This is a genomic window from Rhodococcus sp. GXMU-t2271 (genome assembly GCF_041414735.1).
Classification (GTDB): Bacteria; Actinomycetota; Actinomycetes; order Mycobacteriales; family Mycobacteriaceae; genus Rhodococcus; species Rhodococcus indonesiensis.
Genome location: NZ_JAUIZP010000051.1, coordinates 1 through 57,671 on the forward strand (window position 1 = coordinate 1; position 57,671 = coordinate 57,671).

At 70.6% G+C, this 57,671-nt stretch carries 50 protein-coding genes (1 of these 50 running past the window's edge); 16 read left to right on the top strand and 34 right to left on the bottom strand.

Translation table 11 applies throughout. From position 1 onward, the window contains the following. Positions 1-92: 92 nt before the first annotated feature. Positions 93-1,214: a glutamate--cysteine ligase gene (locus tag QYS60_RS18860; protein ID WP_289379057.1), complete on the top strand. Its 1,122-nt coding sequence runs from the start codon at positions 93-95 to the stop codon at positions 1,212-1,214. Between the two features lie 64 nt (positions 1,215-1,278). Beyond that, positions 1,279-2,610 carry a DUF5933 domain-containing protein gene (locus tag QYS60_RS18865; protein ID WP_371383973.1) on the top strand — a complete coding sequence of 444 codons (1,332 nt, stop codon included), beginning with the start codon at positions 1,279-1,281 and terminating at the stop codon, positions 2,608-2,610. A gap of 31 nt (positions 2,611-2,641) precedes the next feature. Here QYS60_RS18865 and mnhG read toward each other — a convergent pair whose 3' ends face one another. From mnhG to QYS60_RS18895, 6 genes are read right to left on the bottom strand one after another with little or no spacing between them, the layout of a single operon-like run. Further along, positions 2,642-2,974, bottom strand: a complete 333-nt coding sequence (gene mnhG / locus QYS60_RS18870) for a monovalent cation/H(+) antiporter subunit G (RefSeq protein ID WP_371383933.1) — start codon at positions 2,972-2,974, stop codon at positions 2,642-2,644. Beyond that, positions 2,971-3,228 carry a monovalent cation/H+ antiporter complex subunit F gene (locus tag QYS60_RS18875; protein ID WP_371383934.1) on the bottom strand — a complete coding sequence of 86 codons (258 nt, stop codon included), beginning with the start codon at positions 3,226-3,228 and terminating at the stop codon, positions 2,971-2,973. The genes mnhG and QYS60_RS18875 overlap by 4 nt, the downstream gene beginning before the upstream one ends. Then, complete coding sequence (locus QYS60_RS18880; RefSeq protein ID WP_371383935.1) at positions 3,225-3,791, bottom strand: Na+/H+ antiporter subunit E; 567 nt, start codon at positions 3,789-3,791, stop codon at positions 3,225-3,227. Before QYS60_RS18880 ends, QYS60_RS18875 begins: the two co-directional genes overlap by 4 nt. Further along, positions 3,788-5,377, bottom strand: a complete 1,590-nt coding sequence (locus QYS60_RS18885) for a Na+/H+ antiporter subunit D (RefSeq protein ID WP_054371699.1) — start codon at positions 5,375-5,377, stop codon at positions 3,788-3,790. Before QYS60_RS18885 ends, QYS60_RS18880 begins: the two co-directional genes overlap by 4 nt. Continuing rightward, positions 5,374-5,982 carry a Na(+)/H(+) antiporter subunit C gene (locus QYS60_RS18890; RefSeq protein WP_289379067.1) on the bottom strand — a complete coding sequence of 203 codons (609 nt, stop codon included), beginning with the start codon at positions 5,980-5,982 and terminating at the stop codon, positions 5,374-5,376. The genes QYS60_RS18885 and QYS60_RS18890 overlap by 4 nt, the downstream gene beginning before the upstream one ends. Beyond that, the gene (locus tag QYS60_RS18895) at positions 5,979-8,810 is read right to left on the bottom strand and encodes a Na+/H+ antiporter subunit A (RefSeq protein ID WP_371383936.1); all 2,832 of its coding nucleotides are present in this window, start codon (positions 8,808-8,810) and stop codon (positions 5,979-5,981) included. Before QYS60_RS18895 ends, QYS60_RS18890 begins: the two co-directional genes overlap by 4 nt. Before the next feature lie 231 nt (positions 8,811-9,041). On the opposite strand from QYS60_RS18895, the gene QYS60_RS18900 reads away from it, so the two are divergent. Then, entirely contained in the window at positions 9,042-9,464 is a 423-nt protein-coding gene (locus QYS60_RS18900; RefSeq protein WP_003937421.1) for an NUDIX domain-containing protein, read from the top strand. A gap of 11 nt (positions 9,465-9,475) precedes the next feature. On the opposite strand, the gene QYS60_RS18905 is transcribed toward QYS60_RS18900, so the two are convergent. From QYS60_RS18905 to QYS60_RS18930, 6 genes are all read right to left on the bottom strand, one after another. Further along, positions 9,476-10,642, bottom strand: a complete 1,167-nt coding sequence (locus QYS60_RS18905; protein WP_371383937.1) for a hypothetical protein — start codon at positions 10,640-10,642, stop codon at positions 9,476-9,478. A gap of 2 nt (positions 10,643-10,644) precedes the next feature. Further along, on the bottom strand, positions 10,645-12,825 hold the full coding sequence (locus tag QYS60_RS18910; RefSeq protein WP_371383938.1) for an AAA family ATPase: 2,181 nt from the start codon (positions 12,823-12,825) through the stop codon (positions 10,645-10,647). A 21-nt stretch (positions 12,826-12,846) separates the two neighbouring features. After that, positions 12,847-13,698 (bottom strand): phosphatidylcholine/phosphatidylserine synthase, encoded by an 852-nt coding sequence (locus QYS60_RS18915; RefSeq protein ID WP_003937424.1) that lies wholly within the window; start codon positions 13,696-13,698, stop codon positions 12,847-12,849. A gap of 59 nt (positions 13,699-13,757) precedes the next feature. Then, complete coding sequence (locus QYS60_RS18920; protein WP_003937425.1) at positions 13,758-14,471, bottom strand: phosphatidylserine decarboxylase; 714 nt, start codon at positions 14,469-14,471, stop codon at positions 13,758-13,760. Between the two features lie 74 nt (positions 14,472-14,545). Then, entirely contained in the window at positions 14,546-15,013 is a 468-nt protein-coding gene (locus QYS60_RS18925; RefSeq protein WP_054371705.1) for an SRPBCC family protein, read from the bottom strand. 54 nt (positions 15,014-15,067) lie between these two features. Next, a complete protein-coding gene (locus QYS60_RS18930) occupies positions 15,068-15,562 on the bottom strand; it encodes a DUF1707 domain-containing protein (RefSeq protein ID WP_371383939.1) in 495 nt (164 codons plus the stop codon). Between the two features lie 122 nt (positions 15,563-15,684). On the opposite strand from QYS60_RS18930, the gene QYS60_RS18935 reads away from it, so the two are divergent. Together QYS60_RS18935 and hutH are read left to right on the top strand one after the other, a co-directional pair. Then, on the top strand, positions 15,685-16,272 hold the full coding sequence (locus QYS60_RS18935) for a PadR family transcriptional regulator (RefSeq protein ID WP_371383940.1): 588 nt from the start codon (positions 15,685-15,687) through the stop codon (positions 16,270-16,272). 157 nt (positions 16,273-16,429) lie between these two features. After that, the gene (gene hutH / locus QYS60_RS18940) at positions 16,430-17,977 is read left to right on the top strand and encodes a histidine ammonia-lyase (protein ID WP_289378528.1); all 1,548 of its coding nucleotides are present in this window, start codon (positions 16,430-16,432) and stop codon (positions 17,975-17,977) included. Positions 17,978-17,980: 3 nt separating this feature from the next. Here the strand turns inward: hutH and QYS60_RS18945 are convergent, their stop codons facing one another. From QYS60_RS18945 to hutU, 4 genes are read right to left on the bottom strand one after another with little or no spacing between them, the layout of a single operon-like run. Next, entirely contained in the window at positions 17,981-19,219 is a 1,239-nt protein-coding gene (locus QYS60_RS18945) for an NAD(P)/FAD-dependent oxidoreductase (RefSeq protein ID WP_371383941.1), read from the bottom strand. Positions 19,220-19,256: 37 nt separating this feature from the next. Then, entirely contained in the window at positions 19,257-20,252 is a 996-nt protein-coding gene (gene hutG / locus QYS60_RS18950) for a formimidoylglutamase (RefSeq protein ID WP_371383942.1), read from the bottom strand. Then, positions 20,249-21,433, bottom strand: a complete 1,185-nt coding sequence (gene hutI, locus QYS60_RS18955; protein ID WP_371383943.1) for an imidazolonepropionase — start codon at positions 21,431-21,433, stop codon at positions 20,249-20,251. The genes hutG and hutI overlap by 4 nt, the downstream gene beginning before the upstream one ends. Positions 21,434-21,437: 4 nt before the next feature. After that, positions 21,438-23,114 carry a urocanate hydratase gene (gene hutU, locus QYS60_RS18960; protein WP_289378532.1) on the bottom strand — a complete coding sequence of 559 codons (1,677 nt, stop codon included), beginning with the start codon at positions 23,112-23,114 and terminating at the stop codon, positions 21,438-21,440. 197 nt (positions 23,115-23,311) lie between these two features. On the opposite strand from hutU, the gene htpG reads away from it, so the two are divergent. From htpG to groL, 4 genes are all read left to right on the top strand, one after another. Further along, a complete protein-coding gene (htpG, locus tag QYS60_RS18965; protein ID WP_371383944.1) occupies positions 23,312-25,243 on the top strand; it encodes a molecular chaperone HtpG in 1,932 nt (643 codons plus the stop codon). Between the two features lie 120 nt (positions 25,244-25,363). After that, positions 25,364-26,140, top strand: coding sequence for an HAD-IIA family hydrolase (locus QYS60_RS18970; protein WP_003937435.1), 777 nt, complete (start codon positions 25,364-25,366; stop codon positions 26,138-26,140). 100 nt (positions 26,141-26,240) lie between these two features. Further along, entirely contained in the window at positions 26,241-26,768 is a 528-nt protein-coding gene (locus QYS60_RS18975) for a DUF6764 family protein (RefSeq protein WP_371383945.1), read from the top strand. Positions 26,769-27,017: 249 nt separating this feature from the next. After that, positions 27,018-28,643 carry a chaperonin GroEL gene (groL, locus tag QYS60_RS18980; protein WP_010592200.1) on the top strand — a complete coding sequence of 542 codons (1,626 nt, stop codon included), beginning with the start codon at positions 27,018-27,020 and terminating at the stop codon, positions 28,641-28,643. A gap of 465 nt (positions 28,644-29,108) precedes the next feature. Here groL and QYS60_RS18985 read toward each other — a convergent pair whose 3' ends face one another. The 4 genes from QYS60_RS18985 to QYS60_RS19000 all read right to left on the bottom strand — a co-directional run bounded on the left by QYS60_RS18985 (position 29,109) and on the right by QYS60_RS19000 (position 31,313). Further along, entirely contained in the window at positions 29,109-30,098 is a 990-nt protein-coding gene (locus QYS60_RS18985; RefSeq protein ID WP_040782943.1) for a bile acid:sodium symporter family protein, read from the bottom strand. A 113-nt stretch (positions 30,099-30,211) separates the two neighbouring features. Further along, complete coding sequence (locus QYS60_RS18990) at positions 30,212-30,418, bottom strand: PspC domain-containing protein (RefSeq protein WP_003937438.1); 207 nt, start codon at positions 30,416-30,418, stop codon at positions 30,212-30,214. An 85-nt stretch (positions 30,419-30,503) separates the two neighbouring features. Further along, a complete protein-coding gene (locus QYS60_RS18995; protein WP_003937439.1) occupies positions 30,504-30,887 on the bottom strand; it encodes a phage holin family protein in 384 nt (127 codons plus the stop codon). Between the two features lie 93 nt (positions 30,888-30,980). Further along, on the bottom strand, positions 30,981-31,313 hold the full coding sequence (locus QYS60_RS19000) for a PASTA domain-containing protein (protein ID WP_003937440.1): 333 nt from the start codon (positions 31,311-31,313) through the stop codon (positions 30,981-30,983). Between the two features lie 174 nt (positions 31,314-31,487). Here QYS60_RS19000 and QYS60_RS19005 point away from each other — a divergent pair, with 174 nt between their 5' ends. Together QYS60_RS19005 and QYS60_RS19010 are read left to right on the top strand one after the other, a co-directional pair. Then, on the top strand, positions 31,488-32,519 hold the full coding sequence (locus tag QYS60_RS19005) for a patatin-like phospholipase family protein (RefSeq protein WP_371383946.1): 1,032 nt from the start codon (positions 31,488-31,490) through the stop codon (positions 32,517-32,519). A gap of 9 nt (positions 32,520-32,528) precedes the next feature. Continuing rightward, positions 32,529-33,380 (top strand): alpha/beta fold hydrolase, encoded by an 852-nt coding sequence (locus QYS60_RS19010; protein WP_371383947.1) that lies wholly within the window; start codon positions 32,529-32,531, stop codon positions 33,378-33,380. A 3-nt stretch (positions 33,381-33,383) separates the two neighbouring features. Here the strand turns inward: QYS60_RS19010 and QYS60_RS19015 are convergent, their stop codons facing one another. Further along, entirely contained in the window at positions 33,384-35,399 is a 2,016-nt protein-coding gene (locus QYS60_RS19015; protein ID WP_371383948.1) for a prolyl oligopeptidase family protein, read from the bottom strand. A gap of 84 nt (positions 35,400-35,483) precedes the next feature. Here QYS60_RS19015 and QYS60_RS19020 point away from each other — a divergent pair, with 84 nt between their 5' ends. From QYS60_RS19020 to QYS60_RS19040, 5 genes are all read left to right on the top strand, one after another. Continuing rightward, entirely contained in the window at positions 35,484-36,800 is a 1,317-nt protein-coding gene (locus QYS60_RS19020) for a wax ester/triacylglycerol synthase domain-containing protein (protein WP_371383949.1), read from the top strand. 105 nt (positions 36,801-36,905) lie between these two features. Then, positions 36,906-37,745 carry an SDR family oxidoreductase gene (locus tag QYS60_RS19025; RefSeq protein WP_371383950.1) on the top strand — a complete coding sequence of 280 codons (840 nt, stop codon included), beginning with the start codon at positions 36,906-36,908 and terminating at the stop codon, positions 37,743-37,745. Between the two features lie 135 nt (positions 37,746-37,880). Beyond that, positions 37,881-39,284: a dihydrolipoyl dehydrogenase gene (lpdA, locus tag QYS60_RS19030; RefSeq protein ID WP_003937446.1), complete on the top strand. Its 1,404-nt coding sequence runs from the start codon at positions 37,881-37,883 to the stop codon at positions 39,282-39,284. A gap of 150 nt (positions 39,285-39,434) precedes the next feature. Then, complete coding sequence (locus QYS60_RS19035) at positions 39,435-40,532, top strand: ferredoxin reductase (protein ID WP_371383951.1); 1,098 nt, start codon at positions 39,435-39,437, stop codon at positions 40,530-40,532. 16 nt (positions 40,533-40,548) lie between these two features. Beyond that, complete coding sequence (locus QYS60_RS19040) at positions 40,549-41,949, top strand: fatty acid desaturase (RefSeq protein WP_371383952.1); 1,401 nt, start codon at positions 40,549-40,551, stop codon at positions 41,947-41,949. A 34-nt stretch (positions 41,950-41,983) separates the two neighbouring features. On the opposite strand, the gene QYS60_RS19045 is transcribed toward QYS60_RS19040, so the two are convergent. From QYS60_RS19045 to ramB, 13 genes are all read right to left on the bottom strand, one after another. After that, positions 41,984-42,496, bottom strand: coding sequence for a hypothetical protein (locus QYS60_RS19045; RefSeq protein ID WP_371383953.1), 513 nt, complete (start codon positions 42,494-42,496; stop codon positions 41,984-41,986). A gap of 570 nt (positions 42,497-43,066) precedes the next feature. Continuing rightward, positions 43,067-44,794, bottom strand: a complete 1,728-nt coding sequence (atzF, locus tag QYS60_RS19050; protein WP_289378549.1) for an allophanate hydrolase — start codon at positions 44,792-44,794, stop codon at positions 43,067-43,069. Further along, complete coding sequence (uca, locus tag QYS60_RS19055; RefSeq protein ID WP_289378550.1) at positions 44,791-48,396, bottom strand: urea carboxylase; 3,606 nt, start codon at positions 48,394-48,396, stop codon at positions 44,791-44,793. The genes atzF and uca overlap by 4 nt, the downstream gene beginning before the upstream one ends. A 52-nt stretch (positions 48,397-48,448) precedes the next feature. Further along, positions 48,449-49,144 (bottom strand): GntR family transcriptional regulator, encoded by a 696-nt coding sequence (locus tag QYS60_RS19060; protein ID WP_289378551.1) that lies wholly within the window; start codon positions 49,142-49,144, stop codon positions 48,449-48,451. A 70-nt stretch (positions 49,145-49,214) separates the two neighbouring features. Beyond that, a complete protein-coding gene (locus tag QYS60_RS19065) occupies positions 49,215-49,745 on the bottom strand; it encodes a carboxymuconolactone decarboxylase family protein (protein WP_289378552.1) in 531 nt (176 codons plus the stop codon). A 5-nt stretch (positions 49,746-49,750) separates the two neighbouring features. After that, the gene (locus QYS60_RS19070; protein ID WP_289378553.1) at positions 49,751-50,440 is read right to left on the bottom strand and encodes a GntR family transcriptional regulator; all 690 of its coding nucleotides are present in this window, start codon (positions 50,438-50,440) and stop codon (positions 49,751-49,753) included. After that, a complete protein-coding gene (urtE, locus tag QYS60_RS19075) occupies positions 50,440-51,132 on the bottom strand; it encodes an urea ABC transporter ATP-binding subunit UrtE (protein WP_003937455.1) in 693 nt (230 codons plus the stop codon). Before urtE ends, QYS60_RS19070 begins: the two co-directional genes overlap by 1 nt. Before the next feature lies 1 nt (position 51,133). Then, a complete protein-coding gene (gene urtD, locus QYS60_RS19080; RefSeq protein WP_003937456.1) occupies positions 51,134-51,916 on the bottom strand; it encodes an urea ABC transporter ATP-binding protein UrtD in 783 nt (260 codons plus the stop codon). Next, positions 51,913-53,031: an urea ABC transporter permease subunit UrtC gene (gene urtC, locus QYS60_RS19085; RefSeq protein ID WP_003937457.1), complete on the bottom strand. Its 1,119-nt coding sequence runs from the start codon at positions 53,029-53,031 to the stop codon at positions 51,913-51,915. Before urtC ends, urtD begins: the two co-directional genes overlap by 4 nt. Further along, positions 53,031-53,915, bottom strand: coding sequence for an urea ABC transporter permease subunit UrtB (gene urtB, locus QYS60_RS19090; RefSeq protein ID WP_054371723.1), 885 nt, complete (start codon positions 53,913-53,915; stop codon positions 53,031-53,033). Before urtB ends, urtC begins: the two co-directional genes overlap by 1 nt. 37 nt (positions 53,916-53,952) lie before the next feature. Then, entirely contained in the window at positions 53,953-55,221 is a 1,269-nt protein-coding gene (gene urtA, locus QYS60_RS19095) for an urea ABC transporter substrate-binding protein (RefSeq protein WP_003937459.1), read from the bottom strand. Positions 55,222-55,484: 263 nt separating this feature from the next. Further along, on the bottom strand, positions 55,485-56,399 hold the full coding sequence (locus QYS60_RS19100) for a hypothetical protein (RefSeq protein ID WP_371383954.1): 915 nt from the start codon (positions 56,397-56,399) through the stop codon (positions 55,485-55,487). Between the two features lie 171 nt (positions 56,400-56,570). Then, positions 56,571-57,671, bottom strand: the 3' portion of a protein-coding gene (gene ramB, locus QYS60_RS19105) for an acetate metabolism transcriptional regulator RamB (protein ID WP_289378558.1). 312 nt of this gene lie beyond the right edge of the window; 1,101 of the gene's 1,413 nt are visible here — the last part of the coding sequence; its start codon lies beyond the right edge, outside the window; its stop codon occupies positions 56,571-56,573.

Below are 57,671 nucleotides of genomic sequence, written 5' to 3' on the forward strand. Positions count from 1 at the left end.
CGTCGTGTCCTGACGGCGACCTCCCGGCACTGCTTTCCACAGGGCCCCGGCGACCGGCGACGGTCGCCGGGGCCCTGTGGTTGGATCGACTCGTGCCCGTTCCGTTTCCCGGTTCGCCCCGCCCGACCCTCGGCGTCGAGTGGGAGATCGCGCTGGTGGACAAAAAGACCCGCGACCTGTCCAACACCGCCGCCGTCGTCTTCGACGCGGTCGAGCAGCGTGCCGGTCAGACCCCGCGGCTCACCAAGGAGTTCCTCCGCAACACCGTCGAGCTCGTCACCGATGTGCACGACACCGTCGCCGAGGCCGTCGACGACCTCGCCGAGTCCCTCGACCTGTTGCGCACGGCCGCCGATCCGGCGGGTGTGGATCTGATCTGCGCCGGCACCCACCCGTTCGGACAGTGGACCGACCAGGTCGTCACCCGGTCCCCGGACTACGACGAGATGATCGAGCGTACCCGCTGGTGGGGTCGGCAGATGCTGATCTGGGGGGTGCACGTCCACGTCGGGGTCTCCTCCGCCGAGAAGGTCATCCCGATCCTCAATGCGCTGCTGGTGAAGTACCCGCACATGCTGGCGCTGTCGGCGTCCTCGCCGATCTGGGCGGGTGTGGACACCGGTTACGCGAGCAACCGTGCCCTGATGTTCCAGCAGCTGCCGACGGCCGGGTTGCCGTACCACTTCGAGAGCTGGGCACAGTACGAGAGCTTCATCGAGGATCAGCTCAAGTCCGGTGTCATCACGAAGCCGGGCGGCATGCACTGGGACATCCGCCCGTCGCCGCGGTGGGGCACCATCGAGATCCGGGTGTTCGACGGCATCACCAACAAGGCCGAGCTGGCCGCCCTCGTCGCGCTCGTGCACTCGCTCGTCGTGTACTACGACGAACGCCTCGAGCAGGGCGAGCAGCTGCCCACTCTGCAGCCGTGGCACGTCAAGGAGAACAAGTGGCGTGCCGCCCGCTACGGCCTCGAGGCCGAGGTGATCCTCGACCCGGTGTGCCACGAACGGCTCGTCACCGACGACCTGAACGACCTGCTCGAGCAGCTCACACCCACGGCAGTGCGGCTCGGCTGTGCGGACGAACTCGCCCGGGTGGCGCAGATCCCCGTGCGAGGCGCCTCCTACCAGCGGCAACGTCGGATCGCCGAGCAGACCGGCGGCGACCTCGTCGCCGTGGTGGATTCGCTGGTCGAGGAACTGCGGGCCTGACCCGGCGGCCGCGTTCCCACGCAGTTCACCGGCTGTTTACCATGTGTCGGTGTCGATCCGAGGGGTGGAGCGCCCGAAGGCGCAGCAGGCGCATGTGCCGCAACTGTTCGTTCCCCTAACTCTGATCGGTGCGGTCCTCGGTGTCCTCGTGGCCGAGGTGGTCGCGCGGTACAGCGGGTTCCCCGGGCCGGTCCCCGCACTCGTCGGTGACGTCGTCGCCGTTCCGACGTCGGCGTCCGTGCCGTGGGCCGGTCTCGCGCTGGCAATGGTCGGTCTGACCACCCGCCTGCGGGTCGTCTCCCTCACTGCCGCGGTGCTGCTCGACGCGGCATTCGCGGCCGAGCGGTACCTCACCGGCGGACCCCTGACGGCGGGGAACGGTCCGACGATCGTGCTCGTGCTGCTCGCCGGATACGCCGCGGTCGCGTTGCAAGGCGGCCGACGCCGCGGTGCGCTGCGCGGCATCGCCCTCGGCGTGCTGCTCGTGCTCTCCGTCAAGATCGGCGACACCTGGCTCGAGCTCACCGCACGGACCCGGCCGGAGGTGCTCGACGAGTACGTCCAGCTCGCCGACCACGCGCTGGGCAATCCGTCGTGGCTGGCCGGTCAGGTCCTCGAATGGCTCGGACCCGGCGTGTACGCCGTGCTGCACTGGGTGTACATCGAACTGCCCGTCGCGGCGATCGTCGTCGCCGTCTACCAGCTTCGCCACGTCGGCGGCGGCCGCCCCTGGCCCGCGCACCACCTGGTGCGCACCTTCCTGCTCATCGGCCTGGTGGGTCCGCTGATCTACATGCTGTTCCCGGTGGTCGGCCCGATCTTCGCATTCGGCGAGCACGGCGAGGGCTGGCAGGTGGGGACCTTTTGGCCGGGTACGGTGCCGTGGAATCCCGACCCGCAGCCGATCCCGTTCGACACGATCACCCCGCGCAACTGCATGCCGAGCCTGCACACCGCGTGGGCGCTGGCACTGTTCCTGCACACCCGCGGCGGCCCCGGCTGGCTGCGGCTCCTCGGCACCGGATGGCTCGGGTGCACGCTCGCCGCCACGCTGGGCTTCGGTTACCACTACGGCGTGGACCTCGTCTCCGGCGCGGTACTGTGCCTGACACTCGAGGCGGCGCTGCGCGACCCGGACCGCGGGTGGGGCTGGTTCCGCATCCGGCTCGTCGCAGGCGGTACGGCGGTGCTGGCCGCGCAGCTGACGGCCTACCGGTACCTGCCGGAACTCATGGCGGAACACCCGCTGCTCGCCGGGCCGCTGTTGATCGGTTCGCTGGTGGTGGTGGCGGTGGCCTTCCACGTCACCTTCACGGGCACCGGCGCGTCCCCCGAGGGCACCCCGTCCGGATCCGGCGCGCCCACCCGGGCGGACACCACGAACGAGTCCGTATGACGTCCGCGTCGGCCCGAAAGCCGGGTGGACGTCAATCCGAGGGCAGGTCCTCCGGCATCGGGAGGCCGTCGCGACCGAGCTGTTCCCGGTAGGCGACCCGGCCCACCCGGTGCGCGACGACCGGTGCGGTCAGCACCATGAACATCGACGCGAGCACCAGCATCCAGATGTCGACGCTGCCCCGGAGGTTGAGGATCGCACCGGCCAGCACGAGCAGGACGCCCACCACCTGCGGCATCGTGGCCGGGTGCATGCGTGTCAGGGTATCGCGGAAGCGCACCACTCCGATCGCGCCGGCCAGGCAGACTGCGGAGCCGATCAGAATCAGGATCTGGCCGACCACTTCCAGAATGTCCGTGATCATTCGTCACGCACCCGGAAGCGAGCGATGGACACCGAACTGATGAAGCCCACCAGGGAAAACGCCACGAGCGCCGGAACGATGCTGGTGTCGCGGCTGTAGACCGCCCACACGGCGATCCCGCACAGGGTGAGGGCCAGGATGCAGTCCATGGCGACCAGCCGGTCCAGGGAGTTCGGTCCGGTCAGCACCCGGAAGATCAGCAGCGCCGCTGCCGTCGCCAGCAGCGCGCCGGATATCGTCAGGATCACCATCATGCGATGTCCTCCCTGTTCGCCGCGGTCGGGTCCCGGTACCAAGGGCTGGGCTGCCATTCGGAGTTACGTTCGAACGTCGAGATCAGCAGCCGCTCGATCCGGCGCGCCGACCGGTAGAACTCGGCCACCGCCCGGTCGCTGCTCAGGTCGAGGACGTGCACGTAGACGATTCGTCGCACCCGGTCGATCTCGAGCACCATGGTTCCGGGAATGTTGTTCATGATGTCGGTCCACAGGGTGAGGACCAGGTCCGACTTGATGATCAGCCGGCAGCGCAGGACGCCGGTCAGGGGACCGGGTCCCGGCTTGATGCTCAGCCAGGCCACCGATGCGGTGCTCCTGATCGTGTCGCCGACGATGACGAGCGTCAGTTTGGCCAGGGAGAACAGGTGGACCCGGCCCTCGACCGGCACCCTCGGCAATGGCAGCAGGAACATGATCGCCAACGCGACGACGAGGCCGCTGAGGGCGTTCGCGACGGAGAAGGTGCCCCAGAGCAGTACCCAGACCAGGACCATCCACGCGAGGACGAGGATTCGGAGCAGCGATGCGCGTCTGGTCATTCGGGGACTCCTCCCAGGACCGCCTCGACGTAGACGGAGCGGTCGCGCAGGTTCGCCGCGGCGCGATCGCTGATGTCGATCAACGGGCCGGCGAAGACGGTGAGACCGATGCCGACGAGCGCGAGGCCCACCGTCGGGACGAGCATCGCGGGGGGCATGCGTCCCACGTCCGCCCGGTCGCCGAAGGCGATGTCCTCCTCGGAGCGGTCGAGCAGTGCGGACGGCGCCGTGTCGGCGAGGTCGCCTTCGGGGGCGTCGGCACGCGCGCGCCAGAACGCCTTCGTCCACACCCGGGCCACCACATAGAGGGTGAGCAGACTGGTGGCGGTGCCACCGGCCACGAGCACCCACGCCAGTACGGAGCCCTCGGCTGCGCCGGCCTGCAGGAGAGCCACCTTCCCGATGAAACCGGAGAACGGCGGGATGCCGCCGAGGTTCAGGGCCGGGACCAGGAACACGATCGCCAGCAGCGGACTCGCCAGGGCCAGACCGCCGAGACGGCGCAGGGACGCCGATCCGGCCTGGCGTTCGATGAGCCCCACCACCAGGAAGAGGGTGGTCTGCACGAGGATGTGGTGCGCGACGTAGTACACCGCCCCCGACAGCCCGGCCTGCGTCGACAGGGCCACGCCGAACACCATGTAACCGATGTGACTGACGAGGGTGAACGACAGCAGACGCTTGATGTCGTTCTGCGCGATGGCACCGAAGATGCCGACGAGCATCGTGAGCAGGCCGGCGATGAGCAGGACGTTGTCGAGTTCCCCGCCCGGGAACAGGAGGGTGTGCGTGCGGATGATCGCGTACACGCCGACCTTGGTGAGCAGACCGGCGAACACGGCCGTGACCGGTGCCGGGGCGGTGGGGTAGGAGTCGGGCAACCACGAGGACAGGGGGAAGACGGCGGCCTTGATTCCGAACGCGACGAGCAGGACTCCGAAGATCGCCGCCCGCGTGCCGGCGGGCACGTCGTCGAGACGCACGGACAGCTGAGCCAGGTTCAACGTGCCGGTGGCCGCGTAGGCGAGCGCGATCCCCGCGAGGAAGATCAGCGACGAGACCATCGACACCATCACGTACGAGACGCCGGCGCGCACCCTGTCGGCGCTCGCCCCCAACGTGAGCAGCACGAACGACGCGGCGAGGAGGACCTCGAAACCGACGAACAGGTTGAACAGGTCTCCCGCGAGGAATGCGTTGCACACGCCTGCGGTCAGCGCCAGGTACGTCGGCAGGAAGATGGACACGGGTTGCTGCTCGTTGCCGTCGTGGATGCCCTGACCCACTGCGTACAGCATGACGGCGAGCAGCACGATCGCCGACACCACGAGCATGAGGGCGGACAGACGGTCCACCACCAGCGTGATCCCGATGGGGGCCTCCCATCCGCCGACCTGCAACGTCGCGATGCCGTCCCGGTCCGCGAGATACAGCAGCAGACCCGCCACGACGAGCACGGCGACGAGGGATACGACGGTGACGGCACGCTGGGCACGCGGCCGGCGCCCCAGGATCAGGGTGGTAGCCGCCGCGAGCATCGGAATGAGGACGGGCAGCGGTACGAGGGCGGCTGCGGACAGGGTCATCGGGTCCCTCCTCGCGGGGACGGCGCATCGTCTCCGCGTGCCGGTTCACCGTCGCTGTAGGCGGAGTCGGTCTCGTCGTCGAAATCCCCGTCGTGCAGGTCCTCGTAGCACTCGAGATCCTCGATGTTGGTCAGCTCCTCGAGAGGGATGGGGTTGCCGGCGGAATCGAAGGCGTCGCCGATCTTGCTCGGCTCGCCCGTGATCGGATCGTCCGACCGGTCCCGGTCCGGAGCGTCGGCGAGAGCCCGGCGCTGGGACACCTTGGTGTCCTCGGGGTCGTTCTCGACCTCGTCGCGTGCGCTGAGCGTGAAGGACCGGTACGTCAGGGCGAGCACGAACGCCGCGATACCCATCGTGATGACGATGGCGGTCAGGATCATCGCCTGGGCGAGCGGATCGGCCATCTCCTCGTGGAGTTCGTTGCCGAATCCGATGATCGGCGGCTCGCCGGCGGGACCGGCGAGCCCGATGATCAGCAGGTTGATGCCGTTGCCGATCAGCAGGAGCCCGAGCAGCATCTTGATGATGCTGCGCTCGAGCAGGAGGTACACACCGGAGGCGACGAGCACACCCGTGGCGATGAGCAGGGTCAGGTTGACGGTCATCGGCGTTCACCGACGATCTCGGCGTCGAGCCGGGCCCCGAGGCTGCGGAGCACATCGACCACCAGGCCGACCACGATCAGATACACACCGAGATCGAAGAACAGGGCGGTCACCATCTTGACGTCTCCCAGTAGGGGCAGAGTGAGTTCGAGTGTCGCCGAGGAGAGCGCGGGCGCCCCGAGGAACAGCGAGACGAGCGCGGTGCCCGCCGAGAAGATCAGGCCCAGGCCCAGGATCTTGCCCGCGTCGATCGGGACGGCCTCGCCGAGTTCGTAGCGACCACCGGCGAGATAGCGCAGCACCAGCGCCAGGCCCGCGGTGAGCCCACCGGCGAAGCCGCCGCCGGGGGCGTTGTGGCCCGCGAAGAAGAAGTACACCGACAACACCATCATGGTCGGGAAGACCAGCCGGGTCGTGACCTCGAGGATCAACGACCGGTGTCGCGGATCGATCAGGTCCCCACCTCGGAGCCAGGTCGTCTCGGTGCTGGCGGCCACTGCATCGAGTTGTGCGGCGGGGGCGTCGGCGACCCGGGGGGCCGCTCCGAACCGCCGGGTCCGGAAGACCAGGCTCGCCACGCCCGTCGCGGCCACGAGAAGTACCGAGATCTCCCCGAGGGTGTCCCACGCCCGGATGTCGACGAGCAGGACGTTGACGACGTTCTTGCCGTCGCCGGACTCGTAGGCGGCCTGCGGGAGGAGCAGGGCGATCGGTTCGGTGCTGCGCGCCGCGACGGCGAAGGCCCCGATTCCGGTGACCGTCGCGCCGACGGCCACCCCGAGGAGGGCTCGGCGGAGGCGGTTCCCGGCGACGTGCCGGTTCTCGGCCGGCAGCTTGCGCAACACCAGCACGAAGATCACCAGGGTCAGGGTTTCCACCAGCGCCTGTGTCAATGCGAGGTCCGGGGCGCCGTGGAAGGCGAAGAGCAGGCCGCAGCCGTATCCGGTCAGGCCGACGACGAGCACGCCCGCGATGCGGTTGCGCATGATCGCGGCGGCGAGGGCACCGCCGATGATCGCGAGCACCACCACGAACTCGAACGGGCTGTCCCACCAGCGGAGCCGGGGACGGTCCGCGACACCGAACACGAACAGCAGGATCGTGGGGAGCAGGACCAGCGTCATCAGGATCGTCGCCTGCGTCAACGGCAGCGAACCACGCTGGAGGAAGCCGGTCAGACGCATCGACACCGTGTCCATGAGCCGCAACGTCTCGTCGTACATGCGGTCGGCGTTGCCGAGCATCGGACGCTCGAACTTCAGGCGCGAGATGGTGCGGTGTGCGAAGTACAGCGCGGTTCCGCCGACCACGACGACGCCGGTCAGCACGAGGGGGAGGCCGACGCCGTGCCACAGCGCGAGATGGTACGGCTTGTCCAGGGTGCTGGGCAGCGTGTCCGCGTACGGCGAGAGCAGCGTGTCGATCCACGGCGCGGCGAGTCCGGCGGCCAGGCCGCCGAAGGCCAGGACGGTCGGCGAGAACAGCAGCAGCGGCCCCGGCGCGTGGAAGCCCTGCACGGCCGGACTCGGGCGCTTGAGTTGCTTGCGCCCGAAGGCGCCCCACACGAACCGGATGCTGTACGCCAGGGTGAGGATCGACCCGACCACGATCGCAGTAAGGACTGCGATCCGTGCCCACGGACTCAGCAGGGTCGTCACCTGCACGGCCTCGAGGGCGGCCTCCTTGCCGACGAACCCGATGAACACGGGCAACCCGCCCATGCTCATCGCGGCGACGGCCGCGACTGCCGCGAGGAACGGGGCCCGTTTCCCGAGGTGCGCGAGCTTGCGGATGTCGCGGGTGCCCGCGCCGTGGTCGACGATGCCCACCACCATGAACAGGCACGCCTTGAACATCGCGTGGGCCACGACCATGGCCATGCCCGCCAGTGCTGCCTCCCGGCTGCCGATCCCGACGAGCGCGATGAGGAAGCCGAGCTGGCTGACGGTGCCGAAGGCCAGGATCAGCTTCAGGTCGAAGGCCCGGAACGCGCGCCAGCCGGCGAGCAGCATCGAGGCCAGGCCGAGGGTGACCACGATGGGCCGCCACGGTGCCGCATCGGCGAACGCCGGAGCCAGCCGCGCCACCAGGTAGATGCCCGCCTTCACCATCGCGGCGGCGTGCAGGTACGCGGAGACGGGCGTCGGGGCCGCCATCGCGCCGGGTAGCCAGAAGTGCAGCGGGACCACCGCGGACTTCGACAGGGCGCCGACCAGCACCAGGGCGATACCCACCCCGGCTAGCCAGCCGCTCGGGGCGGCCGCGATCACGTCGGAGAGGTTGTAGCTGCCCACCAGCTGCCCGAGCACGATGACGCCGACGAGCATCGCGAGGCCGCCGGCGGTGGTGACGAGCAGGGCCTGGGTGGCCGCGCGTCGGCTCGACGCCCGCTCCGCGTAGTGGCCGACCAGCAGGAACGACAGGACCGTGGTCAGTTCCCAGAAGATGTAGAGAACCAGCATGTTGTCGCTGGTCACGAGGCCGAACATGGCCCCGGCGAAGGCGACCATCTGGGCGGCGAAGATGCCCAGGCGGGGCTCGTCGTCGGTGAAGTACCGGGCGCAGTAGAGCAGAATGAGCGCACCGATGCCCAGCACCAGCGCCGACATGATCGCTGCGAGGGAGTCGAAGCGCATGTCGATGTTCATCGACAGGCCCGGAGCCCAGGCGATCTGCAGGGTGCGTTCGGTGCTCCAGTTGCCGATCACCCAGCCGAGGCTCGCCAGCGGCACCAGTGCCAGCGGCAGGAACGCATTTCTCCCCATGACTCTGACCAGAGGCGGCGCGACGAGCGTGGCGACCGCGTGGGCGATGAGTATGGCGAGCAAAAGGCACTCCGTCGGGGTCGGGCCTGGCGGCAAGGTGTAACAGGCTTGCAATTGGTGGGCGTCGCCCGCAGGGGGTGACGCCCGAAGTACGCGGAACCGGGAAAGCCCCGGCACACGCGCTGCCGTGCAAATGGACAAATCGGATTGGACTGAAGTCTACCGGCATCGTTCGCAACGTTGCGAACGGACCGTCGACGCTCAGGCGTCCGGCTCCCATCGTAGAGTCCCTCCATGCCCGACACCGGTCCGATCCGCACCGCCGCGCTCGCCTACGTCCGCGACGGACGTCTGTTGCAGACCCGTTCCGTCGGTAAGACCGCCTTCTACATGGCGGGCGGCAAGATCGACCCCGGCGAGACGCCCGAGCAGGCCCTGCACCGGGAGATCCGCGAGGAACTCGGCGTCGGCCTCGTCGACGGCACCGTGGCCGAGGTCGGGATCTTCGAGGCCGACGCGTTCGGACACCCGCCCGGCACCCGCCTGCACATGACCTGCTTCACGGCCGAACTCGCCGGAGAGCCACGTCCGGCGGCGGAGATCGCCGAACTCGGCTGGTTCACGGTCGCCGACTACGCCGCCCTCCCCGAGGTCGCGCCGGGTTCGATGCTGGTGTTCGCGCACCTGCACGCGCTCGGTCTCGTCCGGGCCCGGTGAGATCGGCCACGTCAGCCCCGGCAGCGCCAGGCACACACCGCGCCGGTCGCCGCCAGCGCACCGGCGAGCACCCGCTGGTCGGCGGGTAAGGCCCCCACCGCGGCGACTGTGGCCGCCGTGAACGGCAGCACCAGACCCATCGCGGCGACCGGCGCCGTCCGCGGCAGCACCGCCCCCAGCGCGAGCCCGGTACCCGCGGCGACCAGGGCGACGCGCACCAGCAACTGCGGGCCGTCCGTCCCGACGCCCGGCCACAGCGCAGCGGTCAGCGTGACGATCAGGGCCACCCCCAGTCCCAGCTCGACGCGCGGAACCCGCCACGCCGACGCCGCTCCCGCCGCGACGGCCAGCAACCCGGTCGCGGGCACCCACGCGGACACGTCCGTCCCGGCGAGCTCGTCGACGAGCGGGTACGCCGCGGCCGTCGCCCCGAGCGCGGCGACGGGGAACCGGCCGTCCGCGAAGGGCAGGACACGGGCGACGGCTTCGACGCCGAGCACCGTCGCGGCGAGCGCGCCGACGACGACGGGCCACATCCACGTCCCCGCCGCATGCTCGTCCACCCAGCCCCCGAGCACGTGCATACCGACGGCGAGCGCCGCCGTCGCCCCGACCGCGACGATCGGCAGCCGTGCATCCGCCCGCTGTACCCGGGCTCCGGGCCCCGCGACGAGCGCGGCGAGCACCACGGCTCCGGCCCCGACGGCGAGCGGCCACTGCAGCGGCGACGGCAGCGCCGACGACTGCAGCGACGTCTCCGCCGGGCCGGCGACGAGGAACACCGCCCACGTCCCGGTGACCACCGCCCACGGCCCGACCGGTTCCCCCCACACCGCGGCGACCGCCGACCCCAGCAGGATCCCGGCGGATCCCGCGCCGATGAGGTCCAGCACGGTGAGGGTGTCGACGTCGGCGGCCGGCACCGCGAAGCGCACCGTGGCGAGCACCACCGTGCAGCCGGCGGCCAGCAGCCACGCCGTGCGGCGTGAGCCGGAGTGTTGCAGCCCCGCGACCGCCAGCACCGCCGCCACCGCGAACACGATCGGTGCCGCCGCGCTGCCGGTGCCGGCGGGGAGTGCCACCACGTCCACCGACACGGCGAAGCCGGCGAGAGCGCCCGCACACAACGCGGCGAGCCCCGCGACGGGTTCGTCCACTCGCACCGTCACGGCCGGCATCGTCAGCGTCCTTCGGCGTAGGCGCGCAGGTGTTCGACCTGGGCGGCGTCCAGCGAGGGGCGCACCGTCTTCTGTGCCGCCGCCACGTCGCCGGCGGTGACCGCCGCGGCGTCCACGCTGCGGCGCATCGCCGCGAGCGCCGCCTCCCGCAGCAGCGCCGCACAGTCCGCCGCGGAGTAACCGTCGAGGTCGGCGGCGAGGGCGTCGAGGTCCACGTCGTCGGCCAGCGGCACCGACCGGCCCGCGGTGCGCAGAACCGCCGCGCGCGCCTCGGCGTCCGGCGGCGGTACGAACACCAGCCGTTCGAGCCGGCCGGGGCGCAGCAGCGCCGGATCGATCAAGTCGGGCCGGTTGGTGGCGCCGAGCACCACGACATCGCGCAGTGGTTCGACCCCGTCGAGTTCGGTGAGCAGCGCGGCCACCACCCGGTCCGTGACCCCGGAGTCCGAGCTCTGCCCGCGTCTGGGGGCGAGCGCGTCGATCTCGTCGAGGAACACCAGTGCGGGTGCCGAATTTCGGGCGCGCTGGAACAGTTCCCGCACGGCCTTCTCCGAGGCGCCCACCCATTTGTCCATCAACTCGGCGCCCTTGACGGCGTGCACGCTCAGCTGTCCCGAGCTGGCCAGTGCCCGCACCAGGAAGGTCTTGCCGCACCCCGGGGGCCCGTAGAGCAGCACACCGCGCGGCGGCTCGACACCGAGGCGCGCGAAGGAATCGGGGTGCTGCAACGGCCACAGCACCGCCTCCGTGAGCGACTGTTTGGTGTCGACCATGTCGCCGACGTCGTCCAGGGTGACGCTGCCGATGGCCAGCTCCTCGGTGCCCGATCGTGACAGGGGGCGGATCACCTCGAGCGCACCGAGGAGGTCGTCCTGGGTCAGCTCCGGCTCGGTGTCGTCGCGACTCGCCCGCGCCGCCGCCCGCAGGGCCGCCTCCCGGCACAGGGCGGCCAGGTCGGCGACGACGAAGCCGGGTGCGCGGGCGGCGACGGCGTCGAGGGCGAGGTCGCCGGTGGGCACCCGGCGCAGCAGCACGTCGAGGAGGGCGCGACGGGTGGCGCCGTCGGGCAGCGGCAGGGCCAGTTCCCGGTCGCAGATCTCGGGGGACCGGACCCGCGAGTCCACCTCGGTGGGGTGCGCCGTGGTCGCGACGAGCGCAACCCCGACGGTGTCGACGGCGCGGCGCAGTTGGTCGAGGATCAGCGCCGACACCGGTTCGGGATTCGCGGGCAGCAGCGCATCGATGTCGGTGACCAGCAGGACCCCGCCGGCGGCCAGGTCGGCGACGGCGGCCGTGACGCGGCGCAGCCGGTCGTCGGCGGCGGTGGCACCCACGCCGGGCCCGTCGAGTTCGACGACGCGACGGTGGGCGAGCACCGCCCGGGCGAGGGTGGCCTTGCCGACGCCGGCGGGCCCGGTGATCAGCACCCCGAGGTGGGGGGATGCGCCGAGGGTGCGCAGCAGTTCCGGCTCGTCGAGGGCCAGCTTCAGCCACTCGGAGAGCTTGCCGGCCTGGGTCTGCACGCCGACGAGGTCCTCCACCGGTGGCGGCGGCGGGGCGGGAACCGGCGACCGGGCCGACCGCACGGCTGCCGGACGAGTCTCGGCGACGAGTCGTCCGGCCGGGGCGCTGCCCCAGCTCACCGCGGTGTTCGGTTGCACGCTCACCGGTGCGCCGGGGTCGACGGCGGTGACGGTGAGCAGTTCCGTGGTCCACGCGATCCCGAACGTGCGGGACAGGGTGCGGGTGGTGGGGGCGGTACTCGTACCCGGACCGAGGTCGCGGGGCAGCAGTGACACCGCGTCGCCGACGGTGAGGACCTTGCCCAGCAGTGCCTGACGCAGCGTGACGTCGTCGATCGTGTGGGTGGCGAGCGCCGATCCGGTGACCGCGACGGTGCGGGCACCGTGGACGACGACCGGGCCGACGAGGACGGTGGCGTCCTCGCGCAGCCCCACGTTGGACAGCGTGACGTCGTCGAGCAGGATCGTGCCGGTCGGGGTGCCGGCGGGGGCGAGGCCGGCGACGGCCGCCGTGCGGCGCCCGCCGATCAGGCCGATCGCATCCCATTCGCGCAGGCCCAGCGCGGTGAGCACCTCCGGGTGCACGCGGACGACGCCGCGGCGCGCATCGGCCGCAGAGGTGTTCAGACGGACGGTCAATGCGAGTTCGGGGCTGCTCACCCCGCCGAGCCTAGAGCGTCGTCAGCGTCCGCGGGGGCGGCGCAGACCGAGCCGCGCGGCGGACTGCCGGGGTTGCGGAGCGCGCCGGATCCCGACCCGGCGAGGCCGCAGGGCGCGGTGCTCGGCGCGCAGGGCGCGCCGCTCGGACGGTTTGATGTTCCACGTCTCCGGCCGCGCCGCCACCCAGCGCTTGGAGCGGACCGCGAACGGGATGTGCGCCAGGTACAGGCCGACGAGGACGAGCATGAGCACGTACGGGTAGGTGACCAGTGCGGCCGCCGCGACCGCCACGAGCACCAGCAGGACGACTGCGTAGCGCGGTGGGACGGACACCGACTTCATCGCCAGGGTCGGGATCTGACTGACGACGAGGGCGGCGGTGAGCAGCGTCCAGACGGCCACCACCGGGTAGGAGTCCCACCAGCCGTCGCCCCACTGGACGTGCGCGGCGACCGGTGCCAGGGCGACGAGGGCGCCGGCGGGGGACGGCACGCCGACGAAGTACTCGCGGGCGTACGCGGGCACCGTGTCGTCCTCGAGCAGCGTGTTGAACCGGGCCAGGCGCAGCACGATGCTGACCGCGTACAGCAGGGCGACGATCCAGCCGAAGGGGCTGCCGTCCAGCAGCGTCACGTACAGCACGAGGGCCGGCGCCACGCCGAACGCGACCGCGTCGGACAACGAGTCCAGTTCGGCGCCGATCTTGGTGGTGGCGTCGAGCAGGCGGGCGATGCGTCCGTCGAGGGAGTCCAGCACGGCCGCCGCACCGATCATGCCCAGCGCGGTGCCCAGCTGGCCGTCGAGGGCGAACTTCACCGCCGACAGCCCGGCGGAGAGCGCAAGGATCGTGATGACGCTCGGCAGCAGCCGCACGGCCTGCGGGCGCCCGCGGCGTCTGCGCTCCGGGGCTGCCTGGGAGGCCGGGGACGGGCTCACGGCAGCTGCGCGATGACGGTCTCGGCGCCGATCGTCTTCTGCCCGCGTTCGACGAGGAGAGTGCTGCCCGGGGGCAGATAGGTGTCGACGCGGGAACCGAAACGGATCAGGCCGTAGGTGTCGCCGATCGGCAGGGTGTCACCCACCTGGGCGTCGCACACGATGCGGCGGGCGAGCAGCCCGGCGATCTGGACGACGGCCACGTCGGCCCCGTCGCGCGTCTCGAGCAGCATGCTGTTGCGCTCGTTGACTTCGCTGGCATCGGCGAGATCGGCCGAGAGGAACTGCCCGGGCCGGTGCACGACCTTGGAGACGGTGCCTCCGACGGGGCTGCGCTGGACGTGCACGTCCAGCACGGACAGGAAGATGCTCACCCGCGGCCGTGGCTCGGTACCCATCTCGAGTTCGGCGGGCGGCACCGCGGTGTCCACCAGTGCCACCTCACCGTCGGCCGGGGCCACGACGACGCCGACCCGGTTCGGCGGCACCCGGTGCGGATGCCGGAAGAACCCGGCGGTGGCGGCGGCCGAGGCGAGGCCGGCGCGACGGATCCACTTGCGGTTGCGGCCGAGCGCCGCGACGGCGAGCGGCGCGGCGACGAAGGGGATGCCGGCCGGGTGGAGCGGTGGAATCGTCTTGCGGACCAGTTCGAGTACGTGTTCGACGCTGGTGGGCGGTGGGGTTCCGGGGGGTGTGGGCTTTCGGGCCACGGCTCCTCTTAGTGTCGCGCGGTGTGACCCGCGGGCGTGCGGCCCGCGGGCTATCACAGCCTACGCGAGGAGGGTCACCGGGCGAGGGCCGCGCCCTCGGCCTCCCGCTTGATGCGCGCGAGGGTGGCATTCATGCCGACCACCATGTCGTCGTCGAAGGCGGTGGCGCCACCGAGAACCTTGTCGATGAGGAACTGCGAGACCTTGCTGGTGCCGTTGGGGGCTTCCCGCCTCTGGGTCACCCGGGTCCCGGTCTCCGTCGGATCCAGAGTGAACGACCAGACGGTTCCGTTCTCCGCGACCCGGAAGCGGAGCAGGCGGCCCGGCTCGAACGAGAGCACCTTGGCGGTGGTGGGCCACACGAGCAGGCCCTTGCGGTTGATGTTGATCGTCTTGGTCCCGGCGCCGACGGGTCCGCCGAGAACGACCATCTTCCGGCACTGCGGGCTCCACTCGCCCATCCGCTTCAGGTCGGAGATCACCTGCCACACCTGCTGCGGCGATGCGGTGATCTCGACGGTGGCTTCGAGCGTCTTCGACACGGGGGTCCTCCCTGATCCTTCGCGTAACCGCGAGTTACAAGTAATTCCCGTCGATCATAGCCGAAGTTGTGATGTGCACCACCGGTGAGATTGCCGTCCGCTGCGGCTGGGGCCCGTGGAGGGGGCGGTGCCCTCTCGTCCGGCGAGCGTTCGGCCGAGCAGTACCAGTCCCCACGGTCCGATCACCCAGATCGGCCACGGGTACACCGCCGCGCCGACGACGATCGACACGATCGCCCAGATGGCGAGGTTGATCGTCCCGGCTGCGGCCCACGCCGCCCACTCGATCCGCTGATGCACCGGCAGCCGGGGGCCGGCGGTGCGAGCGGGGGCGCGGACGGGGGCGCGGACGGGTGCGGGCGGGGGTGCTGCGGGAAGGTCGCTCAGCACCCGGCGCGCCTCGTCGGTGGTGACGGATCGGTACACCGCTCCGACGCGCTCGTCGAACTCGCCGATCGTGAGCCGGCCGGCGGTGAGGTGCCGGCCCAGTTCGTCGACGAGACGTTCGCGTTCGGGGTCGGAGATGCGGACGCCGTCGGCGTATTCCATCGCTGCCTCCCGGAGGGATCGAGGCGACCAGGTCTGCGGGTCGAAGTTCCACAGTGGAAGGTCGCTATCACCATGGTGGATATGCCACAGTGGAATGTCAACCCCCAGGGAAGGTGTCAGCTATGGCCGATCGCCCGTCCGAGGTCACCGCCGGCCGTGCGAGCAAGATCACTGCGGCCCGCCCGCTGAATGTCACTGCGGCCCGCCCGCTGAATGCCACCGCGGCGTCGCTGCTGGGATTCCTGCACGACGGCCCGAAGACGGGATGGGATCTGGTGGTGACCGCGCAGGAGCGGATCGGAAAGTTCTGGTCGATCACGACCAGCCAGGTGTACCGCGAACTCGCCGCGATGGAACGGGCCGGTCTGGTCGAGGCCGGCGAGGTGGGCCCGCGCGACCGTAAGCCGTTTGCGCTCACGGACGCCGGCCGGGCCGCGTTCGCCGAGTGGATCGAACGCGAACCCGGGCCGGAGAACATCCGCTACCCGCTGCTGCTCACCGTCGCGTTCGGCAGGCATCTGCCCCCCGGCAGGCTGGCGGAGATGCTCGCCGTCCACCGGGTGGCCCACGAACGCCGGCTCGCCGACTACGAGCGCGCTGCCGAATGCGGTGCGGATCCGTACTCGTCGGCGACCTTGGACTTCGGCATCGTCTACGAACGAGCCGTGCTCGAGTGGTTCGACCGGGTCGAGGACTCGTTGGGGCCGTGAACCCGGGCGTCTCGTGAGCCTGCGCCTCTCGTAACCCTGGGCGGGCGACCGCGCCCACGATCGGGACGCGGTCACCCGGCCGCCCTTCCCACCTCGATTCCGCGGCGAACCGGCCGGTGCCGGGGACACAATCCGGATAGCGCGCATCGACCGGGAGGTGGCCGTGGCCGGTGAAGTCGTCGTCGGGGTCGGTCCCGTCGCCGCGGACGACGTCCTGCGCGTGGCGCGGTCCGGTGTGCCGGTCCGGATCTCCGCGGAGGCGCTCGCTCTCGTCGGCGCCGCCCGCGCAGTGGTCGACGCGCTCGCCCACGATCCCCGGCCCGCGTACGGCATCACCACCGGTTTCGGGGCGCTCGCCACCCGCCACATTCCGCCGGAATCGCGAATTGATCTGCAGCGCAGCGTGATCCGATCCCATTCCGCCGGAACCGGGCCCGAGGTGGAGCGGGAGGTGGTCCGCGCGATGATGCTGCTGCGCCTGTCGACCTTCGCCACCGGGCACACCGGGGTCCGTCCCGGGACGGCCACGGCCTACGCCGCGATGCTCAATGCGGGAATCACGCCGGTGGTGCCCGAGCACGGCAGCCTCGGCTGTTCCGGGGATCTCGCCCCCCTCGCCCACGTGGCCCTCGCCCTCACCGGCGAGGGCGACGTCCGCGACGCCGCGGGCAGGCTCGTGCCGGCCGCCCAGGCCCTCGCCGCGGCGGGTCTCGATCCCGTCGTGCTCGCCGAGAAGGAAGGACTCGCCCTCGTCAACGGCACCGACGGGATGCTGGGCATGCTGGTCCTCGCGTGCCACGACCTGCGCGCCCTGCTGCGGCTCGCCGACGTCACGGCCGCGATGAGCACCGAAGCGCTGCTCGGTACGGACCGGGTCTTCGCCGCCGACCTGCACGCCCTGCGGCCGCACCCCGGTCAGGCGACGGCCGCCGCCAACATGACCCGGCTCCTCGCCGGGTCCGCCGTCGTGGCCAGCCACCGCACCCCCGACTGCCCGGTGGTCCAGGACGCCTACTCGCTGCGGTGCGCCCCGCAGGTCGCGGGAGCGGCCCGTGACACCCTCGCCCACGCCGAGCAGGTCGCCGCACGCGAACTCGCCTCCGCGATCGACAACCCCGTCGTCACCGGCGACGGCCGGATCGAATCGAACGGCAACTTCCACGGCGCCCCGCTGTCGTACGTCCTCGACTTCCTCGCGATCGTCGTCGCCGACGTCGCGAGCATCAGCGAACGCCGCACCGACCGGCTGCTCGACGTGGCCCGCAGCCACGGCCTACCGCCGTTTCTCGCGCACGACCCCGGCGTCGACAGCGGACACATGATCGCCCAGTACACCCAGGCCGCGCTCGTCGCCGACCTCAAACGCCTCGCCGTGCCGGCCAGTGTCGACTCCGTTCCGTCGTCGGCCATGCAGGAGGACCACGTGTCGATGGGCTGGTCGGCCGCCCGCAAGCTGCGCCGCAGCCTCGACGCACTGACCCGGGTCCTGGCCATCGAGGCGCTGACCGCGGCGCGTGCCCTGGACCTGCGCGCCCCGCTCGCTCCGGCGCCCGGGACCGGCGCCGTCGTCGCCGCGCTCCGCCGGTACGTGGCCGGGCCCGGCCCGGACCGGCGGCTCGGTCCCGAGATCGACGTCGCGGTCCGGCTCGCCGCGAGCGGGGAGCTCGTCGCCGCGGCCGAGGCGGCGATCGGAGCGCTGGACTGATCGTCAGCGCAGCGGATCGAAGTGCCGCAGGACCGTCGCCGGCGTACCGGTCATCGCGTCGGCCAGCAGCCGCCCGGTCAGCGGGCCCAGCGCCACCCCCCACATGCCGTGACCGCCCGCGACGAACACGCGCGGCGAGCGGGTCCCCCCGACCAGCGGCAGACCGTCCGGGGTGCAGGGGCGCGAACCCACCCATTCCTCCGTGCGGGCGGACCAGTCCACGCCGGTGAGCAGCGGCCGCGCGGCGTCGACGATGGCCTGGATCCGGCGCGGGTCGAGCGGGGCGTCGGGCCGCCGGAACTCCATCATCCCGGCGATGCGGAACCGATCGTGCAGCGGTGTGCATGCGACCCGCTGCGCCGGGAAGTAGATCGGGTTCTTCGGCAGGTCCGCCGGGCGCACGCTGAAGCTGTAGCCGCGACCGGCCTGAACCGGCATCCGGACCCCGAACGGCCGGGCGAGGTCGCCCAGCCTGGCGCCGGTGGTCAGCACCGCCGCGTCCGCCGCCCGGTCCGTGCCGTCGGTACCGACCACACGCACGCCGCGCGCGTCGTCCCGGACCGCCTGCACCTCACACCCGGTGATGACCGCACCGCCGCGATCACGCACCGAGTCCGCCAGTGCGGTGACGAACCGCGGCGGATCGAGGAACCGCTGCCCCCGCAGCCGGATCCCGGCCCGCACCCCGTCGCCGAGCAGCGGTTCCAGGGTGCGGATCGTGTCGCCGTCGAGCAGGTCGAAATCCACCTCGCCGCCGGCCGCGACCACCTGCCGGAACTCCTCGACGAGCACGCGACGGTCGTCCTCGGACGCGAACGCGGCCAGGAACGGATCCGCCGGCCGGGTCTGTTCGACGACCCCGCCGCGGGCCAGATCGTCGTAGGCACCCAGCGCGCTCCGGTTCACCTCGGCGAACACGGTCATCGCCGCCCGCCACCGGCGGGTGGTGCAGTGCCGCGCGAAACCCACCAGGAACCGCCACAACCGCAGGTCGACCGCGGGCGGCACGTACACGGGTGACGACGGGGTGAGCATCGATCGGATCCCGTACCGCAGCACCGCCGGTTCCGGCAGCGGCAGCGTCAGCGCGGGCGCCAGCCAGCCGGCGTTGCCCCACGATGCATCCGCCGCGACCCCGGTCCGGTCGAGCACCGTGACCTCGACGCCGCGCTCCTGCAGGAACCACGCCGTCGACAATCCGGCGAAGCCCGCCCCGACGACGACGACCCGACGAATCGCCATGACGCACTCCCGATCTCGAGGTACCCCATCACCTCCATCATGGACCGTCCGCGGGTTCGGTGCCCGCGAACCGAGGGTGGCCGCCGTCCCGCCGTCCCGTGACGATCCGGTGGATCAACCGCGCCCCCGCCCGTGCCGTCCGCCCGTCGACGTCGAGGGCCGGCGCCAGTTCGGCGACGTCGACGAGCGCGAGCCGGCCGCTGCGCGCCACGACGTCGCACACGTGCTGCACCACCTCGAACGCGACCCCACAAGCCGCCGGGGCACTCACCCCGGGTGCCACCCAGCCGGGCAGAACATCGAGATCGATCGTCAGATGCACTGCGTCCAGCTCGCGGACGAAGTCCTCCACGAACGTCTCCACGACGGGCAGGTTCGTGGCGCGGCACTCGTCGTCCAGTAGGTACTGCGCCCCGAACTCGTCCGCGGCGGCGAACAGCGCGGCCGTGTTGCTCGGCTGCGCGATGCCCACCACCGCGTAGCGCAGCGACCGGCCCTGTTCGCGTTCGCGTTCGGCCATCTGCCGGAACGGGGTGCCCGACGTCGGGACGGGCGCGGCCCGCAGGTCGAAGTGCGCGTCCAGGTTCAGCACCCCCCACCGGGCCCCGGCCCGCGCGGCCGCGGACCCGGCCCAGCCCAGGTAGCTGCCGAAGGCCACCTCGTGCCCGCCGCCGAGAACCACCACCGCGTGCTCCGCGTCGAGCAGCGCGGCCACCGCGGCCCCGAGACGGTGCTGCCCGTCGTCGAGGGCGCCGTCGCGCACCTCGATGTCACCGGCATCGTGGACGGCGACCGGAGCGGGTAGCGCCAGCGACGCCAGGGCGCGCCGCAATGCGACCGGCCCGTCCGCCGCGCCGGGCCGCCCCCGGTTGCGACGTACACCCTCGTCGCTGCGGAATCCGATCAGGACCTGAGCCCGCGCGGCGTCCGCGGGCAGCGGCGAGACCACGCCGTGCCAGCGCAGGTGTTCGACACCGGGCCCGTCGTCGCGGCCCGTCCACGGGGCCGGCTGCACGTCGACCGGAATCGTCAAATCAGCATTCCTTCCTGCCAGACCTCACGGATCAGCTGCACTCCCGGCCGGTACGCCAGGTGCAGGTACGACGGGGCGTCCAGCGCGATCAGATCTGCCCGTGCGCCCTCCCGGACGACGCCGACGTCGGTGCGGCGCAGCGCTGCGGCGCCACCGGCGGTCGCCGCACCGACCGCCTCCTCCGGGCTCATGTGCATCTCGCGCACCGCCAGCGCGATGCAGAACGGCATGCTCGTGAGGTAGGAGGTGCCGGGGTTGCAGTCGGTGGCCAGGGCGACGGTCACCCCCGCGTCCAGCAGTGCCCGCGCATCCGGATACCGGTTGCGCGTGCAGAAGTCGGCGCCCGGCAGCAGCGTCGCGACCGTGCCGGAAGCGGCGAGCGCCGCCACGTCCGCCGCCGTCGTGTACGTGACGTGGTCCACCGACGCCGCGCCGAGCTCCACCGCCAGCTGCACGCCGGGCCCGGGACCGAGCTGATTGCCGTGGACCCGCGGGGTGAGGCCGTGCGCCATCCCCTCCTGCAGCACGGCCCGGCACTGATCGGCGTCGAACGCGCCCCGCTCGCAGAACACGTCGATCCACCTCGCGTGCGGGGCGCACACGGGGACCATCTCCTCGCACACCAGCCGGACGTAGTCGTCGGGGCGGCCCGCGAACTCCGGCGGCACGACGTGTGCGGCGAGCAACGTCGTCTCGGGTGTGTACACCTCGGCGATCTGCAGGCTGCGCAGTTCGTCGGCGACGGACTGGCCGTACCCGGACTTGCACTCGACCGTCGTCGTCCCGGACCTCCAGCCCTCCGCGACGAGCCGCGAGACCGTCGCCGCGAGCGCGCGATCGGTTGCCGCGCGGGTCGCCGCGATCGTCGTGGCGATGCCACCGCCCGTGTAGGGCGCACCGGCCATCCGGGCGGCGAACTCCTCGGCGCGCTCGCCGGCGAACACGAGATGGGCGTGACTGTCCACGAACCCGGGCAGCACGGCTCGGCCCTGCAGATCGTGCCGGGCGCCGGCGGCGCCCTCGGGGATCCGCGTGCTCGGCCCCACCCACCGCACCAGACCCTCGCCGACGACGACCGCGGCGGCCACGAGCAGGCCCAGCGGCCCCCGCCCGAGCTCCGGGTCGTTCGTGACGAGGCAGCCGATGTTGTCGAGCAGGGTCCAGTCCCGTCCGTGCGACATCGCGTCAGCTCTCCCGCATCGGGATGCGCAGTCCGCGACGCGCGGAGACCTCGGTGGCCCGGGCATAACCGGCGTCGGCGTGCCGGAGGACGCCGGTGCCCGGGTCGTTCGTCAGCACCCGCTCGAGCTTGCGCGCGGCGAGGTCGGTGCCGTCGGCGATGCACACCTGCCCGGCGTGCAGCGACCGGCCGATTCCGACGCCGCCGCCGTGGTGGATCGACACCCACGACGCACCGGACGCCGTGTTCACCAGGGCGTTGAGCAGCGGCCAGTCGGCGATCGCGTCCGAACCGTCGGCCATCGCCTCGGTCTCGCGGTACGGCGAGGCCACCGACCCGGCGTCGAGGTGGTCCCGGCCGATGGCGATCGGGGCGGAGACCTCTCCGGCGGCGACCATCTCGTTGAACCTCAGGCCCGCCCGGTCCCGTTCGCCGTAGCCGAGCCAGCAGATGCGGGCCGGCAGCCCCTGGAATGGCACCGCGCGTCCGGCCAGGGTGAGCCATCGGACGAGATGCTCGTTCTCGGGGAACAGTTCGAGCACGGCCCGATCGGTGGCCGCGATGTCCGCGGGATCGCCCGACAGCGCGACCCACCGGAACGGTCCGCGGCCCTCCTCGAACAACGGACGGAGATAGGCGGGGACGAAGCCGGGAAAGGCGAATGCCCGGTCGAAGCCGCCCTTGCGGGCCTCGTCGCGGATGGAGTTGCCGTAGTCGAACACCTCGGCGCCGCGATCGAGGAACCCGACCATGGCTTCCACGTGCCGGGCCATCGACCGGCGGGCCTGCTCGGTGAACCACACGGGGTCCTTCGCCGCGAGGGTGTGCCATTCCTCGACTGTCACCCCGCGCGGCAGGTAGGACAGCGGGTCGTGGGCGGAGGTCTGGTCGGTGACGATGTCGATCGGGGCCTGCATCGCGAGCAGCGCCGGCACGACGTCGGCGGCGTTGCCGACCACTCCGATCGAGCGGGGTCGGCGCGCCTCCCGTGCCGCGAGCGCCTCGGCCAGCGCCGCCTCGACACCGTCGGCCTTGGTGTCGAGGAAGCCCTGCGCGAGCCGACGGTCGACCCGGGCCTCGTCGACCTCGACGCAGATCGCCACACCCTCGTTCATCGTGATCGCCAGCGGCTGCGCCCCACCCATGCCGCCCAGGCCCGCGGTCAGGGTGACCGTTCCGGCGAGGCTGCCCCCGAACCGCGCGCGGGCGACGGCCCCGAACGTCTCGTAGGTTCCCTGCAAGATCCCCTGCGAGCCGATGTAGATCCAGGACCCCGCGGTCATCTGCCCGTACATCGTCAGCCCCAGCGCCTCCAGACGGCGGAACTCCTCCCAGGTCGCCCAGTCGCCGACCAGATTCGAGTTGGCCAGCAGCACGCGCGGCGCCCATTCGTGGGTGCGCAGCACCCCGACGGGCTTGCCGGACTGCACGAGCAGCGTCTCGTCGTCGCCGAGGGTCTCGAGGGTCCGCACGATCGCGTCGAATGCGGCCCAGTTGCGGGCCGCCCGGCCGGTGCCGCCGTAGACCACCAGGTCGTCCGGTCGTTCGGCGACGTCGGGGTCGAGGTTGTTCATCAGCAGTCGCAGCGCGCCCTCCTGCTGCCAGCCGCGGCACCGCAACTCGGGACCGCGCGGGGCGCGCACGGGCCGCGGTCCGGGGGAGGGGGTTGTTCCGGTGGCCATGGGGCCTCCTCTCGACACCGGCGCGCCTTCGCCTCACTCCATGACACTGCGGTGGAGCACCCCACGACAACAGGTCCGGGCGGATGTGTCGGATCCGAGACCGAGTGCGCTCGCGGTCCGGCCGTGGCCCCTTGGAAGAGTGGACCGGACCGGTCGTACGATTTCGTCGAACGTTCTGCTGTCGAAGGGAACCATCCATGACCACGGGTATCGAACAGCTCGAGTTCCAGGCGGAGACTCGTCAGCTGCTGGATCTGCTGATCCACTCGGTGTATTCGAACAAGGACACCTTCCTCCGGGAACTCGTCTCCAACTCGTCGGACGCGCTGGACAAGCTCAAGCTCGAGGCGTTCCGCAACAAGGACCTGCAGGTCGACACCTCGGATCTGCACATCGAGATCGAGGTCGACAAGGAGCAGCGCACCCTCACCGTCCGCGACAACGGCATCGGCATGTCGCGGGACGAGGTGGTCGACCTGATCGGCACCCTCGCGAAGTCGGGCACGGCAGAACTGCGCCGCAAGCTGCGGGAGGCGCAGGAATCGGCTGCGCCGGAGGAGCTCATCGGGCAGTTCGGTGTCGGCTTCTACTCGACCTTCATGGTCGCCGACAAGGTGACCCTGCTGACCCGCAAGGCGGGCGAGCACGACGGCACCCGGTGGGAGTCGAGCGGCGAGGCGACGTACACGATCGAGACGGTCGAGGGCGCACCCCAGGGCACGTCGGTGACGCTGCACCTCAAGCCGGAGGACACCGAGGACCACCTGTTCGACTACACGGCCGAGTGGAAGATCAAGGAGATCGTCAAACGCTACTCGGATTTCATCGCGTGGCCGATCCGGATGCAGGTCGAACACACGAAGCCGGCCGAGGGCGAGGGTTCCGTCGCCGAGGTGGTCCGCGAGACCGAGACCCTGAACTCGATGAAGGCGCTGTGGGCGCGCTCGAAGGACGACGTCTCCGCCGAGGAGTACAACGAATTCTACAAACACGTCGCCCACGCGTGGGACGAGCCGCTCGAGGTCGTCCCGATGAAGGCCGAGGGCACCTTCGAATACCAGGCGCTGCTGTTCATTCCGTCGCAGGCGCCGTTCGACCTGTTCATGCGTGAGCGCAAGACCGGGATCCACCTCTACGTCAAGCGCGTGTTCATCATGGACGACTGCGAGGAACTGGTCCCGGAGTACCTGCGGTTCGTCAAGGGCGTGGTCGACGCACAGGACCTGTCGCTCAACGTCTCCCGCGAGATCCTGCAGCAGGACCGGCAGATCCGCGCGATCCGCCGGCGGCTCACCAAGAAGGTGCTGTCGACGATCAAGGACATGGCGGCGAACGAGCCGGAGAAGTACCGGACGTTCTGGTCGCAGTTCGGCCGGGTCCTCAAGGAGGGTCTGCTCTCGGACTTCGACAACCGCGACACCCTGCTCGCGGTGTCCTCCTTCGAGTCCACGCACAGCGAGGACGCCACGACGACGCTCGCCGAGTACGTCGCGCGGATGAAGGAGGGCCAGGACGAGATCTTCTACATGACCGGCGAGTCCCGGCAGCAGATCGAGAGTTCGCCGCACATGGAGGCGTTCCGCGCCAAGGGCCTCGAGGTGCTGCTGCTCACCGACCCGGTCGACGAGATGTGGGTGGGGTCCGTCCCCGAGTTCGAGGGCAAGCGGTTCCAGTCGATCGCCAAGGGCGAGGTGGACCTCGGTACGGAGGACGAGAAGAAGGCCGCGGAGGCCGAGCGCGAGGAGCGGGAGAAGGAGTACGCCGACCTGCTGTCGTGGCTCGGCGAGACGCTCGACGAACATGTGAAGCAGGTGCGGTTGTCGTCGCGGCTGACCACGTCGCCCGCGTGCCTCGTCGGCGACACGTTCGCCATGTCGCCCACCCTCGAGCGGATGTACCGGGCGTCGGGCCAGCCCGTCCCGCACACCAAGCGCATCCTCGAGCTCAACCCGGACCACCCGCTGGTCACGGCGCTGCGCGACGCGCACGCCCAGCGCGCCGACGATCCGACGCTCGGTGAGACCGCCGAATTGCTGTACGGCACCGCGCTGCTCGCCGAGGGTGGGGAACTCGACGACCCGGCGGCGTTCGCCCGCCTGCTCGCCGAGCGCCTCGCGCGCACGCTGTAGGCGCGCGCCCCTCCGGCTCACCCTTTTCCGGCCGAATGTCACATCGCGTCGATTCGATCGATGCGATGTGACATTCGGTCCGTGGGCGGCGGGGGTGGGGTGACCCGATAGGCTCGCACCATGGCCGGTGTGGACGGGGTGTTGTTCGATATCGAGGGCGTGATCGTGACGTCGTGGGTGCCCGTGCCGGGCGCCGCGGAGGTGCTTGCCGGGCTCCGCGAGCGCGGCGTGCATCGGGCCTTCCTGACCAACACCACGTCGCGGACGTGTGCGCAGATCGCCGAGACCCTCTCCGGCCTGGGCATGCCGGTCGAACCCGCCGAGATCGTGACGGCCGCGTCCCTCACCGCCGAGTATCTGCGGCAGACCTACCCGGGCCGGCGCTGCTGGGTGCTCAACCACGGCGACGTGGAGGCGGACCTCGAGGGCATCGTGCGCGACGAGGACGACCCCGAGGTGGTCGTGCTGGGCGGGGCCGGGCCGGAATTCAGCCACCGTGCCCTCAGCCGGGTCGCCGAACTGATGCTCGACGGGGTGCCGGTGGTGGCCATGCACCGCGGCGCCACGTGGCAGGCCGCGGACGGGCTGCGCATCGACACCGGCGTCTATCTGCCGGGTCTCGAGGAGCTGAGCGGGCAGACCGTCGTCGCGGTCGGAAAGCCGTCGATGCGGGGCTTTCTCGCCGCGGCCGAGCTGATGGGCACCGAACCGGACCGGATGGCGGTGGTGGGCGACGACCTGCACGCCGAGGTCATCCCCGGCCAGCGACTCGGTATGACGGGAATCCTGGTGCGCACCGGCAAGTTTCGGCAGTCGGTGCTCGATCTCGCGGTCGAGCGTCCCGACCGGGTGGTCGATTCGGTGGCCGACCTGCCGGAGCTCCTCGACACGCTCTGACGCCCTCTCGCTCCGGGCGGGTCCGGCCGGTACCCTCGCGCCGGGGGAGTCGCCCCCGTCCGCAGTATCCGAGCCCCGGCCCAGCGCAGAGGAGACCTTGTTGTCCATCCGATCCATCCGTGCCGTCGTAGTCCCCCGCCGTCTCCTCCGGGCCGGTGTGGTCGCCGCTCTCGGTGTCGCATCGGCGGCCCTGCTCGGCGTGGGCACCGCCGCGGCGGCACCGGTGACGTGCGTGTCGCCGCCGTCGGCCAACGAGATCCTGGTGTCCGACACCGCGAGCTGCGGTGCGACGGCCACCGAGGGCGGCACGGCCCACTCGTTCGCTTCCGAGAGCGGCACCGCGGTGTCGTCGGCGCAGACGGCGGGCGCGGCCGAAGCCCACGCGACGGGCTTCGGGACAGCCTTGAGCGGGGCCGGGGACGGTGGCCGCGCCTATGCATACGCCCTCGGCGGCGGGCTCAGCCATTCCTCGGCCCAGGGCCCGGCGACGACGGTGTCCGTCGCCGGCTGGGGTTCGGGGGCGACGGCCGACCCGACCGGCGTCACCTGCGTCGGTCCGCAGTCGTTCGCGATCAACACGGCCACCGGCCAGTGGTGCGCCGTCGGCGTCGGTTCCACGCGTCGCTGATCCCACCCCGGACCGGGCCTGCGCGACGAGGGTGGCGGGTGCTCCAAACCTTGCACTCGCCACCCTCGAGTGCTAAGAATGCTCTTGGCACTCGCAACACGTGAGTGCCAGGTCGGGACGGTGAGGCCGGGAATATCGACACCCCTGGTCGTCCGTCGCGGGCACTGCTTCCGGCCGAAGGCGTACATGGGGCGACCCGACGAGCGGTCGCCCTGCGTGTCACCCCCATATCCGGAGGATCACTTCGCAATGGCCAAGATCATCGCGTTCGACGAAGAGGCCCGTCGCGGCCTCGAGCGGGGCCTGAACAGCCTCGCCGACGCTGTCAAGGTGACGTTGGGGCCCAAGGGTCGCAACGTCGTGCTCGAGAAGAAGTGGGGCGCCCCCACGATCACCAACGATGGTGTGTCCATCGCCAAGGAGATCGAGCTCGAGGACCCGTACGAGAAGATCGGCGCCGAGCTGGTCAAGGAAGTTGCCAAGAAGACGGACGACGTCGCGGGTGACGGCACCACCACCGCCACCGTGCTCGCCCAGGCGCTGGTGCGCGAGGGTCTGCGCAACGTCGCTGCCGGTGCGAACCCGCTCGGCCTCAAGCGCGGCATCGAGAAGGCCGTCGAGGCCGTCACCGCCAAGCTGCTCGACACCGCCAAGGAGGTCGAGACCAAGGAGCAGATCGGCGCCACCGCCGGCATCTCCGCGGGCGACCCCGCGATCGGTGAACTGATCGCCGAGGCCATCGACAAGGTGGGCAAGGAAGGCGTCATCACCGTCGAGGAGTCCAACACCTTCGGCCTCCAGCTCGAGCTGACCGAGGGTATGCGCTTCGACAAGGGCTACATCTCGCTGTACTTCGCCACCGACGCCGAGCGTCAGGAGGCCGTGCTCGAGGACGCCTACATCCTGCTCGTGTCGGGCAAGATCTCGACCGTCAAGGACCTGCTGCCGCTGCTGGAGAAGGTCATCCAGTCCGGCAAGCCGCTGGCGATCATCGCCGAGGACGTCGAGGGTGAGGCTCTGTCCACCCTGGTCGTCAACAAGATCCGTGGCACCTTCAAGTCGGTCGCCGTCAAGGCCCCCGGCTTCGGTGACCGTCGCAAGGCCCAGCTCGCCGACATCGCCATCCTCACCGGTGGCGAGGTCATCAGCGAAGAGGTCGGTCTCTCCCTCGAGACCGCCGGCCTCGAGCTGCTCGGCCGTGCGCGCAAGGTCGTCGTCACCAAGGACGAGACCACCATCGTCGACGGTGCCGGCGACGCCGACGCCATCGCCGGTCGCGTGAACCAGATCCGCGCCGAGATCGAGGCGTCGGACTCGGACTACGATCGCGAGAAGCTGCAGGAGCGCCTGGCCAAGCTGGCCGGCGGTGTCGCGGTCATCAAGGCCGGCGCCGCCACCGAGGTCGAGCTCAAGGAGCGCAAGCACCGCATCGAGGATGCCGTCCGCAACGCCAAGGCTGCGGTCGAGGAGGGCATCGTCGCCGGCGGCGGCGTCGCGCTGCTGCAGGCCGCCCCGGTTCTGGACGACCTGAAGCTCGAGGGTGACGAGGCCACCGGTGCCAACATCGTCAAGGTCGCCCTCGAGGCTCCGCTGAAGCAGATCGCCTTCAACGCCGGCCTCGAGCCCGGCGTCGTCGCCGAGAAGGTGCGCAACCTGCCCGCCGGCCACGGCCTCAACGCCGCCACCGGCGAGTACGAGGACCTGCTGGGCGCCGGCATCAACGATCCGGTCAAGGTCACCCGCTCGGCGCTGCAGAACGCGGCGTCCATCGCGGCCCTGTTCCTGACCACCGAGGCTGTCGTCGCCGACAAGCCGGAGAAGGCCGCCGCTCCCGCCGGCGACCCGACCGGCGGCATGGGTGGCATGGACTTCTGATCCACCCCCGACCGTCTTCGAGGCCCGGTTCCACTTCGGTGGGGCCGGGCCTCGTGGCGTCGGCAGTTCGGGTGATTTCTCCGATTTCCGCGTTCTCGGGTCGTGTCCTGTTGTAACAATGGCGTCGCGGCCGCATTCCAGGGCCGCGCATCCGTGACACGGACGAAATCAAGGAGGAGTCGCCATGGGATCTCTCGCGGACATCATCGGCTGGGTGCTCGAAAACTTCGATCTGCTGGAGGTTCTGGACTCGCTGAGTGCAGACGACTAGCGGCCACCCACCACCCGGACGGAGAAGATCATGATCGGCAGCCTGCTCGACCTCATCACGCCCATCCTCGAACTGATCGCCGACCTCGGCTCGGGCAGCGCGGACTAGTCCCGGCCCGAGACCGCAACCGAATCGCAGCCGCAGCCGCAGGATCTCCTGCCGCCGCGGCTGCGTTCGGGTGAGGGGCGACCGGGTCAGACCGCGACGGCCGGGGCGGCCGCGCGCTTCGCCAGCCGCGCCGCGATCGCCGCGCACACCAGCAGCTGGATCTGGTGGAACAACATGAGCGGCAGGACGATCAGCCCGATCGGCTGGCCCGGGAACAGCACCGTCGCCATCGGCAGGCCCGTGGCGAGCGACTTGGTCGAACCGCAGAACAGGATCGTCGCGCGGTCCTCGTAGGCGAAACCCAGGCGCGGTGCGCCGAACCACGTGATCGCCAGGACCAGAGCGAGCAGCACGAGGCACACGCCCGTCAGGGCGAGCAGCCGCCCGAGCGACAGGCTCGACCAGATGCCCTCGTTCATGCCGCGGCTGAACGCGACGTACACGACGAGCAGAATCGAGCCGCGGTCGACGATCTTCAGCGGCCTGCCGTGCCTGCCGACCCATCCGCCGATCCAGCGGCGCAGGAGCTGGCCGGCCACGAACGGGACCAGCAGCATGAGCACGATGTCGAGCACCGCCGAGGCACTGAACGTCACGCCCTGGGTGGTCATCGTCAGCGCGACGAGCAGCGGGGTGGCGACGATGCCGAGCAGGCTCGAGGCACTGGCGGAGACGACCGCGCCCGCGATGTTGCCGCGGGCCACCGAGACCAGCGCGATCGACGACTGCACCGTCGACGGCAGCAGGCACAGGTAGAGGACCCCGAGATACAGCGGCTCGGTCAGGACGGTCGGCACCAGCAGCTTCGTCGCCAGCCCGAGCAGCGGGAACAGCGCGAACGTGGTGGCGAGGATCGTCAGGTGCAGGCGCCAGTGCCGGAGGCCCTCGAGTGCCTCGCGCGTGGACAGTCGTGCCCCGTAGAGGAAGAACAGCAGACCGATGGCGATCTTCGCGGCCCACGTGAAGATGTCCAGGGCCGTGCCCGAGGCCGGCAGCAGTCCCGCGACCGCGACGGTGGTGAGGATGCCGACGAGGAACGGGTCGAGGCGACCGAGCACGGGAATCCTGGAGAACATGAGTCGACGCTAGGACACCGCCGGGGCGAGCCGACACCCGGTGTGGGAAGCGTGCACCCTCTCCGACGTTCCGGAGCGGGTGCACGCTTCGTGGAAGGGGTGCAGGCTCGCCGTCACTCCGGCAGCAGCATCCACAGCGCCAGGTAGACCAGGGCGGCGCCGCCTCCGGTCACGAACGCGGCGACCACCACGCCGGCACGGACGAGGTTGACGTCGATGCCGAAGTACTCGGCGAGACCGCCGCACACACCGCCGAGCATGCGCTGCGAGCGGGAACGGGCGAAGGGACGGGGAGCGGGGGTGTTGTTCTCGAATGTCATGCGACAAGAGTGCCGCCGCGGGCCTGCCCGCCACATCGGGTGACGCCCCGATTCCGACCCTGATCTTTCGTCTCGGGGTGCGTCCTCAGCGATTCTTGGCGAGCGTCTTCTTGAAGACCACCAAGGGCAGCAGCATCCGGGCGACCAGCGCGACGGCCCACACGATGACCGTCGCGAGGATCCAGGTCGCCGCGCCACGGATCTGCAGGCCGTCGCTGACGAGGGAGGTGACGATCAGCGCGACCAGCGTCGAGACGAGCGCGCTGCTGCCCAGGAGTGCCGGGGTCTTGGTGACCGCCAGCTGGCGCAGCAGCGGGTCGACGAGCATCGCCGTCACGGTGAACAGGGCGACGGCGATGACGAAGGCGACGCCGTCGAGCGACATGCCGGGCAGGACCCAGGCGCCGACGAGCAGCGCCAGTGCATTGGCGAGCAGTGCGACGACCGCGGACGCGAGCAGACGGACCATGCCAGGAGAGTAGCCTCCCGAGCCGGTCGGTGAACCGGAAAGACGATCGGGCGGGCCGGAATCCCGGCTCGCCCGATCGTCGGCGAGAACTCGTCAGTTGCAGACCACCGTCAGGCCCACGCCTTGCCAGATCGGCGTCTCGACCCGTTCGAACTCGTTCTTCTCGTGGTCGTACTGCATGTCGACCTCGGTGCGGTAGCCCCGGTCGCGCTGGCCGGTGACGTGGCAGTGTCCGGACGCCGCGCCCGCGCGGTTGACCACGTTGTACGGCACGCCCTGCGCCTCGAGCGTGGCCCGGGCGTGCTGTTCGCTCATGCCGACGACGTTCGGGGCCGGCCGGGCCGCCGCCGTCCCGGCGCCCGGCAACACCGCCGCCCCGGCGCCCAGCAGCACCGCCGCGCACCCGGCGGCGATCGAGGCGCGCATCGAACGTCCTGAGCGGCGCGCGGTTTCGGGTACGACGAGGGAACTGCTCGAAGTGCATGTCATGCCGTCGAGCGTGCCGGGCGCAGGACCGGTTCCACATCGGGTGACGCCCCGATCCGCACCCTGAACTTCCGTCTCGGGGTGCGCACCGACGAGGCTCCGTAGGATCTGGGCATGGCCGGACCGACGCGGGTGGCGCTCGCCCTGGGCAGCGGGGGCGCCCGCGGCTACGCGCACATCGGCGTGATCGAGGCGCTCGAGGAACGCGGACTCGAGATCGCCGGCGTGGCAGGCTCGTCCATGGGCGCGCTGGTGGGCGGGTTGTACGCGGCGGGCAAGCTCGACGACTACACCCGCTGGGCGACGTCGCTGACACAGCTCGACGTGCTGCGGCTGCTCGACGTGTCGCTGTCCGCGCCGGGCGCCATCCACGCCGAGAAGATCCTCGACAAGGTGCGCGAGATCCTCGGCGACACGCCCATCGAGGGGCTGCGGATCCCGTACACGGCCGTCGCGACGGACCTGGCCGCCGGACGATCCGTCTGGTTCCAGCGCGGCCCCGTCGACGTGGCGATCCGCGCATCCATCGCGATCCCCGGCGTGATCACCCCGTACGTGCTCAACGGGCGGGTGCTCGCGGACGGCGGGATCCTCGATCCGCTGCCGCTCGCCCCGATCCTCGCCGCGGGCGCCGACGTCACCATCGGTGTCAGTCTCGGGGCCGAGGAACGCGACGTCGAGGGCGGGGCCCCGGCCCACGCGAGCGCGGAGCCGCGACCGGTCGACGAGTGGATCGGCCGATTCCGCCGCAGCGCCGCGCAACTGCTCGAGCGGGACGTCGTCCGCACGATGGTGGGTCGATTCGGCGGTGGACCGGTGGCGCGCAGCGACGCCGCGGAGGACGTGGCCGCCGAGGCCGTCGAGGCCACCGACGATCCGGTGCCGGTCCCGAAGCTCAGCCGCTTCGAGGTGATGAACCGCTCGCTCGATCTGATGCAGTCGGCCCTGGCCCGCTACCAGCTCGCCGGGTACCCGCCGGACGTGCTCATCCGGATCCCCCGCAAGTCGGGTCGCAGTCTCGACTTCCACCGCGCGGCGGAGATGATCGCGCTCGGGCGCAGCCTCACCGAGTCCGCCCTCGACGCCGCGGGACTCGGTACCGCGCCGGCCGCCGAACCGCCTGACCCGGACACCGGAACCGCTTAGGCTGAGCCGGTGGAGACCGTACCGATCCAGCTGCCGGGCGGCACGACGACACCCGTTCGCCTGTTCCCCGGTCCGGAACAACCGGCCCGCATCGACGCGCCGCGGCCCGTCGTCGTGATCCTGCCCGGCCTCGGCATTCCGGCGGGCTACTACGAGCCCTTCGCCGACGCCCTGACCGCGCACGGGTTCGACGCCGCGCTCTGCGAGCTACCCGGACAGGGTGACAGCCGGCCCCGCCCCGGACCCGACAGCGACTACGGCTACCAGGAACTGGTGGCCGTCGACCTGCCGGCCATGCTGGAGGTGGTGCACGAGCGGTTCCTCGACTCCACCCCGTACCTGCTGGGGCATTCGATGGGCGGGCAGCTCGGGGCGCTCTATGCCGCCCGCAACCCCGGACGGCTCGGCGGGCTGGTCCTCGTCGCCGCGGGGACCCCGTACTACCGCCACCACGCGGGTATCCGCGGGCCGGGTCTGCTCCTCGGGTCCGCGGCGATGTCGATCACCGCGAGCATCGCCGGGTTCTGGCCGGGCGACCGGCTCGACGTCGCCGGTTTCGGTCGCCAGTCCCGGCAGCTCATCTCGGACTGGGCGCGCCTGGCCCGGAGCGGGCGTTTCGAGCCCCGCGACGCCGACGTCGACTACGAGCAGCGGCTCGCCGAGCTGAAGCTGCCGGTCCTGTCCGTCACCGTCGAGGGCGACGACCTCACGCCGGTCGCCGCCGCCCGGCACCTGCTCGAGAAGATGCCGGGCGCGGACGTGACGACGTGGCACCAGTCCCGGCCGCTGGGGCACAACGGCTGGATTCGCGACAACACGGACACCGTCGACCGCGTCGCGGCCTGGCTCAAGGACCGGTGAGCCCTACCCGGACAGCATGCGTTCGAGGAACGTGAACGTCAGTGCCGCCTTGAAGGCGGCCTGGGCGTTGTCCGCGGCGCCGCCGTGGCCGCCCTCGATGTTCTCGTAGTACCAGACCTCGTGGCCCTGTTCCTCGAGCCGGGCCACCATCTTCCGGGCGTGTCCGGGGTGCACTCGGTCGTCGCGCGTCGAGGTGGTGATCAGGATCGGCGGGTACGCCGCGTCCGGGGCGGTGTTCTGGTACGGCGAGTACTCGCGCAGGTAGGCCCACTCGTCGGGATCGTCGGGGTCGCCGTACTCGGCCATCCACGACGCTCCGGCGAGCAGGAGGTGGTAGCGCTTCATGTCGAGGAGCGGCACCTGGCACACGATCGTTCCGAACAGTTCGGGGTAGCGGGTGAGCATCACCCCCATGAGCAGGCCGCCGTTGCTCCCACCCTGGATGCCGAGACGGTCGGCGGTGGTGATGCCGCGCGCGACGAGATCTCGTGCCACCGCGGCGAAGTCCTCGAACACCCTGTGCCGATTCTCCTTCAGCGCCTGGGTGTGCCACTGCGGCCCGTACTCGCCACCGCCGCGGATGTTGGCGATCACGTAGGTGTAACCGCGTTCGAGCCACGCCAGGCCCACGCCGCCGCTGTACGCGGGCACCATCGAGTTCTCGAATCCGCCGTAGCCGTACAGCAGGGTCGGAGCGGGGGACGAGGTGTCGCGGCCGACGACGAAGTACGGGATCCGGGTCCCGTCGTCCGATGTGGCGAAATGCTGTGTGACGGTGATGTTCTCGGCGTCGAAGAACGCCGGTGCCTGCTTGATCGACTCCAGCGGCCCGCCGACCGTGCCGGACAGCAGCGTCGCGGGCACGGTGAAACCGCTGGAGTTGAGGAAGAATTCGTCGCTCTCGAGCGGGTCGACGTCGATCACGGAGGTGGTGGTCGCGGGCGGCACGTCGTCGACGGGTCGATCGGTCCACCCGTCGGCGTCCGGGGTGAGCACCCGCACCTCGGTCTGCACGTCGCGCAGCACGACCGTCAGCAGGTGGTTGCGCGTCCAGGCGTACTGTTCCAGCGAGCTGTGCGCGTCCGGCGCGAACAGCACCGTCATCTCGCGCGACCCGGCCAGGAAGTCCGGGTAGTTCGCGGCCAGCAGGGTGCCCGCCGGATGTCCGAGCCACGGTGACCGGGTCCGGATCAGCAGGTGGTCGCGGTACACGGAGACCTTCGCATCGTCCGGGGCCTCGATCCGGACGAGTTCCCCGTCGGGCCGCAATTCGAACCGGTGCGACGTGTAGAAGTCGATGGCGCGCTCGACGAAACTGCGCTCGAAACCGGGAGTGCGGTCGTACCAGGCGGAGACGGCGACGTCGGACTTGTCGCCCTCGTACACCGTCTCGGCCTCCGTCAGCGGCGTACCGCGGCGCCAGCGCTTGGCCAGGCGCGGATACCCGGAGTCGGTGAGCGAGCCGTCGCCGAAGTCGGTACCGACGTACACGGTGTCCGCATCGATCCAGCCGATGTCGGTCTTCGCCTCCGGCACCGTGAAACTGTCCGGCCCGTCGACGAATTTCCTTGACTCCATGTCGAACTCGCGGATCACGGTGGCGTCGGCGCCGCCGCGTGACAGGCCGATCAGGGCCCGGGACTGGTCGGGTCGCAGCACCTGCGCCCCCGACCACACCCAGTTCTCGCCCTCCGCCTCGGCGACCGCATCGAGGTCGACCAGCACGTCCCAGTCCGGTTCGTCGCGCAGGTACTGCTCCATGGTGGTCCGCCGCCACAGGCCGCGCACGTGCCGGGCGTCGCGCCAGTAGTTGTACAGGTACTCGCCGCGGCGACGCGCGTACGGAATGCGCGCGTCGGTGTCGAGCACCTCCCGGATCCGGGACTGCAGCGTCTCGAACGCCTCCGTGCGGGTGTACTCGTCGACGGTGCGGTCGTTGTGCGCGCGCACCCACCCGAGCTGCTCGTCGCCGGTGACGTCTTCGAGCCAGAGGTGCGGGTCGTTCGTGTCGTCGGCCATAGGCAATTCTTACCCATCCGGGCCGGGACGACCCGGCGGGGACCGCGGGCGCGGCTTCCGCGCCGCACCCGCCACACTGGCGGCATGCAGCTGCATCCCTCCGACGCCCTGCGGGACTGGCTCGACGACCGTGTCCGCAGCGACCAGTTCCTGCTGTTCTGTTTCGAGGGGGAGGCCGGCGACCCGGACGCCCTGGTGACCGAACTTCGGCAGCGGGCGTCGGCCGTCCCCGAACTCCGGCTGCGCGCCGTGCCGGTGCCGGGGGGTCTGGACTACCCGTACTGGGCGGCGGGACTCGTCGGTGCCGACCGGTTCGTCGTGCACCGGCTGCCGGATCCGTCCTGGCCGGGAGTGCAGCGGGCCGTCGGTGAACTGCTGACCGACCGGCTCGACATCACGGCCGCGCCGTGGCGATTGCACTTGCTGGCCGGCGTGACGGGGGCGCCGCGCTGCGCCACGACCGCAACCGTTGTCGTGCTGCAGGTTTCGCATGCCTTCGCGGACGGGATGCGCGCGTCGGCCCTGGCCCGGGCGCTGCTGTCCGAGCCCGGTCCGACCGCCGACGGTGCCGAGACCGGGCCGGAGGCGCCGTCGGTGCCGGCGATGCTGCTGCGGGCCGTGACCCGGGTGCCGATCCAGCTGGGCGCACTGCTGGTGACGGGGGTACGCGCGGGCCGCGCCGAGCGGGACCTGGCCGATCCGGCCGTCCCGTCGCCGGCCCCGGGATGCCCGCTGAGCGCCGTGAACACCGATCCCGGCCCGCGGCGTGCGGTGCGGACGATCGTGTGCCCGGCGACGGACCTGCGCACGGTGGGGACCGTGACCGTCGGTGCGCTGACCGCGATCGCGTCCGCGCTCCGCGAGTTCCTCGGCGACTTCCCGGCCGACCGGCTCGGCGCGGAGGTGCCGGTCTCCGTCGCCCGAAACGGGATGGCGCGCAACTCCTACCGCAGTGCCGGCGTCCGGCTGTTCGCGCACGTGGACGATCCTCGGGAACGTGCCGCGGCGATCGCCGCCGACCTGGCGCTGCGGCGACGACGGCTCGCGCATCCGGCCGTGGATCTCCGGGACCGTCCGTTCACGCACCTTCCGGCGCCGCTGTTGCGGTTCGGGCTCGCTCGCGCCGACCTCGGTGCGGTGCCGCGGACCGTCACCGGCAATACGGTCGTGTCCAGCGTGTACCGCGGCGCGGAGGATCTGGTACTCGGCGGGGCCGCCGTGCGCTTCACCGCCGGATTCCCGGGGTTGTCGCCGGTCATGGGCCTGACCCACGGCGTGCACGGAATCGGCGACGTGGTCACGTTGTCGATCACCACCAGTCCGCAGGTGATCGGGCCCGGAGAGCTGGACCGGTACGAGGCGTTGCTGCGCGAGGCCCTCGCGCAGGTCGCGCGGGCGTAGGCAAGGCGTACCCGGAGGCCCCGAGATGCGGGCGAGCAACTGCTTGGTTCGGGACGGTTCCGGCGGTAGCGTGCCGGTCGGAGCCGGATCGACGAGGGAGTGGCGATGGGCGTGTACGCGGTGACCGGGGCGGCGTCCGGCATGGGCGCGGCGAGCGCGGACCGGCTGCGGGCCGCGGGCCACACCGTGATCACCGTCGACCTGAAGGAGGGCGACGTCGTCGCCGACCTCGCGACCCCGGCGGGGCGGGCCGCGGCGGTGCGTCAAACCCTCGAGCGCGCCGGGAACCGGCTCGACGGTGCGGTGCTCGCCGCGGGTCTCGGCCCGGTGCCCGGCAAGGAGCAGACCCTCGCCCAGGTCAACGTCCGGGGCGTGATCGAGTTGCTCGAAGGATGGCGCCCGGCGCTCGCAGCGGCCGGGAACAGCAAGGTCGTCGTGTTCGGGTCGAATTCGACGACCACCACCCCCGCCGTGCCCATGTCGGCGGTGCGGGCGTTCCTCGCCGGCGACCTCGACAAAGGGGTGCGGCGGGCGGGACGGATCCGGCCCGCGGCCGCTCCCTTCACCTACGCCGCGTCGAAGATTGCCGTCACCCACTGGGTGCGCCGGAACGCGGTGACCCCGGACTGGGCGGGGGCGGGGATCCGCCTGAACATCCTCGCGCCGGGCGCGGTGGCGACCCCCCTCCTCGACACCCAGCTCGCGAGCCCGGAGGGTGACCGGGTCCGGAGTTTCCCCGTCCCGATCGGCGGGTTCGGCGAGCCGGACCGGATCGCCGAGTGGGTGGAGTTCATGCTGTCCCCGGCTGCCGACTTCCTCGTGGGCTCGGTCGTGGTGGTCGACGGCGGCAGCGAGGCGTGGTTCCGCGCCGTCGACTGGCCGCGACCGGTGCCGGTGCGGAAGGTGCTGCGCTACGTGCGGCGGATGCGGAGCTTCCGCCGCTGACCGCGGGCTGCGCATACGGTTTCCGCCCCGTTCGACCCCGTGTGCACGCCCGATTCGTGCCCGGTGCCGGGACTACCGGCGAGTAACCGGACCATCCGCAGACACGCCGGAGCGGCAGGTCTACGCTGTTTGTTCGTGACCTCACACTATGACGTCGTTGTCCTCGGAGCCGGTCCCGGTGGGTACGTCGCTGCTATCCGCGCGGCACAGCTGGGCCTGAGCACCGCCATCATCGAGAAGAAGTACTGGGGTGGTGTCTGCCTGAACGTGGGCTGCATTCCCTCCAAGGCGCTTCTCCGCAATGCCGAACTGGCGCATCTCTTCACGAAAGAGGCCAAGACGTTCGGCATGTCCGGGGACGTGTCCTTCGACTTCGGCGCGGCCATGGACCGCAGCCGCAAGGTCGCGGACGGCCGCGTCAAGGGCGTGCACTTCCTGATGAAGAAGAACAAGATCACCGAATACGACGGTGCCGGCTCGTTCGTCGATGCCAACACCATCTCGGTCGAGCTCAACAAGGGCGGGACCGAGACGGTCACCTTCGACAACGCGATCATCGCGACCGGGTCGGTGACCAAGCTGCTGCCCGGCACGCAGCTGAGCGAGAACGTCGTCACCTACGAGGAGCAGATCCTCACCCGCGACCTGCCGGGCTCGATCCTGATCGTCGGCGCCGGCGCCATCGGCATGGAGTTCGGCTACGTGCTGAAGAACTACGGCGTGGACGTCACCATCGTCGAGTTCCTCGACCGGGCGCTGCCCAACGAGGACGCCGACGTCTCCAAGGAGATCGCGAAGGCGTACAAGAAGCTCGGCGTGAAGATCATGACCGGGGCCGCGGTGCAGTCCATCGACGACGACGGCAACAAGGTGACCGTCGCGATCAAGGACAACAAGTCGGGCAACGTCGAGTCCGTGGTCGTCGACAAGGTCATGCAGTCCGTCGGGTTCGCCCCGCGGGTGGAGGGCTTCGGCCTCGAGAACACCGGCGTCGAACTCACCGACCGGGGCGCGATCGCCATCGACGACGTGATGCGCACCAACGTGCCGCACATCTACGCCATCGGTGACGTCACCGCCAAGCTCATGCTCGCGCACGTCGCCGAGGCGATGGGCGTGGTCGCGGCCGAGACCATCGGCGGCGCCGAGACCCTCACCTTCGACGACTACCGGATGATGCCGCGCGCGACGTTCTGCCAGCCGCAGGTCGCCAGCTTCGGCCTGACCGAGCAGCAGGCCCGCGACGAGGGCTACGACGTCAAGGTCGCCACCTTCCCCTTCACCGCGAACGGCAAGGCCCACGGCCTCGGCGATCCCAACGGCTTCGTCAAGCTGATCGCCGACAACAAGCACGGCGAGCTGCTCGGCGGCCACCTGATCGGCCCCGACGTCTCCGAGCTCCTGCCCGAGCTGACCCTCGCGCAGAAGTGGGACCTGACGGTCAACGAACTGGCCCGCAACGTCCACACCCACCCGACGCTGAGCGAGGCACTGCAGGAGGCCATCCACGGCCTCGCAGGCCACATGATCAACTTCTGATCCCAGCGCGTCGAAGATCCTCCGCGCGGGCAGATCCCCGCTCGGATGTACCGGCCTCAGCCCGCGGTGACCGAAACGTCGCCGCGGGCTGTCGTCGTCTCGGGAGACAAAACCTGATTGGATACCCGTGACGCGGGGTACGTTGTCGGCATGGCAGAACGGGGTGCGCGTCCCACGGTGCATCCGGTGCGCAAGATGATGTTGCGCGCCGTCCGACACCTCTTCACTCCTCTCCGGCCCGACGACTACCTCGAGATGATCAATCCCCTGTGGACCACGAGGGAGTTGCGGGGCCGGGTCGAGCGGGTGGTGCCGGAAGGGCCCGACGCGGCGTCCGTACTGATCCGTCCCGCGTACGAGTGGCGCGGGCACCGCCCCGGTCAATACGTACGACTGGGCGTGATCATCGACGGCGTCTACCACTGGCGCGCCTACTCGCTGACCTCCGATCCCGATCCCGAGGACGGACTGATCAGCGTCACCCCGAAGGTGGTCGAGACCGGCGTGGTCTCGCCGTACCTGGTGCGCCGCATCCGGCCCGGCGACGTGGTGCGGCTCGGCGAGGTGGAGGGCGTGTTCACCCTGCCCGATCCACTGCCGGGGAAGATGCTGTTCGTCAGTGCCGGCAGCGGCATCACCCCCATCATGAGCATGCTGCGCAGCCTGGACCACCGCGATCGCCTCGACGACGTCGTCCTGGTGCACTCGGCCCGCACCGCCGACGAGGTCATCTTCGCTTCCGTGCTGCGCGACCTCGACGCGCGCCGCCCCGGCTTCCGGCTGGTGCTGCGGCTCACCGCGGAGCAGGGCCGCATGACCCCGGCCGATCTGGACGAGCTGTGCCCCGACTGGCGGGAGCGGGAGGCGTTCTGCTCGGGCCCCGGCGACATGCTCGACGCATTCGTCGAGCACTGGAACGAGCACGGTGATCCGAAGAAGCTCCACATGGAGCGTTTCCAGCCGATCATCGGCGGGAATGCGGGATCGGGTGAGGGCGGCACGGTCCACTTCCTCGACAGCGAGGCCGACGTCGAATGCGACGGCGGCACGCCGATCCTGGTGGCGGGCGAGAAGGCGGGTCTGCAACTTCCGTACGGATGCCGGATCGGGATCTGCCACACCTGCGTGGGCACGCTGCGCTCCGGCAAGATCCGGGACCTGCGTACGGACGAGGTCGCGGAACCCGCCGGCGCTGCGGTCCGCACCTGCATCCACACCGCCGAGGGCGACATCGAAATCGAGCTGTGAACGGAAGGAACGCGAGATGACGACGGAGATCGAGAGTCCACTCGCGCATCTGAGCGAGGAAACGCTGGACGCACTGGCGAAGGAATTCGACGCCATCCACGACAAGGTCTACTCCGAGCTGGGGGAGCGCGACCGTCGCTACATCAAGACCGTGATCGCGACGCAGCGACAGCTGGCCGTCGCCGGCCGGGCCCTGCTGCTCGGTTCGGCGTCGAAGTCGGCCTGGGTCGCGGGCACGGCCTGCCTCGGCATGGCCAAGATTCTCGAGAACATGGAGATCGGCCACAACGTCATGCACGGGCAGTGGGACTGGATGAACGACCCGGACATCCATTCGTCGGTGTGGGACTGGGACACCGCCTCGACCGCAGCGGGCTGGAAGCACTCCCACAACTACATCCACCACACCTTCACGAACATCCGCGGCAAGGACAAGGATCTCGGGTACGAGATCATGCGGATCGATCCGCACCAGAAGTGGCACCCGGTCTACCTGGCCCAGCCGTTCTACAACGTGCTGCTCATGGCGTTCTTCGAGTGGGGGGTGGCGCTGCACGACCTCGACCTCGACGCGCTGTGGGCAGGGGAGAAGACGCCGGGGCAGGTGCTCGAGGAGCTGAAGGGCATCGCCGGCAAGGCGCGGCGGCAGTTCGTCAAGGACTACGTGGGCTGGCCCCTGGTCTCGGCCGGCGCGTTCGCGGCCGCGGCGCTGCTGTCGGGCGGACGGATCCCGCAGCCGCGGACCTCCCGGATCGGACGCCGGCTGCGGGGCCTCGGCCGTCTCGGGCGCGGTGGTGCTGCCCCGCGGGCCGACGCCGTCGCCGACGTGCTCGACAAGGTCCTGCCGGGGGTGGAGAAGACGTTTCTGGCGACCCTGGCGGCAGACTTCACCGCCAACATCATCCGCAACGTGTGGTCGCACGCAATCATCTTCTGCGGCCACTTCCCGGATCAGACGTACACCTTCAGCCGGAAGGAAGTGGAGAACGAGAGCCGCGGCGGATGGTACGTCCGTCAGCTGGTCGGCGCGGCCAACATCGAGGGCAGCCCGCTGTTCCACGTCATCAGCGGAAACCTCGGCTACCAGGTCGAACACCACCTCTACCCCGACATGCCCAGTACCCGGTACTCCGAGGTGGCGCCCGCGGTGAAGGACATCTGCGAGCGGTACGGGCTGCCGTACAACACCGGGCCCCTGTCGAAGCAGTGGGGCACCGTGCACCGGACGATCCTGCGTCTCGCCTTCCCCGGCGGCAAACCGCGGCCGAAGCCGGGACCGTACCGCAGCGCGGACGATCCGTCGGCGGCAGCGCCGAGCGAGGCGGCCCGCTTCCGCAGCCGGCTGCCGGCAGACCACCCGGCTGCCGGTCCGGAGCACGAGCACGGCGGTGTGGAGGTCGAGCCGCCGCCGCGCTGACGATCCCGGATCCGCGCGCGCCTTCGGAATCCGCTCACGACGCGGCATGGGCGGATTCCGAAACACCGTGGGAATCCCGGTTGTCCACAGGCAGCGGCTTCATCCCCAGATGCGCCGGTCCGCGCATATTCCGACCGCGGCCGCCCGAGGTGTGCGTCACCCTCCTTGCATGACCGATCCCATCGCCATGACGAGACAGGACCTGCTGACGCAAGGCATATCGGACGACCGGATCCGGGCGGCGCTGCGTGCCGGAGACCTCGTCGCGCTGAAACCCGGCGTCTACCTGGACCGAACCGACGTCGCGTCCCTCGACGACGTGGGCCGCCACCGGGTCATGGCGCGGCACTTCGGCGCGGGTCTGCGGCCCGGGGATGCGCTCAGCCACGTGTCGGCCGCCGTCCTGCTCGGCCTGGACGTGTGGAACGTGGACCTGCGCCGGGTGCACGTCTCGCGGACATCTGCGAGTGGGCGCAAGGCCACATACCTCCATGTGCATGCAACCGACTGGCGCGACGGCGACGTCGTCGTAATCGACGGCGTCCACGTCACCTCCGTGGCGCGGACCGTCGTCGACCTCGGGCGGTCGCTGCCGCTCGACGAGGCGGTCGTCGCCGGGGACTCCGGACTGCGTGCCGATGCGTCCGCCCGCGACCGGTTGCCCGCAGTTCTCGCCGCGGCACGTCACCGCACCGGGGTATCCCGGGCCGCCGCCGTCGTGGACCTGCTCGACGGACGGAGCGAGAGTGTCGGGGAGTCGGTGTCGCGCCTGCGCATGGCGCGATTCGGTCTGCCGGTACCTGCCCTGCAACACGAGGTCGTGGCTCGGGACGGGCGCCGGTACCGCGTCGACTTCTTCTGGGAATCGCAGGGCGTCGTCGGCGAATTCGACGGTGCCGGGAAGTACGCCGACCGCCGCGACCTCGTCGCCGAGAAGCACCGCGAGGACGCTCTGCGGGACCTCGGCTTCGAGGTCGTGCGGTGGACCTGGGCCGACCTGGAGCGGTTCGAGGTCGTCGCCCGAACGATTCGCCCGTGCCGTCGCTCGGAAATCGAAGCGGTGAACCGGAATCTGCCCACGCCGGGGTGTGGGCAGATCCCGAAGTCGCGCACCGATTCAGCGAGTTCGGTAGGCCACCCAGCCGCCGAACTCGGTGATGTCGACGGCGTCCGACGCTGCGTCGTGCGTGCAGCCGAAGCCGACGACCCACCGCCCGTCGGACAGTTCGACGCTGGTGAGCGTCATCGGGGCGGGCAACGCTGCCAGGAACCGGCCGAGGCCGGCCTCGGAGACGCGGAAGAGCTCGCCGGCGATCGGCGCGCCCCGGCCTGCGCCGTGACGGACGAGGCCGGGTTTCGGGGGAGTGGTGTTCAGCGCCGTCAGCCGGTACGCGTCGGAGGTGCGGACCTCGTCGACGAACCGGGCGCCGATCTCCTCGAGCTGGAAGTGCAACGGCTGGCCACGCAGGTGCGCCCCGAACACCGCCAGCTCCACCCCGCCCGTGACGAACTCCGGCGTGGGGACGCCCGTCAACCGGGCCGCGAGATCGACCGCGACCTGATCGGCGAAGGCCGGCACGACGAACATCACCCCGAAGGGACGGCCGTCGGCGGTCGGTGCACCCGGCACCGCGACGGCCGCCATGTCGAGCAGATTGCAGAAGTTCGTGAACGTGCCCATCCGCCGGTTGATCCCGGTCGGGTCCGCCTGCACCGCCGCGATCGTCGGGTGCTCGGTGGTGGTGGGCAGCAACAGCCCGTCGAACCCGTCCAGCAGGCCCGCCGCGACGGCCCCGACGTGGGTCAGCGTGTCGAGGTCGGCCACCAGCTCGTGCGCCGCCGGGCGCTTTGCGGCCGCGACGATCGCCGCGACCGTCGGATCGGCGCCGGCGGGGTTCGTCGCCAGGAACTCGCCGACGGCTGCATACCGCTGGGAAACGACGGCGCCGTCGTAGAGCAGCGTCGCGGCCTCCAGCAGGGGGGTGACGTCGACCTCGGTCACCTCCATCCCGGCGTCGCGCGCCGCGGCGACGGTGCGCGCGAACGCGTCCCGGTAGTCGTCGCACAGCGCGACGAGATTCTCGGCGCGCGGAACCGCGACACGCGGCGACGCCGGCGCCGCGAACGCTACGTCGGCCGGCCACGTCCGGCTGCGCGGGTCGCGCGGTTCCGGCCCGGCCATCACCGCCGCGGCGGTCGCCGCCAGGTCGAGCGACGTGGCGAACACCGTGAGGCAGTCGTAGTCCACGCAGGCCGGCACCACACCGTGGGCCGGGATCACGCCCAGGGTGGCCTTGATCCCCACGAGTCCCTGCAGCGCGGCCGGGACCCGGCCGGAACCCGCGGTGTCGGTGCCGATCCCGAGGTCCGCGATACCGAGTGCGACCGCGGTCGCCGAACCCGAGCTAGAGCCGCCCGACACCCGTTCGGGATCCCAGGAGCAGCGCACCGCGCCGTACGGGCTGCGGGTGCCGACGAGACCGGTGGCGAACTGGTCGAGGTTGCTCTTGCCCAGGATCACCGCGCCGGCGTCGACGAGGCGCGCGACGCCCGAGGCGGTCTCGGTGGGGGTGTACGCGAACTCGGGACAGCCCGCCGTGGTCGGCATCCCCGCGACGTCCACGTTGTCCTTCACCGCGACGAGCAGGCCCGCGAGCGGCAGGTTCTCGCCCGCCGCGACGCGCTCGTCCACGGAGTCGGCGTCGGCGAGCACCTCGGCGGCAGGCCGCAGCGCGATCCACACCTCCGGCCGGTCCACCTCGTCGATGCGGCGCAGCGCCGCCTCCGCGCGGGCCCGGCTCGACTCCTGCGTATCCGAGAGTGCCTGTTCCACAACGATGCTCATGCTGCTCCGATCACGAGAAGAGGGGTACCGGGGGCGACTTTCGCGCCCGGTCCGACGAGGACCTTCAGGACGGTCCCCTGCACGGCGGCCGGCACCGGCATCTCGAGCTTCATGGCCTCGAGGATGACGGCGGTGTCGTCGGCGCCGACCTCTTGACCCTCCGCCACCTCGACCCGCCACACGTTGCCGACCATGGGGGCTTCGACGACGACGGATCCGGCCGGCATCCCGGCGAGCGGGTCGGTGGACTCGGCCACCTCTGCCGGTGCCGACTCGGCCCGGTCGAACTCACCGGCCGCGTGCCATGCCAGCTTCTCGGTCTCGAACGCCGCGGACTGCCGCTCGTGGAACGCGTCGATGGACTCGGCGTTGTCCGCCAGGAACCGCAGATGGTCGGCGAGGGCGAACGTACCCTCCGAGACTTCGGCGTCGAACCGGCCTGCCAGGGACGCGGCGCGGTGCTCGAGCAGCTGTTCCGGGCTCACCGGTTCCCACACGATCCGGTCGAAGAAGCGGAACAGCCACGGCTTGCCGTCCTCGAACGGGCCGGACTGCCGGTATCCGGACCAGATCGGTACCGTTCGCCCGATCAACTGGTAGCCGCCGGGGGACTCCATCCCGTAGACGCACAGGTACTTGCCGCCGATGCCCACGGCGTCCGACGGGGTCCACGTGCGTGCCGGGTTGTATTTCGTCGTCACGAGCCGATGCCGGGGGTCGAGCGGAACGGCCAGCGGCGCACCGAGATACACGTCACCGAGGCCGAGGACGAGGTACTCGGCGTCGAACACCGTGTCCCGCACCTGCTCGACCGAGTCGAGTCCGTTGATGCGCCGGATGAATTCGGTGTTCGACGGCAGCCACGGCGCCGACGCGCGGACACCGCTGTGGTAGCGGGAGATCGCCTCGGCGATCGACGGGTCGTCGAACGAGAGCGGCAGGCGGACGGTGCGGCTGGGGACCACCAGGTCGTGCGTGGCCGGCAGTTCGGTCTCGAGATCCTGCAGGATCCCCAGCACGCGGCGCTGAGGCAGCACGTCCGGGTCGAAGTGCACGTGCAGGGACCGCACACCCGGCGTGACGTCGACGATGCCCGGCAGGCGCAGTGCCGCGAGCGCCTCGGACAGCGCGTGCACCCGCATCCGCAGACCGAGGTCGAGCACCATGTCGCCGTATTCGACGAGGATGTTGTCGTCGCCGCCGCGGAGATAGACCACCTCGGGGCGATCCAGGAATGCCGGGGTGCCGGCCAAGCGGCCGCCGTCGAGTGCGGACGGCCGCGCCACGGGCGGGACGTCGAGGGCGCGAGTGGTGGCGCCGCGCAGTTCGACCGCCGCCTCGTCGGTCACCGGGACGAACCGCACCGAATCCCCGGGCCGGATCTGTCCCATCTTCCAGCGGTGCCCGGAGACGACCGTCAGCGGGCAGGCGAATCCGCCCAGGCTCGGGCCGTCCGGGCCGAGCAGGATCGGGGTGTCGCCGGAGACGTTGAGCGCGCCCACCGAGTAGGGGTTGTCGTGCAGGTTCGACGGGTGCAGCCCGGCCTCCCCGCCGTCGGTGCGGGACCAGCCGGGTCTCGGGCCGTCCAGGCGGATCCCGGTGCGGTTCGCGTGGGACTGCACCGTCCACGTGGCGGCGTAGAACTGGGCCAGGTCGTCCTCGGTGAAGTACGCCGGTGCCGGCTGCGGCCCCTCGGTGACCGCGAGGTGCCACGTACGGGTGAACTCCGGCCGACGGTCCACGGGCACCGGCGCGGGGGAGGCAAGCGCGCGGGACTCGGCCACACCGAGAACATCGCCCGTGGCCACGGCCCTGCCGGTGAGGCCCCCGAAGCCGCCGAGCGTGAACGTCGAAGCGCTGCCGTGGTAGAGCGGGGCGTCGAGACCGCCACGCACCGCGACATAGGTGCGCAGGCCCTGCTCGGCCGGGGTGCCGACGTCGAGCACGCCGCCGGCCGGCACCTCCAGGGGCTCCCACATGGGCACGGGGGTCCCGTCGACGGTGACCACGACCGGCGCGCCGGTGACGCACACGAGCGTCGGGTCGGAGAACTGGAGACGCGGACCCTGCAACGTGCACTCCAGCGCCGGTGCCCCCTCCGGGTTGCCGACGGCGCCGTTCGCGGCGCGCATCGACAGGTCGTCCATCGGCCCCGACGGCGGAATGCCGACCGCCCACAACCCGATCCGGCCGGGGAAGTCCTGCACCGTGGTCATGGTGCCCGCGCGCAGCACGTCGATGCGGTGGCCCGTCGCCCGCACCTCCCGCAGCGTCGCGGTGGTGTGGGCGGCACCGAGCACCGGCTCCGCCGTGCAGATGCGCCGCAGCTGCGGCAGATTCGTCTGCACCCCGTACAGGTGCGTGTCGTCGAGCGCCTCGGCGAGGGCCGCGAACGCGGTGCGACGGGATTCGCCGCGCACGATGATCTTGGCGAGCATCGGGTCGTAGAACGAACTCACCTCGGTGCCGGTGTCCACCCACGTCTCGACGCGGGTGTGGGCCGGGAACTCGACGGCGGTGAGCAGCCCGGCGCTGGGCCGGTAGTCGTGCCCCGGGTCCTCCGCGTATACGCGCGCCTCCACGGCGTGACCGACGATGCGCGGTCCGCTGTCGGGCAGGGCGTCGAGCATCTCGGTCTCGCCCCGGCCGAGCCGCAGCATCCACTCCACCAGGTCGATGCCGGTGACCTCTTCGGTGACCGGATGCTCGACCTGCAGACGGGTGTTCATCTCCAGGAACGACGCCTCGCCGCGCTCCACGTCGTACACGAATTCCACGGTGCCGGCGGAGCGGTAGTGCACCGACGACGCGAGCCGTCGCGACGACGCGAGCAGTTCCTCGACGACCGCGTCGGGCAGGTTCGGGGCGGGCGCCTCCTCGACGACCTTCTGGTTGCGTCGCTGCAGCGAGCAGTCGCGTGTGCCGAGACTGATCGTGCGGCCGAGACCGTCGCCGAACACCTGCACCTCGATGTGGCGGGCGTGGGCGACGAACCGTTCGAGGAACACCCCCGACGAGGAGAAGTTCGCGGACGCGAGACGCTGCACTCGCTCGTAGGCGTCCCGCAGTTCGCCCGGGGTGTGGCAGGCCTGCATCCCGATGCCGCCGCCGCCGCCGACGGCCTTGAGCATCACGGGGTAACCGACGGTGGCGGCTGCGGCAAGCGCGTCGTCGACGGACCCGAGCAGGCCGCTGCCCTCGACGAGCGGAACCCCGACGGCACGGGCCGCCTCGCGGGCGGTGTGTTTGTCGCCGAAGACCCGCAACTGCTCGGGGGTGGGCCCGATGAACGCGATGCCCGCCGACTCGCAAGCGGCCGCGAATTCGGCGTTCTCCGACAGGAAGCCGTAGCCGGGATGGACGGCGCCGGCGCCGGTCGACAGCGCCGCCTCGATCACCGCATCCGCCCGCAGATACGACTGCGCGGCCGGGGCCGGGCCGAGACGCACTGCCATGTCCGCCATTTCGACGTGCGCGGCGGACGCGTCCGCATCCGAGTAGACGGCGACGGTCTTCAGCCCCAGCGTGTGCGCCGAACGCATGATGCGGCAGGCGATCTCGCCGCGGTTGGCGACGAGCAGGGTGTCGAAAGCGAACGTCACGACGGGCTCCTTCGGTGACGGGGAAGGGGAAGGTGTGGGGGCGGAACGGTCGTCAGTGCGCGAACGACATCGCGGTGACGGCACGGGTCACCCGGTCGAGCACCACTGCGAGGGATTCGCCGATGTGCCGGTGCAGCAACCGGTGGGCGAGCTCGAGTTCGTCGCCGAGGACGGCGTCGACGATGGCGAGATGTTCGGCGATCGACGTCTCGATCCGGCTGTTGACCATGAAGTCGTACATCCGCACGTGCCGGATCCGGGAGTTGACCGACTCGAGCGAGCCGGCCAGTTCCGCGTTGCCCGATGCGGCGAGCAGGGCCACGTGGAACTCCTCGTCGAGTACCACGAAACCCGGTTCCTGCTGCGGCGGATGGGCGGACAGGCGCAACCATCGTTCGCGTTCGGCGGTGAGGGCGACGCGGTCGTGCCGCACATCGGGATTGTCGATCGCGCGCGCAATGCCCTGCAGTTCCAGGGTGATCCGCAGCTCGTAGAGGTCGCGGATGCGGGGAATGCTCGGGGGCACCGGCGAGAATCCGTACTCCTCGCGGCGCAGCAGGCCGTCCGCGCACAGCATCGCGAGGGCCTCCCGGACCGGGGTGCGGGAGATGCCGAAGCGCGCGGACAGTTTCGGCTCGGTCAGCCGCTCACCGACCGGGATCGAGCCGTTCATCAGTTCGGTGCGCAGCTCCCGGTACACCCGGGTCCGGAGCGGTTGCGCCGTGGCTGTATCCGTACGTGTCGACATAGCTGTATACGCTATGGACGTCGTGTTTCGCCGAGATTGCCCGCGGTAAAGCGACGGTTAGGAAGAACTCTCAGAAGTCCCGCTCGATGCGCAGCACGCCGATGGTGGTGGCCAGGCCGTCGTATTGCGCTACCAGCAGGCAGAATTCGATCATCCGCCGGTCGTCGAGGTGAGCGGCCAGCGCCGCCCACGACTCGTCGCCGAGGTCCTTGGTGGTGACCAGCTCGTCGACGGCCGTGAGCATCGCCCGATGCCGCGGGCTCCACCCGGGGTCCTCGGGGCCGTCGAGGATGCGTTGCAGGATCTCGGGAGTGATGCCGGCGCGGCGGCCGAGACGGGTGTGATGGTCCCACTCGTAGCTGCACTCGCGCAGATGCGCCACCCGCAGGATGACCAGCTCGGATTCGAACCGGGGCAACCGCCCGAACGGCATGAGCTTGCCGGAGTAGTGCAGCCAGCCGCGGAACAGGCCGCCGGTACGGCCCAGGGTGCTGAACAGGTGCGCATCCTTCGTTCCCGCCACGGTCGAGAGCACACGCCAGACCGCCCAGTTGAGCGGGCCGAGTTCCTTGAACCGGCCGGGCCGGATGCGAGGCGACATGCCGGTCAGTCTCGCACGGCACGCGCCAATCGGGCCATGGTCCGGGCCTGCTCGGCGCGCTGCACCACCACCGCCCGCGACGTGTCGATGTGGGCGAGGAGCTGGTCGTGGGCGTCTTCGAGGCGGCCGGCGAGCACCGCCTCCGCCACACCGATGTGCTCGTCGACGGTCGCCGTGATCCTGTCGTGTGTCAGGTAGTCGAACATGCGCACGGGCCGCACCTTCGCGTTCACGGCAGCCAGTGCGTCGCACAGGGCCGCATTGCCGGCGGCGGCCAGCAATGCCAGGTGGAACTGTTCGTCGAGCCCGACGAAGCCCGCGTCCGGTTCGGGCAGATCCCGCCGCAGCGCGTACCACCGGTCGAGCTCGGCGCCGAGCACGTGCGGATCGTGCCGGACCGAGTGATCGGCCAGCGCCCGGCGGATGCCTCTCAGCTCCAACGTGGTCCGCAGCTCGTACAGGTCGGCGAGGTCGTCGAAGCGCGGCCGGTACGGGAACAGCCCCTGCTCGCGCCGCTCGACCAGCCCGTCGGACACCAGCCGCGCCAGTGCCTCCCGCACCGGCGTCCGCGAGACCCCGTACTGCTCGGCGAGTCGTTCCTCGCCGAGCCGGGCGTCCGGCGGCAGAACGCCCGTCATCAGATCCGAACGCAGCGCCCGGTAGACCCGGTCACGCCGCGTGCCGCCGGCGTTCATCAGATCGCCATGGCCGCGCGGACGGTGCCGGCGGCGTCCGTCCCGCCGTCGCCGCTGGCGGTGATGCGGCCGGATTCGAGGACGTAGTACCGCTGCGCGGCCTGCAGGGCGAAGCCGATGTGCTGCTCGACGAGCAGGACCCCGAGGTCGCCGCGCCGGCTGAGTTCGACCACAGTGCTCTCGATCTCGGCGACGACCGACGGCTGGATCCCCTCGGTGGGCTCGTCGAGGATGAGCATGCGGGGCTCGGTGATCAGAGCGCGGGCGATCGCGAGTTGCTGGCGCTGACCACCGGAGAGCAGACCGGCGCGTCGGTCCAGCAACGGCACGAGGGCGGGAAACAGCTCGAGCATGTCGGCGACGAGCTGCTTGCCGCGTCTGCGTCCGTCGGCGACGACCTGCAGGTTCTCGGCGCACGTGAGCTGCGCGAAGGACTGCTGCCCCTGGGGGACGTAGGCCAGGCCGCGGGCGACGCGCGCGGCGGGCCGCAGCGAGGTGATGTCCTCGCCGTCGAGGAGGATCCGGCCGAAGGTGGTGGGCAGCAGGCCGACGGCGGCGCGCAGCAGGGTGGTCTTGCCGGCCCCGTTGTGACCCATGACGGCGACGACTCCGTCGGCGGGGACGGTCAGGGTGGCCCCGTGGATGATCTCGGTGCGGCCGTACCCGGTCCGCACGTCGACGAGCTCGAGCATCTCACGCCTCCTGTACAGCGGTGGCGGTCCCGAGGTAGACCTCCTGGACCTGCGGGTTGTTCTGCACCTGTTCGACGGTCCCGTCGGCGATCACCCTGCCGCGGGCCAGGACGGTGACGGAGGTGGCGAAGGCGCGCATGAAGTCCATGTCGTGCTCGACGACGACGACGGTGCGCTGCGCCCCGATCCGGCGCAGCAACTGCCCGGTCTCCTCGCGTTCGTCGTGGCTCATCCCGGCGACGGGCTCGTCGAGCAGCAGCACGTCGGAGTTCTGCACGAGCAGCATGCCGATCTCGAGCCACTGCTTCTGCCCGTGCGCGAGGATGCCGGCGGGCACGTCGCGCAGGCCGGTCAGGCCGATCGTCTCGAGGGCCTCCTCGATCTGTGGCAGCACCGTCGTGCGGCGGCGCAGCAGCGACCACGGGGAGCGACCGGCGCCGGCGGCGATGTCGAGGTTCTGCAGCACGGTGAGTTGTTCGAACACCGACGCGGTCTGGAAGGTGCGGCCCACCCCGAGCCTGGCGATCTTGTGCACCTTCTTGCCGAGCAGTTCGGTGCCGGACTTGGTGACCGATCCGGTGGCCGGCACCAGCCCGGTGACGGCGTCCACGAGGGTGGTCTTGCCCGCGCCGTTGGGGCCGATGAGGAAGCGCAGGTCGCCCTGCAACAGGGTCAGGTCCACGCCGTCGACGGCGGTGAACCCGTCGAAGCTCACCCGCAGATCGCGGATCTCGAGGTACTGGCTGGACATACCGGCGTTGCCGCCGTAGTGGGGTTCGGTCATCTCGCCGGCTCCATCGTCGTGGTCGGTGCGGGGATCGGGCGGGCCGGGCCGGTGCGGGTGCGTCGCCGGCGCAACGTCGCGAGCCCGGCCAGGCCGGCGGGGAAGAACCCGATGACGACGATGAACAGCAGGCCCTGGGCGTAGGTCCACGCGGAGGGAAAGTTCTCCGACAGGGCGGTCTGGGCCCACGCGACGCCGATGGCACCGAGGACCGGGCCGAGCAGGGTCGTGCGGCCGCCGATGGCGACGCCGATGAGGAACGCGATGGAGGGGACGATGCCGACGTCGGCGGGGGAGATGATGCCGACGACGGGTACGAACAGCGCCCCGGCGATGCCGGCGAAGAAGGCCGCCGTGGCGTAGGCGACGACCTTGACGTCGGCCGGGTCGTAGCCGAGGAAGCGGACCCGCTCCTCCTGGTCGCGCACGGCCACGAGCAGCTCGCCGTAGCGGGAGAACATCAGTTGCCGGGTGAGCGCGACGACGACGAGCAGAACACCCGCGGCGACGAAGAACAGCATCCGCTTGTTCGCCGGGTCGGCGAGTGACAGGCCGAAGAAGCTGCGAAAGCGGTTGAGTCCGTTCGATCCGCCGATCGACTGCTGCCCGATCAGCAGGATCGCGAAGGCGGCGGTCAGGGCCTGGGAGAGGATCGCGAAGTAGGCACCCTTGACGCGGCGCTTGAACACGCCGAGCCCGAGCAGCACCGCGACCAGCGCGGGGAGCACCAGGATCGCGGCGATCGTCACGAATGGAGAGGCGAACGGCGCCCAGTAGCCGGGCAGTTCACGGATTCCGGCGATCTGCATGAAGTCCGGGACGGCCTCGCCGCGCAGCTCGGCGTCGGCGATCTTCAGGTGCATTGCCATGATGTAGGCGCCGAGGCCGAAGAACACGCCCTGCCCGAGGGTGAGCATGCCGCCCCGGCCCCAGGCGAGACCGATCCCGACGGCGACGATCGCGAAACACAGGAACTTCGCGAGCAGGTTCAGCCGGAAGTCCGACAACACGACAGGGGCGAGGACGAACAGCAACAGCGCGGCGAGTGCGAACCCGGCCCACGTGCGGGCCGGTCCGGGCCGGGTGAGTGCCGGCAGAAGTCTCGGGGCAGGCATCAGACCAGGCTCCTTGTCTTGACCGCGAACAGGCCCTGCGGCCGGACCTGCAGGAAGATGACGATGAGCACGAAGACGATCACCTTCGCGATCGAGGCGGTGGTGGAGTATTCGATGAACGAGTTGAGCAGGCCGAGCGCGACCGCCGCGACGACGGCACCCTCGATCCGGCCGAGGCCGCCGATGACGACCACCAGGAACGCGTCGATGAGGTACGACTGGCCGATGGTGGGGCTGGTGGAGCCGATCAGGGTCAGGGCCACCCCGGCCAGACCGGCCAGTCCGGAGCCGAGGAAGAAGGTGGTGATGTCGGTGCGGCGGGACGAGATTCCCACGGTTTCGGCGAGGTCGCGGTTCTGCACGACGGCCCGGATGCGCCGGCCCATCGGGGTGTACTTCATCGCGGCGATCAGAATCGCGACGCACACGACGGCGAGCACGAGGATGAACAGCCGGGTCCTGGGCACCACCGCTCCGAAGATCTCGACGCCACCCGAGAGCCATTGCGGTGCAACCACGTTGACGGCGGGTGCGCCGAAGACGTCGCGGGCTGCCTGCTGCAGCAGCAGGCCCACGCCGAAGGTCACCAGCAGGGTGTCGAGGGGGCGGTGGTACATGCGGCGGATGAGGGTGACCTCGAGCAGCACTCCCATCGTGCCACCGACCAGGAAACCGACGAGCAGTGACACCAGCAGGGACACCCCGGCGGCCGAGACCACCTGCTGCACGACGTACGCCGTGTAGGAGCCGGCCATGATGAACTCGCCGTGGGCCATGTTGATCACGCCCATCTGCCCGAACGTCAGCGACAGGCCCAGCGCCGCCAGCAGCAGGATCGAGCCGATGCTCAGACCCGTGAAGAGCTGTCCTACGACGACATCCATGTCGCCTCCCTTCTCGTCGGCTTCCCGGTCACGGTGGTCAGCTACCGGACAGGCCGGCGGCCCAGTCGTAGCTCTCGAGGTACGGGTCCGGCTCGATCGCCCCGCTCGACTCCCACACCGTGTAGATCAGTCCGTCGCCACGGATCTCGCCGATGCGGGCCGTCTTGGAGATGTGGTGGTTGTCCCCGTCGATCGTGACGGTGCCCTCCGGCGCGGCGAACGAGACGCCGTCGGCTGCGGCCTGCACGTCGGCGACGGCGAACGAGTTCGCCTTCTCGACGGTGTTCTTCCACAGGTACACCGAGGCGTACGCGGCCTCCATCGGGTCGGAGGTGGGCTTGTTCGCGCCGTACTTCGCCTTGTACGCGTCGACGAACGCCGTGTTCTCGGCACTGTCCACGGTCTGGTAGTAGTTCCACGCGGTGAGCTGGCCGGCGATGTTCTGCGCGCCGATTCCGACGACCTCCTCCTCGGCGATGGACACCGAGATCACCGGCATGTCGGCGGCGGTGAGGCCGACGTTGGCGTACTCGCGGAAGAAGGCGACGTTGGAGTCGCCGTTGAGGGTGTTGAACACCGCGTCCGCGTCGGCGGTGCGGACCTTGTTGACGATCGTGGAGAAGTCGGTGGAGCCGAGCGGGGTGTAGTCCTCGCCCTTGATCTCGATGCCGTTGGCCTCGGCGTACGCGCGGATGATGCGGTTCGCGGTCTGCGGGAAGACGTAGTCGCTGCCGACGAGGTAGAGCGACCGGACGCCCTTCTCCTTCAGGTAGTCCAGCGCGGGCACGATCTGCTGGTTGGTGGTGGCGCCGGTGTAGAAGATGTTCGGCGACGACTCGAGGCCCTCGTACTGCACGGGGTAGTACAGCAGCGAGTTCAGGTCCTCGAACACCGGCAGCATCGCCTTGCGGCTCGACGACGTCCACCCGCCGAACACCGCGGCCACGCAGTCGGAGCTGATCAGTTTCTCGGCCTTCTCGGCGAACACGGTCGGCTCCGATGCGCCGTCCTCGGCCACGATCCGGATCTGCTTGCCGAGAACACCGCCGTTCGCGTTGATCTCCTCGACGGCCAACGCGATCGAATCACGCACCGTGACCTCGGAGATCGCCATGGTGCCCGAGAGCGAGTTCAACGAGCCGACCTTGATCGTGTCACCGGAGGTGTCGACGCACGAGGCGGATCCGGCGGCGTCGGTGCTGTCGGTGGCCTTGCTGCCGCAGGCGCTGAGCACGAGACCGACGGCGGCCAGCGCGACCGGCGCGGCGACGGCGCGCCTGGCGAACGTGGATGTGGCAACTGGCATGGAGGTGCCCTTCTTCGAAGGTGGGAACCGGACGGGGCCCGGCGTATCCGGGCTGCGTATACAGCGCTGTATCCGTGGGTCCGAAGAGTAGGCGGCCGGTGTTGCGTGAGAATGTCTCGCGGTGACGAGTTCATGACGCGTGTTACGACCTCGTTGCCGAATGCGCACACCCCGAGGTCTGGGCGTATCCGCGCCTCGGCAGGACAGCGGCGCGCTCTTTGCATCGCGCGGCTGTCCTGCCGCCGTGCGGGTTTCCGAACGACCTAACGCCGGCGACGACGGGCGGCGGCGTCGATTCGCGCACACACGTCGTCGAAGCGGAAGAGTTCCGGCCATGTCCAGCGCACCACTTCGTATCCCTGGGCCCGGATCGCATCCTCACGAAGCTTCTCGCGGTGCACCGTCTCGGCGCTCGCGCCGGGATCCGAAGACCGGTACTTTCCCATGCCGTCGAATTCGCCGACGATGCCGAACTCCTGCCAGAAGAAGTCGGTGCGCGCGACGAATGCGCCCCCGGCTGTCCGTATCTCGAATTGCAGAACGGGGTCGGGCAGACCTGCCGCCCGAATGCGGAGGCGGCTGATCGACTCACCCGGGCTCTCACTTCGTCCGTCCAGGAATGCGCACATTCGTCGAGCCGCTGCAATTCCGGTTCGGGTGTGGGCTGCCGTCAAGGCGGCCGGGAGTTCGGCGTGGGCCTCGGGTCGCAGTCTCAGTGCAGAGTCACCCAGCACCACTGCACGGTCGGCATCCAGGCAGCGTGCCGTGTCGACGATCGTGCGTGCCGCCGCCGTCACCGCTGTCCCGTCCACGATCTCCACGTCTTTTTGTGCGAAAGGTGCTGCATGCACGTGTAGTTGGGAGGTCCTACGTCCGCCGGAGCGTCGATTGCGACTGACGTGAACCAGTGTGAGGTCCGGACGCCACAGAGCGAACCCGTGCACGACGGCGGCGGAGGTGTGGCTCACCACAGCCTCGGGGCCGAGCTTGGCGGCGGCCGCACGTACGCGTACCAGGTGCCGGCCGGCGTCGTCGAGGTCGGCTGCGATCTCTCTGGGCAGGTAGACGCCTGCGTCGAGACGCTCGAGAGCGCCGGTACGCAGTGCTTGGCGGATCTCGTCCTCGGTGAGCCCGGAGCGGACGGCGTCGCGCCGTGTGATGGGGATGTGGTCGGTCATGCCGAACACGGTGCCCCGAGGGAGGGCCCCTTCGGCGGGAACTCCGCGCTCCGGGCCGGATCTGGGGAGCAATCGCCCGGTTGTGGACAAAACTGATGCGGCACTGCCGCGCCGTCTCCGGGCATCCGCGCGGTTGGTTGGGCGTGTGGCTGTCCGACCGTCGCGCGGGTGTTACTTGATGAGGTAGGGGGACACCGAACTCTGGTGCTCGTTGATGACGAGTTCCTTGCCCAGTGGGGGAAATGCGCGTTGGGGGCAGTTCAGGCGCTCGCACACGCGGCAGCCGGCCCCGATGGGGGCGCCGGGGTTGGCGTCGCTGAGGTCGAGTCCGTCGGCGTAGACGAGGCGGTGCGCGTGGCGCAGTTCGCAGCCGAGGCCGATCGCGAAGGTCTTCGACGGCTGGCCGTATCGGGCGGCGCGACGCTCGACCGTGCGTGCGACCCACAGGTAGCGACGTCCGTCGGGCATCTGGGCGAGCTGGGTCATGATCTTGCCCGGATATGCGAACGTCTCGTACACGTTCCACAGGGGGCAGGTGCCGCCGCTGGTGGAGAAGTGGAAGCCCGTGGCGGACTGCCGTTTGGACATGTTGCCCGCCCGGTCGACGCGGACGAACGAGAACGGCACGCCGCGCAGCTTCGGTCGCTGCAGGGTCGACATCCGGTGGGCGATGGTCTCGTAGCTGACCGCGTAGAAGGCGGAGAGCCGCTCCACGTCGTACCGGAAGTCCTCGGCCATCTCGTGGAACTGCGCGTACGGCAGCATGATCGCCGCCGCGAAGTAGTTGGCGAGGCCGTGGCGGGCCAGGGAGAGCGAGGCCTCGCTGGTGAAGGCGCCTTCGGCGACCAGCTTCTCGATCAGCTCCCCGCACTCGAGGTAGGCCAGCTCGGTGGCCAGCTTGAACACCTGCTGGCCGCCCGACAGCCGCGCGGAGATCTCGAGGGTGCGCGTGGCGGGGTCGAACCGGTGCAGCACGTTCTCGCCGAGATCGACGCGACGGACGAGCTGCACGTCGTGCACCGCCTCCATGCGCTTGATGATGCCGCCGGAGATGTCGCCCCGGTGGAAGCGGATCCGGGTGGCGAGTTCCTCGGCGGCGGTGTCGAGTTCGTGCAGGTAGTTCTGCCGCTGATAGAAGTAGTCGCGGACCTCCTCGTGCGGCATGGTGATGGTGCCGGTGCCGCTGCCGTCGCTGTACCGGTCCTCGGTGGCGGCGGCGAGTTGCGCGGTGGTGTTGCGGAACCGCCGGTGCATGTTGACCATCGCCCGTGC

What these genes read in the sequence shown, in the direction of transcription:
- mnhG (WP_371383933.1), bottom strand. Translation starts at nt 2,974, where the DNA reads ATGATCACGGACATTCTGGAAGTGGTCGGCCAGATCCTGATTCTGATC.
- QYS60_RS18875 (WP_371383934.1), bottom strand. Translation starts at nt 3,228, where the DNA reads ATGATGGTGATCCTGACGATATCCGGCGCGCTGCTGGCGACGGCAGCG.
- QYS60_RS18880 (WP_371383935.1), bottom strand. Translation starts at nt 3,791, where the DNA reads ATGACCAGACGCGCATCGCTGCTCCGAATCCTCGTCCTCGCGTGGATG.
- QYS60_RS18885 (WP_054371699.1), bottom strand. Translation starts at nt 5,377, where the DNA reads ATGACCCTGTCCGCAGCCGCCCTCGTACCGCTGCCCGTCCTCATTCCG.
- QYS60_RS18890 (WP_289379067.1), bottom strand. Translation starts at nt 5,982, where the DNA reads ATGACCGTCAACCTGACCCTGCTCATCGCCACGGGTGTGCTCGTCGCC.
- QYS60_RS18900 (WP_003937421.1), top strand. Translation starts at nt 9,042, where the DNA reads ATGCCCGACACCGGTCCGATCCGCACCGCCGCGCTCGCCTACGTCCGC.
- QYS60_RS18905 (WP_371383937.1), bottom strand. Translation starts at nt 10,642, where the DNA reads ATGCCGGCCGTGACGGTGCGAGTGGACGAACCCGTCGCGGGGCTCGCC.
- QYS60_RS18930 (WP_371383939.1), bottom strand. Translation starts at nt 15,562, where the DNA reads ATGGAATACGCCGACGGCGTCCGCATCTCCGACCCCGAACGCGAACGT.
- QYS60_RS18935 (WP_371383940.1), top strand. Translation starts at nt 15,685, where the DNA reads ATGGCCGATCGCCCGTCCGAGGTCACCGCCGGCCGTGCGAGCAAGATC.
- QYS60_RS18945 (WP_371383941.1), bottom strand. Translation starts at nt 19,219, where the DNA reads ATGGCGATTCGTCGGGTCGTCGTCGTCGGGGCGGGCTTCGCCGGATTG.
- hutI (WP_371383943.1), bottom strand. Translation starts at nt 21,433, where the DNA reads ATGTCGCACGGACGGGACTGGACCCTGCTCGACAACATCGGCTGCCTC.
- hutU (WP_289378532.1), bottom strand. Translation starts at nt 23,114, where the DNA reads ATGGCCACCGGAACAACCCCCTCCCCCGGACCGCGGCCCGTGCGCGCC.
- htpG (WP_371383944.1), top strand. Translation starts at nt 23,312, where the DNA reads ATGACCACGGGTATCGAACAGCTCGAGTTCCAGGCGGAGACTCGTCAG.
- QYS60_RS18970 (WP_003937435.1), top strand. Translation starts at nt 25,364, where the DNA reads ATGGCCGGTGTGGACGGGGTGTTGTTCGATATCGAGGGCGTGATCGTG.
- groL (WP_010592200.1), top strand. Translation starts at nt 27,018, where the DNA reads ATGGCCAAGATCATCGCGTTCGACGAAGAGGCCCGTCGCGGCCTCGAG.
- QYS60_RS18985 (WP_040782943.1), bottom strand. Translation starts at nt 30,098, where the DNA reads ATGTTCTCCAGGATTCCCGTGCTCGGTCGCCTCGACCCGTTCCTCGTC.
- QYS60_RS18990 (WP_003937438.1), bottom strand. Translation starts at nt 30,418, where the DNA reads ATGACATTCGAGAACAACACCCCCGCTCCCCGTCCCTTCGCCCGTTCC.
- QYS60_RS18995 (WP_003937439.1), bottom strand. Translation starts at nt 30,887, where the DNA reads ATGGTCCGTCTGCTCGCGTCCGCGGTCGTCGCACTGCTCGCCAATGCA.
- QYS60_RS19000 (WP_003937440.1), bottom strand. Translation starts at nt 31,313, where the DNA reads ATGCGCGCCTCGATCGCCGCCGGGTGCGCGGCGGTGCTGCTGGGCGCC.
- QYS60_RS19005 (WP_371383946.1), top strand. Translation starts at nt 31,488, where the DNA reads ATGGCCGGACCGACGCGGGTGGCGCTCGCCCTGGGCAGCGGGGGCGCC.
- QYS60_RS19015 (WP_371383948.1), bottom strand. Translation starts at nt 35,399, where the DNA reads ATGGCCGACGACACGAACGACCCGCACCTCTGGCTCGAAGACGTCACC.
- QYS60_RS19020 (WP_371383949.1), top strand. Translation starts at nt 35,484, where the DNA reads ATGCAGCTGCATCCCTCCGACGCCCTGCGGGACTGGCTCGACGACCGT.
- QYS60_RS19025 (WP_371383950.1), top strand. Translation starts at nt 36,906, where the DNA reads ATGGGCGTGTACGCGGTGACCGGGGCGGCGTCCGGCATGGGCGCGGCG.
- QYS60_RS19035 (WP_371383951.1), top strand. Translation starts at nt 39,435, where the DNA reads ATGGCAGAACGGGGTGCGCGTCCCACGGTGCATCCGGTGCGCAAGATG.
- QYS60_RS19040 (WP_371383952.1), top strand. Translation starts at nt 40,549, where the DNA reads ATGACGACGGAGATCGAGAGTCCACTCGCGCATCTGAGCGAGGAAACG.
- atzF (WP_289378549.1), bottom strand. Translation starts at nt 44,794, where the DNA reads ATGAGCATCGTTGTGGAACAGGCACTCTCGGATACGCAGGAGTCGAGC.
- QYS60_RS19060 (WP_289378551.1), bottom strand. Translation starts at nt 49,144, where the DNA reads ATGTCGACACGTACGGATACAGCCACGGCGCAACCGCTCCGGACCCGG.
- QYS60_RS19065 (WP_289378552.1), bottom strand. Translation starts at nt 49,745, where the DNA reads ATGTCGCCTCGCATCCGGCCCGGCCGGTTCAAGGAACTCGGCCCGCTC.
- QYS60_RS19070 (WP_289378553.1), bottom strand. Translation starts at nt 50,440, where the DNA reads ATGAACGCCGGCGGCACGCGGCGTGACCGGGTCTACCGGGCGCTGCGT.
- urtE (WP_003937455.1), bottom strand. Translation starts at nt 51,132, where the DNA reads ATGCTCGAGCTCGTCGACGTGCGGACCGGGTACGGCCGCACCGAGATC.
- urtD (WP_003937456.1), bottom strand. Translation starts at nt 51,916, where the DNA reads ATGACCGAACCCCACTACGGCGGCAACGCCGGTATGTCCAGCCAGTAC.
- urtC (WP_003937457.1), bottom strand. Translation starts at nt 53,031, where the DNA reads ATGCCTGCCCCGAGACTTCTGCCGGCACTCACCCGGCCCGGACCGGCC.
- urtB (WP_054371723.1), bottom strand. Translation starts at nt 53,915, where the DNA reads ATGGATGTCGTCGTAGGACAGCTCTTCACGGGTCTGAGCATCGGCTCG.
- urtA (WP_003937459.1), bottom strand. Translation starts at nt 55,221, where the DNA reads ATGCCAGTTGCCACATCCACGTTCGCCAGGCGCGCCGTCGCCGCGCCG.
- QYS60_RS19100 (WP_371383954.1), bottom strand. Translation starts at nt 56,399, where the DNA reads ATGACCGACCACATCCCCATCACACGGCGCGACGCCGTCCGCTCCGGG.